Origin of the sequence: Nostoc sp. (genome assembly GCF_036917435.1) — a bacterium.
Lineage (GTDB): Bacteria > Cyanobacteriota > Cyanobacteriia > Cyanobacteriales > Nostocaceae > Nostoc.
The window spans coordinates 1-57,671 of sequence record NZ_JBALDM010000007.1; the positions used below are offsets into that span (position 1 = coordinate 1).

The following is a 57,671-nucleotide window of genomic DNA, read 5'->3' on the forward strand; positions in this document are numbered from 1 at the left end:
GTTACAGAAGCTTCTTTAGATATCAATTTTGGTGAAAGTTTAGATTTAGTTCAAGCACAGCCAGATGATTTGTTCGGCTCTTTCGATGAAAACCCGCAACTGCTATTTGAAGATGTAGCCGTAAATGATTCCACCTATATTCAGATGGAAATCACAGAGAATACTGTGGATGAAATATCGGTTACAGAAGCTTCTTTAGATATCAATTTTGGTGATAGTTTAGATTTAGTTCAAGCACAGCCAGATGATTTGTTCGGCTCTTTCGATGAAAATCCACAACTGCTATTTGAAGATGTAGCCATAAATGATTCCACCTATATTCAGATGGAAATCACAGATAATGCTGTGGATGAAATATCGGTTACAGAAGCTTCTTTAGATATCAATTTTGGTGAAAGTTCAGATTTAGCCCAGACAAACTTAGAAGTTTTAGTGGCTGAGGAGAACAATAACTTAGAAACTACCTTTGAGTTCACAGAAAATACAGAACTGGGTTTTACAAATGATTTATTGTTTACAGAAACTGCTATATCAGAAGTAACAAACGAGGAAGATTTAGAAGAGAAAGCGGTAACAATTGATTTACAAGCTGTCAACTTAATAGAAACAGTTATTCAAGAAAATATAGAAACCGATTTATGTGATTTAGGAGAGATATTTGAAGTTGCACCAGGGTTAGATGAAGAAAATGCTATTGCTGCCTCAACGGAAGAATTAGTAACGACAGAAACCCTTGAAATAGCTGCTCCAGATGATGGTTTTGCAGACTTGGAAGCATTGCTAGGAGAGGAAGTAGCACTTAACCCCAAAGCTACCTCAATACCAGAGGTAGATTTTGCAGCGCTGGAAGAATTGCTTGGTACAGATAACGAAAGCGATGTCTACAACGGGCCACGCCAACCCCAACCCTTAAACACTCAACCAGTCTTGGCGAAAAATACCATTTCATCATTAGCCATAGATGAATTTGGTGACTTAGAGAAGTTGCTAGCAGAAGCGGATCAAACAATATCCCATTCACCAGTAGCCAAATCAAACACCAGCAAAGCTCCCCGTCCGTCTACTCGTCGGGCTGCAAGATTTGAAGAAACAATGAAGGTTCCAGTTAAACAACTGGATGATATGAGTAATTTAGTCGGGGAGTTGGTGGTAAATCGCAATACCTTAGAGCAAGATCATGAACGGCTGCGGCAGTCATTAGATAACTTGCTGATTCAGGTACAACAACTCTCCGATGTGGGCGCAAGGATGCAAGAGTTATACGAGCGATCGCTCCTAGAAGCTTCTCTGTTAGCTGGACGCAAAAAGAAAGACTCTGGCTTACAAGTGCCTGATTTCAATGCCGACAGGGGTTTTAGCGAGTTAGAGATGGATCGTTTTACTCCCTTTCATACACTCTCTCAGCAGATGATTGAGCGCATTGTCCGAGTGCGTGAGTCGGCAAGTGACATCGATTTTGTCACCGAAGAAACCGAGCGAGTCGCAAGGCAGTTCCGCCAAGTAACCACCCAGCTACAAGAGGGACTAACAAGAGCGCGAATGGTGCCTTTTGCCCAAACTATCGATCGCTGGCGGCGAGGAGTACGCGACAATGCGATCAAGTGTGGCAAGCAAGTAGAGTTGGTAATTGAAGGTGGCGATACCTTAATTGACAAGATGATTTTGGATCATCTCACCGATCCGTTAACTCACATGCTGAATAATGCGATCGCTCACGGTATTGAAACGCCAGAAGAACGACAAGCTGCTGGTAAGCCACCCGTGGGAATTATTACTATCCGCGCCTTCCACCAAGGCAACCAAACGATCATTTCTGTAGGCGATGATGGTGCAGGCATCGATTCTGCAAAGGTTAAGGCTAAGGCAGTGAAGATTGGCATGATTACAGAAGCCCAAGCAAAAGCCATGTCTCGCCTGGAAGTCTACGATCTGCTGTTCCAGTCTGGTTTTACGATCAAAGACCAAGCAGATGAAATTTCTGGTCGTGGTGTGGGTATGGACGTGGTGCGTTCCGAGATTAGCGAAATTCGGGGGACAGTAAACACCGATTCTGCGATCGGCAAGGGAACCATCTTCACTATTCGTCTACCACTGACTCTGAGTATTTGTAAAGCTCTCTGCTGTGTCTCCGATCGCTCTAGAATCGCTTTCCCGATGGACGGTGTAGAAGATACGCTGGATATACCAGTGAAAAATATTCAGCATGATGCCAATGGACAATCATTTATTTCTTGGCGCGATACGGTGTTGCCATTCCGACCTCTGAAGGAACTTTTAACCTTCAATCGCCAAATCAGTCGCGGTAATGTCTATGGCGGTACGCGAGATGATGATATGGTTTCTGTGGTTGTGGTGCGATCGGCAAATACCTTGATTGCTCTACAGATTGATCTGGTGTTAAGTGAACAAGAAATTGTAATTAAGCAATTTGAAGGGCCAGCACCTAAACCCATTGGTGTAGCTGGTGCTACCGTCTTGGGTGATGGTCGGATTATGCCCATTGCTGACGTGCTGGAAATCATTGACATCTTCCAGGGACGAATTTCTACACAAATGGGTGGCAATTCTTGGCAACAGAAAGGGGTTCCTGTAGACACCTCTCCTGCGAAGATTGACCCAACAGTGTTGATTGTCGATGACTCCATTACAGTCCGAGAATTGCTATCCCTGACATTTAACAAAGCAGGTTATCGCGTAGAACAGGCGCGTGACGGACAAGAAGCTTGGGATAAACTCCGCTCCGGTCTGCCTTGCGACATCGTATTTTGCGACATCGAAATGCCCCGTTGCGATGGACTGGAATTACTCTCTCGCATTCAAAAAGACTCTAACCTCAACCACCTACCGATCGCGATGCTCACCTCACGAGGTGCAGACAAGCACAGACAGATTGCCGCTCAACTCGGTGCTAGTGGCTACTTTACCAAGCCTTATCTCGAAGAAGCTCTCCTCGAAGCGGCGGCGCGGATGTTGAAAGGGGAAAAACTTGTTAGTACTACGACTAATGTTTAGGAATAAGAATTATATAACATCCAGGTTTATGTCCCTGGCTTACCTCACCCTCAATCCCTCTCCTTATAAAGGAGAGGGAAGCTAGAAACAGGATGAAGTTTTGCTTGCATTTTATTTAATCCACGTTCCTTAGTCAGTATTGAAAAACTCTACCCACAAGGGAATGGGGAATGGAGAAGAGTTACCAATGCCCCATGCGGGCGGGGCTGTTCGCCTCCACCTACTCTTGAGTGGAGTTTTCCGCCGACTCCCAATAAAAAATAATTACTTAGTTTGAGTAAATAATCGAAATATACTATACATACATTTTTTTTTGGAAAAACCAACTAGAATAAAATCTTTCCAAATTTCTGTACTTTGGTTCCTACTACTTTTTGAGGATAATCTCAAAATCGCTGCTGAGTTTATATACTGTCAGTGTTAATTTGATCCATTTTGGATTCTACACTCAGATTTGTCTATCAGGTACGTAAATTTTGTATTAAGAGCTACGCTTAATCTGATTTAACTACTGAAACTGAAATTTTTACTGTCGTCTGCTTAACTTTATATATATGGGGGGAAAATTTGGTATACCTAATTATTTGTCTATACCAAAATCTACGTTAGAAATAGAACAGATTAAACATCTCAGTAAAACAGACTATAACGATGCAAAAATGCGTTATGGCCTTGCATAACACTAAATTTAGCTGCACGTCATCAGTAAAAACGAAATATGAAGCTTTTCTGTTCTTGACTAGTGCTGGATTTAGGTTAATCTTAAAGCGAACGCTTCATATAAGAATCTACCCTGACAGAAGTGTATAAAGATATAGTTAAATTTAGCAATTCTGTCCGAGATTTTTAATTTGCAAACTGAATAGTTTGATACGGCGCTCAAAAGTCTTATCTACTACCCTAAACAAGGTAGTCAATTAATGACTCAATATCATTTGTCTGGTAATTGTATTGAATAGTCTACAATACCAGTGGATGAGAAAATCTAAAGAAAATATAAAAGAAACTCAAATGACTGTGGTGTCTGGAGGACAAAAGTGTTTCTGAGACTAGCACATCAACATCGACAATTCGTCCAAGACTTGGTAATGAACCTGCAAGCCTTGGCGGTCGTATTAGAGCGACGCGGGTATCCTGCGTCCTGTTATACCTGCGGCAACCAAATGAATAGTGCATCGTTTATGGTTAGCTTGGGTGATAATCACCTAATTCGGTTTTTGGTGTCCGATTATGGGATTACTTGGACGGAAATGCGGGATGACCGCGAATTAATGAAGCTAGAAGGTGCGGAGGCAATTAGCCAGCTAGACGAACTGGCTGATCTTGTCAAGCAATCTATGCAAAGTGATACAGGCTCTAAAACTCTTGCCAAGAAATATTAAGGTTCTAAAGTTCGATCGCAAATTAAAAATCGATTATCCCTAGTTGGTAATAGTGGCTTAGTTAGCGATCGCTCTTACCCTATTCTCCGTTATGATTAAGTGATTGGCTCGTAGCCCATCACCTACTTTTTGTTATCTACTAAAACCTCACCAGCCGCATTTTGAGGATTTAGCTGAAAGTTACAATCAAGATAATTAGTAATTCATAATTTAGTAATCAAAAAATAGGTTAATAAAGACTTGCAACCATCAAGCAAATAACCCAATTACGCTTGGAGTTTAAACCTACTTAGATAAAGAAATTATGAATTATCAGTTATTAATTATGAATTTTTAATGAATTTTTTTGATACAATCAGCCATAAAAGGCACTCATAATAGCTTGTGTGCCACCATCATCTACAGACCACAGCGAGCCGATTGTGGCTTTAGCACCGGTTTATTGCATCTGATAGCCAAAGCCCAAAATTTCTTCACCGTTACCTAACTTGTCTCCCAAGCCAGTTTCACAGGCGCTTAACACTACCAAATCTACATGGGGAAGTGACTAAGTGGTGAGATTTCTAAAGTTAACGCGATCGCCATTCCCAAATAAAATAAACGAATCTTCTGGTTTACCAACCACAAAGGCTGCATGAGTCGCTAAATGGACAATTTTATAATCTCCATTTGAGGTACAGCGACTTTAGGGCTAAAAGCATCGTCTAAAAACTTCGTAGTTTCAGGAATCATAGCGGCTAAGTTTTCCACTGCTTGCGTTGCAAAGGGCAAACCAGCAAAAGCAACCTGTAGATTCCCAACTTTAATTTGATAATTACCTTTAATGAAGAGTGCTGAGTTAAAAGACCACTCCACTTGCGGGTGGGGTATCAACCAACTCAGGGATACAAAGATTCCGCCCACAAGGGGCCTTGCTCTTAACATAGTGCAAAAGTATTGAGTAGCTTTTTGTTTACTCAGTACTCAGCACTGAGTGCTGTAAACTAATTAGAGTTAAAGTAATAAGACTAATATACCGGAGATTAAGCTGCATAACAAAACACTCCCTAGACTGGGAAGTGTAAATATTAAATCAATAAGTTATGGAACGCAATTAATTTTTATGCTATTCCATATTTGGAAAATTTATAGGTGTTTAAAAAAGTGAAAATGTCACAAGAAAAACCCAGGAAACCAGAATTACCACCCACTACCGCCCTTGATAATCCATCAAGTCATGAATTTGGAAATTGGTTTGAGTATCCTCTGAGAGTGCAACCCCACCACACTGACTATTCTGGTGTTGTCTGGCACGGTTCCTATATAGCTTGGATGGAAGAAGCACGGATTGAATGCTTGCGATCTATAGGGATTGAATTTGCCGATTTAGTCGCTATAGGTTGCGATTTACCAGTTGTAGAATTGTCATTGCGCTATCACCGTTCAATTCAATTGGGTATGGCAGTGGTGGTAAAAACGCGCATGGCTGAGGTAACTGGTGTCCGAATTAATTGGGATTATGCCATTGTCTCAACTGATGGACAACAATTGTACGTTACTGCCAAGGTGACTTTAGTCGCTTTAGATCGGGAAAGAGGCAAGATTATGCGTCAGTTGCCGCCTAGTTTTAAGGATGCATTAGCCAAAATTTCAGGATTAAATAATGATTGATAAGTACACTGTGGCGGAAATTTAACTACCCTTAACAAGTTGCTCAAGTAGTCTGTCGAGTGTAAATTGATGGGTAAGAAATTTCGTAGTAAGGAATAAGAATTAAATAACATACAGGTTTGTGTCCCTCGTTTACCTCACCCTGATTTTGCTGTGCAAAATCTGTCCCTCTCCTTATTAAGGAGAGGAGAGGTTAAGAAGTAAAAAGTAAAAAGTAAAAAGATAATCCCCATAAATAAATTCAGGGGATTTGATAAGGACGTATAAACAAGTAAAAAGATAAAAGTAAAAAGTAAAAAGAAAGATAAATTCAATATTTCTTTTGCCTTTTTACTTTTTACTTTTGCCTTGTACGGACTTATTATTTCTTGCGCTATGCATCTCGAAATAAATGTTTTTATTTCGTTCCATAAATAAATTTAGGGGCTTCAAACCACTGCTTTTTTTCTTTCTTTTGCCTTTTTACTTTTTACTTTTGCCTTGTTCGGTGAGGTTTTTCTTTTGTTTTGGATAATTCGATGACTTGTGTGTACACCGTAGCCTTACAAAGAAGAGGGAAGGTAGAAACAGGATGAAGTTTTGCATTTTATTTAATCCACTTTCCTAAGCGCGCTTTGTGCTTACTACAAACTTTTCACTACTAGCTTGATAAACTACTAGTTAATTTTGTGATGAATGTAATTAAATTTATTTTTTACTTGCCGCTTTGGATATTTGATAAACTTTGAGTAAACTGCATTATGTGATGCCAAATATCTTGCGGGGTAATGCCAAAACCAATGTTTAATAAAATAAGGATTGCGGCAAGAGTTAATGCATTACTCAGAGTTGCTTTCAACAATTTCCACAATATTATGAAGACAATCCAAGCTACAATCAAGGTAGCAATCATAATAAAATTCCTTAACAATAGCCCTTGCCCGATCGGGTGTTTGTTCAGAAAGGGTAAATTTTTATCTGAAGTAAAATTTACTAATACTAAAGCTATTAGACCTAACTTGGATGTAGATACTAAAGCTAAGATTTTTTGTTTAACTATACCAATGTCATATTACCTGAAAACGAGACAATAATTCGTATAAGAAGCAAGTGATTTGGCAATTTGGCAGAATTCCCGTTTAGCCCCTCATGTTAACCCTGTTTTATCACTTTGGGAGAATCTAATCGCCCAAAGGTTTACAGAGCTTTAGTTTTCAGTTTTTGTCTATACATTTTAGTTTCTGTTAGGAAATAAAGCCTCAAACCTGGATGAAATCAAAGTCTCAGAATTTGGCTGAGATTATTGTTTTACCAGAGTGACAAAACAGGGTTATTGCGAAGTGCAAATATTTGAAGCACTCATAATTTCTTACTTCTTTAAATAAGTCTTGATCCTCTGCACAATATTCATCTACGATCGCAACTGTTGGATGGGCATCTCTTGCTAAGTGTTTCAATATTTGTAATTCTACATCCATTGCCCTACTTACTTTTCAGAGTTTTTTCTTTTAATCCTTTTATCCAGAATACTCGGAAAGTGACAGAAGAGGGTTAATGACAAACCCACTTCCACAGAGGATGAGTTGGCCCCTGTTGACGTATCCGATAAACTTGTTTTTTTAAACGTTCTTTTTCTGACTGTGGTAGTCCAAATAAGATATTCCGACTTTGCCAAACCAAAACAGAGGCAGTCATCCCAATACAAAAGGCTAAACCGAAGGTAGAGAGTGGATGGTAGAAAAGTCCATATCGCACCGCTACCCAGGTAAAATATTGTTGCCACAGATAAATTTCTGTACGTAGACCCCACAAGCTAACAGGCGCAATAGTGAGCCATAAACAACCGACAAACAGCCATCTACCGTATACTGTTAGCTTGTGTAGCCTTTGTACTTGTTGAATAAAGGATGCGTCAGAGTTCTCAAATTCTGGATTAGGGATTAATGGTTCTTGAGGTTGATCCATAGAGGAATAAAATTCCAAAGCATGAGTGAGCAGTTCAAAATGCTTTAACCTAATTGTGAAATACGCACAAGTTTAACTATCTTGAGAGCTAGCAGATGTATCAATTGGCTCTGCGTTCTCCACGACTTGGGATTCACTCCTGCGCTCTCGCCACCAAGCCAGGAGAGTACTGGCGATGAAGATACTTGAATATGCACCCATTGTGAATCCAACAATTAAGGCAAGGGCGAAGTTTCTCAGGGTTTCGCCGCCAAATAGGAATAGGGAAAACAATGTTAGTAAAACGGTTAACGTCGTATTGATCGATCGCGTTAAAGTTTGATTGGTTGCATCATCAACAACTTTGTCAATATGATCGTTAGGATGTAGATTCAGTATTTCCCGAATGCGATCGTAGATTACCACGGTATCTGTCACCGAGAAACCAGTAATAGTCAAAATAGCAACGACGAAAAGGCTATCAACTTCAATACCTGCGACTAATCCCAAGATGGAGAAAACACCCAGCGTAATCAAAACATCATGGAACAAGGCAAGAATTGCGATTACGGCATAGTCTAACTGGAAACGTACACTCAAATAAATGACGATGCCAGTAAAAGAAACAACCAGAGCTAATAACCCTTGGGTAAATAGCTGACGGCCAAGTGTCGGACCAACGGTGTCAATTTGAGTGGCTTTTGGATCAAAGGCTCCAATTTTTTCACTCAAAGCTGTTTGCAACTGGGTGCGTTGCTCGACATTTAATGTCTTTGTGCGAACGGATATTCCTTGTTGGTTTTTACCAACAACTTGGATACTACTATTATTTAGCTTTTCACCGTCAACTACTTCTCTGACATCAGAGATATTAATTGGTTGAGTGCATTTGTCTGGTTGTGTACAATCGCGTTCAAATTGTAGTCGCGTACCACCAACAAAATCTAGACTGGGACGTAGTGGTGCGCCTAGTTGTTGCCAAGAAATCAGCATCGCCACGATGCTACCGATCATCAGGGCGGCAGAAATTGTCCACCAAAAGCTCCGACGTTTGATGACACTAAATTTCATAACTGCACCTCCGCACCAGACTTAATTGACGTTGAGAGATTAGGACAAAACAACTCTGGTTTCCGCAAGTTGGGAAATTGCAATGATAAGAACAGCAGTGTGCGACTACAAGTAATGGCAGTAAACAAATTCACCCCTAACCCTAGCGCCAATGTCAAAGCAAAGCCTTTAACTAAACCTGCTCCTAACCAAAACAGTGCTGCACAAGAAATTAATGATGTGACATGACTATCTAAAATACTAGACCAAGCTCGGTAAAATCCTGACTCTACAGAACGATATAAAGTTTTACCAGCACGTAGTTCTTCACGGGTGCGCTCAAAAATCAAGACGTTAGCATCAACTGCCATACCGATACTGAGGATAAACCCAGCAATACCAGGGAGAGTTAATGTAATGCCTAACAAAGCGAACGTAGCATAGGTCAATAGTGCATAGATAATCAAAGAAAAGTCGGCAATTAACCCTGGTAGTCGGTAGTAAACTAACATGAAAATCAATACTAACAGCAATCCGCCAATACCAGCGTAAATACTGCGTTGAATACTATCTTTACCTAATGTTGCCCCGACGGTACGGTTTTCAACTATTTCTACTGGTACGGGTAATGCCCCACCGCGTAGTTGCACGCCTAAGTCGTTGGCTTGTTGGGCGGTAAACCTTCCTGTAATTACAGCAGAACCACCACTAATCCCGGCGGCGGCAAATTCTATACCTACGGTAGGAGCGCTGATCAGTTCATTGTCCAGAAAAACACCAATGCTCCGCCCAGTACCGGCAAGATTTTTCGTCAAATTGGCAAAGAGTTCACCACCCTTTTGGTCGAAGCGAATGGTAACATGCCAGTTGTTACCTTGAGTGGGTTCACCATAAGCATCCTTGAGGTATTTACCAATTAGTGGTGGATTGGTGCTTTCAAACAATTCTGCGATCGCTTGATTATTTTTTTGTAAATCTTCTTGATTCTTAGTAATTGCGGCTTTGTCAGCACTCTTTCTCAATTCTTCTTGCTTGACTTTCAATTCGGCTCTAGATGCTTGGAAAGCAAATAGTTGAGTTTCTGTATTCGGTTTTTGGGTACGAAATTCTAACTGTGCCGTCCCCCCTAGTACTCGTTCGGCTTGTTCTGGATCGTTAACCCCTGGCAGTTGTACTAATATTTTATCTGAACTGACTGTTTGGATGACTGGCTCAGAAACACCCAAACCATTAATCCGACCTTCGACAACTTTCTTTACACCTTCTAATTCGCGTTCGGTGATTTTGGGAATTTCCGGTGATGGTTTCACCTGAATTGTTAGCTGTGAACCTCCCCGCAAGTCCAGTCCCAGAGGTATCGGAATTGTTGCAATCACCGTTATTGCGGCGATTATCAGGACTAAAATTAAAATTAATAGCGATCGCTGTCTTTGCATACCATAACTCGCAACTGACAAAGGCTATAATAGCGCTCTTTTGAGGAGTTAGGGCATTGGGCATGGGGTATTGGGAATTGGGAATTGGGAATGAGTTATTCTCCTAGTCTCCAGTCCCCAGTCCCCAGTCCCAAATCTCTAGACTCGCAACGCTACCATTTTTTCCACGGCTTCTACTATTTGCTCTGGTTGGATGATTGTCAATCGTTCCAGATTGCCGTTGTAAGGCGTGGGGATATCTTGGGAAGAAAGCCGCAGTACTGGCGCATCTAATTCATCGAATAAGCGATCGTTTATTGAAGCGATGACTTCTGCTCCGATACCCGCAGTTCGCATGGATTCTTCCACAACAATGACTTTATGGGTTTTACGTATTGATGCACCAATCGTATCAAAATCTAATGGCTTGAGGGATATTAAATCAATAACTTCTGGATCGTATCCTTGTTTTTCAAGTGTTTTTACCGCTTGCAGCACATGATGCCGCATCCGAGAATAAGTGATAATTGTGACATCCTTTCCTTGACGCACAACTTCGGCTTTATCTAAAGGTAGTAAATATTCTTCTTCTGGTAAATCTTCTTTCAAGTTGTAAAGCAAAACGTGTTCAAAGAACAACACGGGATTATCATCGCGGATTGCAGATTTTAGGAGTCCTTTGGCGTTTCTTGGTGTGGAACATGCAACAATCTTCAACCCTGGCACAGCTTGGAAGTACGTTTCTAGTCGCTGGGAATGTTCTGCACCTAGCTGCCTTCCCACACCTCCAGGACCGCGAATTACCATTGGAATTTTGAAGTTACCGCCAGAAGTATAGCGCAGCATCCCAGCGTTGTTGGATATTTGGTTGAAGGCGAGCAATAAAAAGCCCATATTCATGCCTTCGATGATCGGACGTAACCCAGTCATTGCTGCTCCTACTGCCATGCCAGTAAAGCTGTTTTCGGCAATGGGGGTGTCTAGAATGCGGAGTTCGCCATATTTTTGGTACAGGTCTTTGGTAACTTTGTAGGAACCGCCGTAGTGTCCTACGTCTTCACCGAGAACGAATACACTGGAATCACGTGCCATTTCTTCATCAATGGCTTCCCGTAAGGCGTTAAAGAATAGTGTTTCTGCCATTTAGACCTTTTAGTACGATTATGGTTTTAGAATTTTATCGTGCTGCTGTCGCAAATACCGTGAGCGATCGCACTAGTTAGAGATTGGTTTTTTGAACGAATCGCCCAAGCATAGAGCAGCTATATTAATTTAGATTTTAGAGGTTTTATGAGCGATCGCCTCACCCTCTAGCAAATGCAACTGATTTATTTATGTAATAAGACTTAGGCAGGTTGTATCAAATAATTTAAATCCAAAGATAAGTAGGTAGGCGTAATTAAATATTAAGATCAAACCTCACCCTCTCTTCTCCTCTCCTTAATAAGGAGAGGGACAGATTTTGCACAGCAAAATCTTTCTTGAGGTATCTCCAGGGCTGCGCGATAAATCTTAAAACGCCGTCAACAACTACTTGCTAAAAATTTGTTTAAAAGAATTACAGATTAGCTAACCATAGGGTTGCATCCGCTCTCAATAAAAAGAGGATGTGACGATTTGTCGTTGGCGTTTGTGGCGATCGCCTTCATTAAAGAGGATCTTCAATTCTAGTGAAAGTGTAGATTTGTAGTTTATGTATATGCTGTAGCGATCGCTCCCGTAGTCGCATAAAGCAATTTGGTGTGAGAATGTTGCTGTTATCAGAGTTTTTGGGAACTATAGGATTGTCATAGAATAAATTTCTCAACTCAGTCTGTAAAAAAAAGTAGAGGCTACTTAGCTGCGATCGCAGAGCAATAGTAAACAATAAGCAAGGAGTTAGCTTAATTTAAATACATGAATTACAAGCCATATCTACAAATGCTCAATCTCCCAGAAGATAGTTTAATCTTAGTGGTGGATGATACTACTACTAATTTAGAAATTGTCTTTGACATATTAACTAATGTCGGCTTCAAAGTTGCTACAGAGAATGATGGCAATAGGGCACTCAAGCAGGCTGAAGATAAACTACCTGATTTGATTTTATTAGATGTAATGATGCCGGGAATAGATGGATTTGAAACTTGTAAAATCCTGAAAGAAAATTCAGCTACTTGTGATATTCCAGTAATTTTTATGACGGCGAATTCTGATACCAATAGTAAGGTAAAGGGTTTAAATATAGGGGCAGTTGATTACATCACTAAACCCTTTCATGAAGAAGAATTGTTAGCTAGAATTAAAACCCATTTGCAATTAAGAAATCTCACAAAAACTTTGGAAAAACGAGTTGCAGAAAGAACAGCAGCATTGTCTAAGGCATTAAAAGACCTACAAGAATCTCAAATTCAACTTGTACAGACAGAAAAAATGTCTGCCCTTGGTCAATTAGTAGCAGGAGTTGCTCATGAAATTAATAATCCAGTTAGTTTTATTCATGGCAATCTCGGACATGCTTCAATATATTTCCAAGACATGATTAATATTATTAACCTCTACCAGCTGCATTATCCTAATCCAGTTCCAGAAATTCAAGAGGAAATTGCAGGGATAGATTTAAAGTATATGCTTTCCGATCTACCTAACTTAATTTCTTCAATGAAAGAGGGTGTTCAGCGCATTCGTAATATTAGTACCAGTCTCCGAATATTTTCTCGTGCAGATAGCGATCGCAAAGTTTTTTGCAATATTCATGATGGCATCGACAGCACAATCATGATTCTCAAACACCGCTTAAAAGCATCCGAGAATCGACCTGATATTAAAATAATTAGAAATTACGATAATGTGCCAGATTTAGAATGCTTTATTGGACAACTGAATCAGGTATTCATGAATTTATTAGCTAATGCTATTGATGCTTTGGAAGAGTCTAATATAGGACGGACTTATATTGAAATTGAAGCAGATCCTAATCAAATTTTGATTCAAACCACTCTTACTGAAGACAATAATCATATTTTAATTAAGATTAAAGATAATGGGTTAGGAATGTCACCTGATGTCCAACAAAAAATCTTTGACCATTTATTCACCACTAAGTCTGTGGGACAAGGCACAGGATTAGGATTATCAATTGCTCGTCAAATTGTTGTCGAAAAACATGGAGGAACACTGGAGGTAAATTCATTACTAGGAAAAGGTTCAGAGTTTATCATTAAACTTCCTATTTCATAATCATACTAAGTAGTGTTATAAGAATCTTGGAGATTCTTTTCGTCCATAGCTTGCTTGAGATTATTCGTAGGCTATTTAGTATTTCTATCCAGAATTAATACATAAGTAAAATATCTCTGGCAATTTGGTAACTATAACCTTGTAGAAAAATCATTCTCACTCCATATAGATAAATTTATGTTTAAAACAGTTGTAGGTCACAGTAACGATCCAGATTCTCTATCAGCAGTTGAAGAAGTTATTCAACAATGTGTCAGTTCCCTTGCAGGAGATATACCAAAAGCTGGGATTCTTTTTTCTGCAATTGACTTTGAACATTCCCTTATTTTGCAGCAAATTCATCAGGCTTTTCCGGGGATTGAGTTGATTGGTGGAACAACAGATGGAGAAATTTCTTCAGTCTTAGAGTTTCAGCAAGACTCAATCACCTTGATGTTGTTTTGCTCAGACGAAGTTGAAATTTATGCAGGAGTTGGACGCAAAGTTTCAGGCGATCCAATTGCTGTAACAAAACAAGCTGTAGAGCAAGCCAAAGCAAAAAGTACTGCAACTCCAAAGCTATGTTTAACTCATCCAGAGAGTCTTACAACTAGTGGTGTATCAATATTGAATGGCTTAAAGTTAGCTCTTGGTGAAAATATCCCGATATTTGGTGGTTTAGCAGGCGATCAGTCCAGATATCAAAATACATATCAGTTTTTTCAAACAGAAGTATTAAGTGATTCTGTACCAATTCTGCTTTTTTCGGGCACAATATTGTTCTCTCATGGTGTTGCAAGTGGTTGGCATCCCATCGGTCAAAAAAGCCAAGTGACTAAGGTAGATAAGAACATACTCTATGAAATAGATGGTAAGCCAGCTTTAGATTTTTATCATCATTATCTAGGTTTACTTCCTCCTTCAATGGAATATCCTCTAGCAGTATTTGCTCAGGATGGAGACAATTTTTATATAAGAGCGCCTATTGCTTACAATCAAGAATCTGGTAGTATCACCTTTTTTGCAGATATTCCCGATCAAGCTGTGATTCAAATTGCAGAAGCAGGTTATGAAAACATTTTGGCAGCTTCCAAATCATCATTCATGAATGCCTTAGATAATTATCCAGGTTTAAAACCAAGTGCTGTTTTATTTTTTTCATGTGTAGCTCGTCGGCAAATACTTGGTACGAGAGCAAAAGAAGAGTACCAGAATACGAAACTCTCTCTGACTGACCATTTACCTGCCTGTGGATTTTATTCTTATGGAGAAATTGCTCCTATAGATCGAATTAGCCAGACGCAATTTCACAATGAAACATTTGTAACTTTAATTCTGGGAACTCGGTAGAAACTGATGGAAACTGAGGATTATCAAAAAGAAATTAAGGAACTGAAAAAAGCGAATAGAATTATCCAAAAGCAATTAGAGCGTTCTGAGGCAGATCGGGTAAAACTAGAAGAGACAAACGAAAAAAAAGAATATTTGCTCAGGAAAGTAATTGCTGAATTAAAAGAATATCAAAGCAATTTAGAAGAAAGAAGTCATGAACTAGAAATGATGCTTCTTAATCTTCAGATAATGCAGAATAAAATGTCTAGTTTAGGCAGTCTTGTTGCCGATGTAGCTCATGAAATTAACAACCCAGTTGGTTTTATAGCAGGTAATCTGACTCCGGCTCAAGAGTATATTCAAAATTTGTTACATCTGATTGATCTTTATCAGGAAATCTATCCTCAAACATCTCAAGAAATCCAAGAAACAATCGAAGTGATGGATCTAGAGTATATACGTGAGGATTTACCTAAGCTTATTTCATCAATGAAGGAAGGCACTGATCGCATTTCTAATATTAGCAAAAGCTTGAGAAATTTCTCTAGATCAGACACAGAAGAAAAAGTTCTGTTTAACCTTCATGAAGGTATTAATAACACTCTCCTTATTCTCAAGCATCGTTTGAAAGATAATAAGATTCGTCCGGCTATTGAAGTAGTTAAAAATTACGGTGAGCTTCCTCATTTACTATGCTTTCCAGGACAACTAAATCAGGTGTTTATGAATTTGTTGGCAAATGCCATTGATGCTTTAGAAGAGTCTAATTATGGATTTAGTTTTGATGACATTAAAAAAAGTCCTAATCAAATTACAATTCATACTACTCGAACTAAAGATACAAATCACGCATTGATTCGGATTCAAGATAATGGTGTAGGAATATCGGCTGATGTTCAGAAAAAAATGTTTGAGCATTTATTCACAACTAAACCAGTGGGAAAAGGAACAGGATTAGGATTATCAATTGCCTATCAAATAATTGTCCAAAAACATAGGGGAACTCTAGAAGTAAAATCTGTGTTAGGAGAAGGTTCTGAATTTATCATCAGTATTCCCCTATCTTAAAATAGTAAATTTATCAATTATTCAAATTAATTTTAGTAAAAATATAGCAATCCAATTTAATTTTTGAAAAATATTAAGGGACTTTCAAATAAAAAAATATCCCAAATTATCTTGTGGGATGGGCATCTTGCCCGTCCGTCCCGAATATTAGGACGGGCAAGATGCCCATCCCACAAATGGATAATTTATTTCTTGGGAAGCCCTAAGCAGTTACTTTATGGTCATTTTGGGGAACTCTATAACTGTAGTTCCAAGATTGTCTTCTCAAAATTTATGACCAATACACTTAATCATTCCATAGCTACTGTTAATCTTTCTTTAGAACGCGATATATTTTTACGTACATTAATTAGAGAATTGTCTGGTACTTTGCAGGATGTAGTTGGCTTGGAAGAAGCTTCTGGATTTATTAGTGTAGTTGGCGAAAGGATGGGTAGGCAAATTAACCAAGATTACAAATCTGCTCTGGAAGTCTCCAAACTTTCCCGTAAGCAAGTCGCTGATGTCTTGATTGATTTAAAAAGACGAATCCAAGGCGATTTCTATGTTATTGAGCAGGATGATGAAAAAATTGTCTTTGGCAACCGTGTCTGCCCATTTGCAGAAAAAGTGCTTAATCGCCCTGTTATGTGTATGATGACTTCAAACGTCTTTGGGACGATCGCAGCCAACAATCTGGGCTATGCGAAAGTAGAATTGCAGGAAACCATAGCACAAGGTGCTTCTGGATGTAGAGTTATTGTTTATTTAAAACTCACAGAAGAGGCAGAAGATGCAGAAGGTCGAGAATACTTTAAGGGATTAGAATCTGTATAAACTCTTCATGACTAAACTAAATCTATAGTACAAGCTTGAGTGCAGATATGTAAATTAGAATTGAACTCTGAAATTGGAATCCCCATGACTCCTGAACAATTTCTTGAATTTGCCAGAGTTTTACCAGAACCTCTACTGCTGGTGAGTGGAGAAGGTCAGTTGTTAGCTACCAATCAACCAGTAGCAGAGATGCTGGGGTTACGTCGTCAGGAACTGCGGGGAAGAATGCTTTTTGAACTTGTCACTCAGTGTACTGACGATGTTGTAAAATACCTGCAAGCTTGTTCATGTAGTAGAGCAATGGTGATTGGCTCCTTGACTTTACGAAGGAATGATGGAGAAACGTTAATATGTCGTAGCCAAGGAGCCGTTCTTCAACCTTGGTCTCCTGAATCTTCAGCCTTAATTCTCTTACGCTTAGAAAATAAAAGTTTAGCCAGCAGTAATTTTGTTCTCCTCAACCAGAAAATCGATGAGTTAGCAAAAGAAGTCCAGAGACGTAGACAGGCAGAGGAAGCGCTCTTGAAAGCTAATCAAGAGTTAGAAATTAGGGTTGAGGAACGTACAACTGCTTTACAAAAAACACTAAAGGAACTACAAGTTACCCAAACTCAGCTTATCCAAGCTGAGAAGATGTCTAGTTTAGGTCAGATGGTCGCTGGTATTGCTCATGAAATTAATAACCCAGTGAGTTTTATTCATGGGAACCTCCACTACGCCCAGAAATACACTAATGATTTACTGAAATTGGTGCAAATTTATCAACAAGTTTGTCCAAATAATCCTCCAGAAATCCAACAGGAAATAGAAGAAATAGACTTAGATTTTCTGATTCAAGATTTAACTCAACTTTTCCAGTCAATGACAGTGGGAACAGAGCGAATTCAGGAAATTGTTAAATCACTACGTAACTTTTCCCGACTCGATGAAGCAGAACTTAAAAAAGTTAATATTCACGAAGGAATTGATAGTGCTTTAATGATTTTGGAGCATCGACTCCAAGCTAGGCATGAATATCCAGAAATCAAAGTCATCAAAAAATATAGTCAGCTACCCAATATAACTTGCTATCCCGGTCAACTAAACCAAGTGTTTATGAATATACTTGCTAATGCAATCGATGCAGTTGAAGCTTCGATAGGCAATTCAAAAATAACTCATAATCAAAATCTGATAAGAAATAATCCCCAAATTCAAATCAAAACTGAAGTAATCGATGACAAATGGGGAACGGTTAGTATTACTGATAATGGTTTGGGAATAAGTGAACAAGTTCGCTCAAAGGTGTTTGATCCATTTTTCACTACTAAACCCGTGGGTAAAGGTACGGGTTTAGGGCTATCTGTGAGCTATCAAATTGTAGTTGAAAAACATGGCGGACAACTTAGCTGTTTTTCTGTTCCAGGAAAAGGTGCGGAATTTGTTATTAAGATACCTGTTAACCCAGGCTCGTAAAATTTTAGGACTTACGCAAAAAATTGTAGGGGCAATTCATGAATTGCCCTTCAAACCGATTTTATTCCTCTTTCTTTTTACTTTTTACTTTTTATTTTTGCCTTGTTCGGTGAGGTTTTATATTTAATTTGACTCACTTACTAAACGTATATTCATGGATAAACAAAAGCCTGTTTGCTAATTAGCAAACAGGCTTGTATTTGAGTACAAAGTTGAGTTGAGACTCGATTAAATCTTAGCAGTAGAATCAACTGAGGGTTGAGACTGACTAACCGAATCTAACTTTGGTAAAAGCACTAGATTTTGTGTTTTTACATTACTTTTGATTGTTGCTTGCAAAAATGGGGTATTGGAGATGGAATTGTTAGCCAGTGTAAACAGTGGATTTGACAAAATCCCTGCTATAGAAGTGGCAATTAATGTTACCACCAACCCTACTTGCAAAGGTCTTAGCCCAGGCAAATCCCAACGCACTTGGGGATAATTCTTCACCGCGTCGGACATTTCATGTGGTTCTTTGACTACCATCATCTTAACTACGCGAATGTAGTAGTAGATGGAGACAACGCTGGTAACTAAGCCCAGTAAGACTAACCAATAAAGTCCTGCTTGCCAACCAGCCCAGAATAAGTAAATCTTGCCGAAAAACCCAGCCAATGGTGGAATACCACCCAAGGAAAGCAGGGCGATACTCAACGCCAGTGTTAGAAGTGGGTCTTTTTGATATAAACCAGAGTATTCGGCAATCTGGTCGGTTCCTGTCCGCAGCGAGAACAGGATGATGCAGGTAAAGCCGCACAGGTTCATGAACAGGTAAACCAGTAGGTAAAATATCATGCTGGCATACCCGGCTTGTGTGCCAGCAATCAAGCCAATCATCACAAACCCAGCTTGGGCAATGGATGAGTAAGCTAGCATTCGTTTCATGCTGGTTTGGGCTAGGGCGACTACGTTACCCAAAATCATGCTGAGAACGGCTAGTGCAGTGAAGACAAATCTCCACTCGTCTGCAACAAGGGGGAAGGCTGTTGTCAGCAAGCGGATGGCTAGGGCAAATCCGGCTGCTTTGGAACCAACTGATAAAAAGGCGATGACTGGGGTGGGAGCGCCTTCGTAAACGTCTGGTGTCCACTGGTGGAAGGGTGCAGCTGAGATTTTGAAGCCAATACCTGCGATCGCAAAAACCAAGGCAATCACTAACCCTAAAGATTGTCCCACTTTCGCTGTGGCAATACCATTAGCGATCGCGCTTAGTTCAGTTTGTCCTCCAGATAGTCCATACAGCAGTGATACACCGTACAAAAATACTGCTGTGCTGGAAGCGCCAATTAACAAGTATTTCAGCGCCGCTTCATTGGAGCGAGGGTCACGCTTGGTATAACCTGTCAATAGATAAGACGAAATACTCAGGGTTTCTAGGGAGATGAAAATCATCACCAACTCACTAGCCCCGGATAAAAACATCCCTCCTAAAGTAGCACTCAGCAAAATAGCGATGAATTCGGCTAAAGGAGTACCGCTTTGCTCAACGTAGCGAATTGACATCAGTATAGTGGCGATCGCAGATAAGGCAATGATGCCGCGAAAGACGATACTCAGGTCATCACTGTTAAAGGTGCCGGTAAAACCGATGGGATTAGGAGAGTCCCATTGAAAGTATAGGGCGACAATGGAAGCAAATAAACCTGCGATCGCTAGATATCCAATCCAGCGTGCGGATGTACGCCCCAAAATCAAATCAACAATCAAAACCCCCAAGAGGGTGATAATAACAATCCCCTCTGGTAAAATCGTTCCAGCGTTCAACTGGGATGCAATATTAGCAAAATCCATGATATGTATAGGTTTTGGCGATTAGACATTAAGGCTAACTCTGTTCACTCTAGCAAGTTTTCTAATCCCCAGACTAGCTGTTTGAACAAGAGCTTAACAGCTTGGGTGCAGATAGCTATTGCACCAACTTAACTAGCTTACCAGCAGGTTTCTCACTATTTAGGGATTCACCTAAAAACTTTCCTACTTGTTTTTTAAGGCGTGACCTTCAGTGAATATGTTGATTACATAAATAATGATGCCGCAGGTGCGTTCGCTATCTACAAAAAGCTCATTAATAATTAATAAGGGCACAGCATTGCTGTGCCCCTACAAGATTCATAACTTCTAACTTTCTTAAAAACCGACTGATGGCAGCTTACCTTGTAACGACTGAAATTTAGACTGAACGCAGTTTGCACAATTGCAACCAACTTGATCAATAATCGGATTAGATGATTGAATCAAGTTCGGTGTTGCCAGATCAATAATTTGTTCTGTAGGTGCTACGGTAACAATTTGTGTAGCATATAGAGATTTTAGGCTGGATGCGTGTACTGGATTAACTACCAGCAGCATAGATACCAGAAATGCAGGACAGGCAAGTAAAATCAGTTTGACTATGTTCATAATTTACACAAAAATACCTTTGATGATACAGCATAACCAATAAATTGTCGGGGTTCAACTTTAACTACTGAGTATTACTTAACTGCGACCAAATCCTTGACCGCGCAAAACCTTTGACCAAATAACTAATTCGCCTTGCTCACCACCTGCGGCTAGTAACTTACCCTGGGGATGCCAAGCTAGGCTAGAAAAACCTCCTGAAACACCTGTGATAATTTGAGATACTTCCTTGGCTTGGTTCCACAAACACAACCAGCCATCAGCAGCAGCAGAAGCGAGAAGGAAGCTTTTGGGTGCAAAGGCGATCGCATTGATCACATCCACATGATTTGTTAATACTCGTGCTTCCCAGCCTAAAGTATCATCCTCTAGCTTTTCCCACACCACAATCCCTTCAACGCTAGAAGATGCCAGTATTGGCGCACCCACTTTGGTTGTAACTTCTGACCATGCCAATTGGCGAATTTTACCAGGGAAGCCACGCATTACCCAAGGGTCAGGGTTATTCCATTCCAAAACAGTGACACTACGATCCATGTTGCCAGAAGCCAGGTATTTGCCATCGGGCGACCAAGCCATTGCTACGCTGACAGTAGTCATCTCTAGGTTGTATGGTTCTTCATCCCAGTTTTGACTATGCCAAATCTTGACTCCCTTGTAACCACTAATGGCCAAGTATTCTCCGTCAATGCGCCAATCTATACCCAATACTGAAGAGTTGTCGAAATTTAGCGTCACGACAATTTCACGAGTATCTGCATCCCAGACTTGGACGTAACGCCCCAAACTAAAAGCTAGTTGATTACTGGTGTAATTCCAAGCTAGCTTGTCAACCCATGCGGGGGCATTTTCCAAGGTGGCGATTAATTCAGTATTCTGCCAAATTTTGACCTGTCCATCTTGTCCGCCAACGGCTAAAAATTTTCCATCTGGCGAAAATGCGAGACAGTCTAGTGATTTACCGTTACCAGTTTGTAGCGTTGTAAGTTCGCCATCATTCCACAAAACTACTTCACCGGCGGCAGAAGTAGCTGCTAAAGTTTTACCTTGTGGCGACCAAGCGATCGCAGTTACATAATCTGAAAGTGTCCCCGAATAGTGTTGTTCAAATTCCTTCGATTTGGTTGTGGAGTTCATATTTTTAAAGGGGGAGTGGGGAGTGGGGAGTGGGGAGTAGAATTCAGGATTGGGGAGTGGGAAATTCCCTCCTCTCTCCTCCCTACTCCCTACTCCCTACTCCCTAATTATGCTAGACAGGCAAGAAAATCTTGTTTGAGTTGCGCTGCATCAAGGTTGCGGCCGATGAAGACTAGTTCGTTTTTGGGGGTTTCGCTTGGTTTCCAAGGGCGATCGGGTTTGCCATCAAAGATCATGTGTACTCCTTGGAATACAAATCGATTTTCTTCTCCAGCAATATTTAAAATGCCTTTCATCCGAAAAATATCTGGGCCTTGGGTACGCAGTAATTCCGAAAGCCAAGTGTTTAATTTTTCTCCATCGACTGCACCGGCTTCTACTAAAGCCACAGAAAAGACGCTTTCATCGTGTACGTGGGTATCTTCGCCTAAGAAATCTGGATCGATTTCTAATGCACGGTCTAAATCAAAGGCTTTTACACCTAATAAAGCATCCATTCCTAGTTCAGAATTTTGGGTACGGTAGATTTTTGCGATCGCATTCATCGCCCGAATCCGTTTTTCTAATTCATCTAACTCTTCTGGCTCGACTAAATCTGTTTTATTAAGTAAAATTACATCGGCAAAAGCAATCTGTTCTTGTGCTTCGTCTGCATCCCAATGTTGCCAAATATGCTTGGCATCTACCACTGTCACCACCGCATCTAAAGACAATTGGCTTTGCAAATCTTCATCTACAAAAAATGTCTGAATCACTGGTGCAGGGTCGGCTAATCCAGTTGTTTCAATTACTAAATGGTCAAATTTATCGCGCCGCTTCATCAAATTGCCAATGATGCGAATTAAATCGCCCCTTACTGTACAACAGATACAGCCATTGTTCATTTCAAATATTTCTTCATCGGCATCGATAATCAATTGATTATCAATACCCACTTCCCCAAATTCATTAACAATCACAGCAACTTTTTTGCCGTGTTCGTAGGTGAGGATGTGATTGAGTAGAGTCGTTTTACCTGCTCCCAAATAGCCTGTAAGAACAGTAACGGGAACTGAATTGTTGATTACGTCAGCCACCATACTCTAAATTCCCCTTATCTCACCTTATGGATAATCATTATCACATATCATAAATGAACTTGCTGTTATTTTGGGTTTCAGCAAAATAATCACATAATTTAATCACCAAATATTTGATTTTTATGCATCTTCAATAAGTAATAAATATTTATCAGTTGCAAATATTCCATGCAAGCCTACAGTCTGCCGTAAGTCACAGGTTTGTACCTTGACAATCTGATAACTATAGTGATAATCATTATCACAGATGAATAAATTATTCTTTGATGGAGAAGCCTGGTGGTTTCAAAAAACATTACCTGCTTGAAAAAGCAATTAACTCACACGGTGCAAGCATCTGCGTCTATTGCAGTCAGTTTTTTGGTCGTTGCACCGTTGGTTGTATCTACTGCAATAGCCCCTGCACTAGCAGATGATACTCATAATCATTCAGATGAAACTAGCTTTTATATCGGCTTAGATAGTTTAGAAGTTCTTTCTACAGGGACATACGCAGGTTTAGAGAACCCCAACTACAATCGTTTGACCTTTCTATATGCACACAGAAATGAAGACCAACCCGAATCTAGCCATTTCCACGGCATTGGTGCTTATAGCTACTCAGGGTCGTTAGACAACCCAAGCATTAACCCAACCAATACAAATAACCGAATTCCTGAATCTTACTCAGCACAACCGCCGCTAACATTATTACCTGGCACAGGGTTTTATAGTGGTCGCTTGATTAGTACCGCAACAGATAAGGAATATAGCAATCTGACAATAGAAACTTTAGCGTCTCTAGAAACTTCAAAAGAATTAGACAACCAGTATCTGTTCAATAGCTCTAATGGTCGTTGGCAGTCATCACTTGAGGGTGCAAATATTGGTTTACAATTAGCTTCAATTAGCAGTGGATTGAATATTGGCAATTCAGCAGGTGTTGATATTGTCAAGTCAGTCGGCGATATCTACACAATTGGTAGTGGTGATAATTTTTCCTTTAGCCCTACCTTTTGGACTGATGCTACTGCACCACTGGGAACTTATTCTGCATCATTCAAACTTGTGGATTTAGGCAATGGGACTAACCCCATTCCCTTTAAGGATTCTGGTACTTTCAATTTTGATTTTGAAGTGAAGGCAGTGCCTGAGTCATCAACTATCCCTGCCCTTGGTATAGTCGGTTTACTGGCGCTTTCTCTTTCTCGGTTGCAAAAAGTTACTCGCAATAGCTTGAACTAATCTCAACACTGTTCGGTTAAGGCAAGAGACGCGATAAATCGCCGTCTTTACAATATACTGACAGCGATTTATCGCGTTTTTGGGATCTATGTATAGGACTTAGGCATTGACAGGAAAGACCAAGTATATATGATTAGAAAAACCAGATATATCGTAGGGGAAATTCATGAATTGCCCCTACGCGAAATCAAGGCTTTCGCTGTCTTTTTGCGTAAGTTCCATAATTTTAATCTTGCACCAAAGTGCAAAATGATTTTTTGCATCTTGGTGCGATGATTTAATTTTATGAGGAGAAGAGAAAATCCTGAACTGCTTCTAAAACAAGTGCTGGGTATTCTTCATGCAGCCCCAGAGAACCGTGTATAACGACACTTCTCACCCCTGGCAAGGCTACCAAAGCGTTCATTTCTTCTCGTGATTTAGGGGGGCTGGATTCCCCAATTACTACTATCAGAGGTATATCTAAAGACTGCACAAGTTCCAGAAAATCAGATTGTTCGTGTACAGCATCAAGATTACCAGTTACAAAAGCAGCAGATGCAAATCGCGCTCCTGGTTGTTGAGTTGTGTACCATTTATTCTCGATGAAACTTGGTGTAATTTTAGCCGCGTCAGTAAAGACATGACGGCGGTACATAAAACTTAATAAAGATTGGGCAGTGTTGAGTTTGTAGAGCGCTTGACCAAGTATAGGCGATCGCACCAATCCTCTGACAATGCCAGCTATTTGCTGACTTGCGCCCATTGTGGGCAAAGGGCCACGCCAAGTAGGAGCTAACAATACAATCTTTGAGAAAGCAACCTGCTTCACAGCTAATTTTAAAACGTAACTAGCAGCATGACCAGCCGCGATCGCAATAATCGGAGTATTAAAAATAGCTTTGACAAAATCTTCCAGAAAGTGCTGATATATTTCTGGACGGTAATCCAAGCTAGGGCGAGAAGATTCACCAAATCCAGGCCAATCTACGGCTACAACTTGAAAATTGGGAGCTAGTAACTTGGCAAGTTCGCCTACTTCCGAACGTGTCGAAACACTGCTGAAAGATGGTAATAGCAATAGCGGTGAACCTTTACCAAGGGTTTCATAAACAACGCGCAATTGCTGATTTTCCCATTTCCAGAGATATTCTTGAACTATTCCACCAAAACCAGTAGTAGTAGAAGTAGATAATAAATTTGTTGGCATGAGTCTAAATTTTGGTAATTATACGTTATTTGTCAGCTGTCCTTTGCAAATGACTAATGACTAATGACCAAGTTTAGCTAGGTAAATCTAACTTACATTCCAACGCTTTTTTTTGCATGGTTTTAAAAATGTTGTAAAATCCATTAGCGCGGGATGGCGTGAGACTAACATTTAAGCCCGTTTCTTGAATAAAATCTGGGGTAAGTTGGACAATCTCAGTTGGCGTTAGTCCCTGCAATCCTTCAACTAGCAGCCCTACTAATCCTTTGGTTAACTGGGAATCAGACTCGCCCTGAAACACAACTTTACCGTCATCCAGGGTTGCTGTAATATAAACTTGAGACACGCAACCAGGAACTTTATTTTCGGGTAATTTATCAGCTTCTGGGAACTCATTGAGCTTCTGAGCATACCAGATTAGCTGTTCGTAGCGCCGCTTCGGTTCGGAAGCGCGTTGAAAGCGCTGGACAATTTTAGCAAGCGCAGGTGGCAAAGAATCTAGAGTTGATGACATAACAGAAGCTGCAAACGATCGGTCTTACCTTGAGTGTAGATTATCTTTACAGCGATGCCTATCGCATTCATCTTCAGTCAGATTTTAATGCAGCCAATCGTAAAAACTTAATTTTTTATAAGCAAGCTTGAACAACAATTTTATAAAAATTGCCTTGTAAGTAATCAGACAGAATTAATTACACAAGTTTTTTACTGTAACCTGTAACCTGTAACCTCTTCCCTATCTCCACTAATGAATTTAATTGTGTCCGACTACTTATCAGTATATTTTTACTTACAAAAATAGCTGCAAGTAGACGTTAACTAAGCAGCTAGGTGATAGCCAACAATTAAAAATTAAAAATCAAGAAAAATTCTGACTTTTAATTTTTAATTTCTCTTCCTTAAGGATTAATTCGTAGTTTGTGCAGCTAACATTTGCTTCAGCTTTTCTAATTCCGAAGCCCAACGAGGATCTGGACGAATAGCGTCTGAATCGGTAGTTGTTGTTGTGCTGTTTTCGCGGGAACCCCCGCCACCGCCACCACGACGGGGCTTTTTAGAGCTTTTCTCCCGACGGCTACTTTCTCTACCTTCTCTGTTAACAGCAGGAACGGGCGTACTACCAGCTTGAACTGGTTTAGGAGCTTGTTCGTCGCCCTCTTCACCTTTTGTCCGAGGTAATGCCTTTTCTAACTTAATGGCAGTGTCTTTAAACATCTGACCATTATATTTTTCAATGATTTCGTCAGCTTGTTCGTCATTGTTGACGGTAAGAAAACCAAAACCACGGCATTTACCAGTTTTGCGGTCTTTAATTAATTTAGTAGTTACAGCTTCACCTTCTGCTGCAAAAACTGCTTGCAAATCTTGACGATCGATTTCTTCTTTAGGCAAATTACCTATATATAGGCGAACGGACATGAACTATACCTCCAGAGTTAAATGAACATGGCAAGGCAAGAAAACAATTACTTGGCTTTGGACTTTTAAATAGATGCTATTGACCAAGACTGCCATCAACCAATTTTTTGCTCGAAACTGTCAACTTATACAATACAGTTTTTCGTCGGGATCAAGCTTGTTTAATCCAAAGGCCCACACTATGGTGAGCTAATAACACCTTAATTCTAAGAATTGTAAATTTAATAGCCTATTGCCTGCTAAAGTACACGCTTTCTTCCATGCCTTTTTCGCAGAATCAAATACCATTCCTTACATTACCACGGTATTTTCTACGTAGCTAGTTTAGCGCATACATTTCTAACGTTAGTATTACTGCATCGTAACATAAAACACATTTTTTGATTTAAGGGAGCATCTTTTGAAACAAAAACCAGCCGGTGGCTGGTTGATTTCCTGCTGTGTTGGGAGGATAAAAAGGTATGGAGGGGGGAAAGCATCCGAATTAATAACTAAGCTGTAGTGCTGAGTTATTTTTGTTGCTATAGTTTGTGTAAATAAATGTAACATCTTTAAAGAAAACCTGCAACTTTTGTTTACATTCTGATTTGTCATTTGTCCTTTGCAAATAAGCAATGACGCTCATCAGTGCTGAGTAGGAAGGGATAGACCAATGCCCAATGCCCAATGCCCAATGCCCAATGCCCAATTCCCAATTCCCAATTCCCAATAATTAACCAGTAAGAAAAACGTATGCGCCCAAAGCCTGGGCTGCAACTGCCAAAAAAGTAGACCAGATGGGATGAGGGCTATGAATGGTTTTACCACTTTGAGTTTCCAGGGTTTGGATATCAATCCAAGGTGTTGCTCCTCGCCGGAACCAACCTGTGACGATAATTTGGCGACCGATTAGATCCTGGTGATTCACTGACTGTCCTAGCCAAGAAATGTGGTGTAATTTCACCAAACCTGCGCTGGATTGGAGGATTAAATCTTGCGCTAGGGAATTGCTAGTACCTTGACGACCTAATAACTTACCCACAAGACGCACGCTGACGCTATCAATGGGTAAGGCAGAAGGGTCAGCTAATAAGTTCGGTAGGTAGTCGTCAGTTTGTACGGTGGGGGATTTGATATCGGGGAAAAAAGAATTAATCCGCATCACTGTACCGACGCTAAAGCCAATTAGAAGGCAGCCTGTAATAAAAGACCAATCTTCATATATCCACTTTAGATTCAAAAACTTGAGTGCAAATGCTAGTTGCCAGGTTAGCCAGACCAAAGCTGCAAACAGAATCCCTAGAGGAATTCCCAACCAGGGAGCGATTTGTAATAAGAAAGACTGACGCTTCACTCTTGATGGTTCGCTTGCAAAATGTAGTTCGGTGTCTAGATGCCAGTGACGGGCTATTTTACAAAGGCGTTCAATGCGATCGCCCATCAGGGGATGACTATTATTAATAGTAAACCATTGGCGATAGGGATTGGCAGTATCCCACTTCAAAAATGATTCAAAAGATAAATTGCTGGCAATAGTGCCCAAAGAAAGGCTCTGCTGGTGGCTAACTGGTGTCAAGACATTTAAGCTTTCTAGTTGCCAACTGGTATGTTCTTCTTTTTGGATATCAGCTGCAATGCCAATGGAAATTTTGAGTAAAGCGCGAATTAAGGCGTTGGGATTACCAGTGATTTCAGATGCGACGCGATCGCTATAATAAAGCCGCAACCGCGACAACCATAATCCAGTCCCAGTTAGCAAACCCCAAATTCCATAAACAAGACTAGCCACAATTGTCACTGGCCAACGCCAAACTTTCCCTGATATTTTGTCTGCTAACTCAGATATTCGCTGATATAGCTTATAAATTGGTAGTGTCACCAGCAGCAACAAAGACATCACAGCAAAATCCCAGTGAGCAATATGCCCTAGCTGCGTGGCGTAGATAATTGCGATTTCATCATCTGCTAGTTGCTCTAATAGTCCTTGACTCACAACAATCCTGGCATTACGTGGTAAACTACCGTAAGTCAGGATAATTGGTGCAGCTATTGGTAAGATCCGCAGTTTAGGTAACGGCCAGTGACGCTGTTGACAACAGCGTTGTAGCACTCGCACAGCTTCGCGGCTATGGCCATTCAATACATCTTTGGAAAATTCTCGCTGACCATACAACTTAGCCAATAAAAGATCCAGCAACCAAGGTGATACTGCGATTAAAATCACCAATACCGTTAGCAACAATTTAGTAGGGTTGCTGTATAAAAGCTGCAATGGCTCCAGATAAGGTAGTTTGACTAAAGTCAGGTTGATGAATCCCATTGCGAACTTGAGGATTTCTCGCATCACCCAAAATAGGGCAATGAATGTTCCTGCTGTTAGCAACCGTAAGGGAATTAGTTTTGGTTTACGTAGGGGTTGCCATGCTTTGGCGCGTTGTGCTTGTCGCCAATAAATAACGCCGAATAATTTAGCTTGGGTGCGGGTTACGGAACCCATGAAACCGTTTAGTGGTGCAGTCGGTGGTGGTAATGGTGTCGCTACTGTAGCTTTGAGCTTAGGTAGTGGTACCATCGCCGGGATGTCATCACTCTTGGTTTCTATTACTTCAACTTCTGGCTTTTCCTCTGATGTAGGAGTTACCGGGGGGGTAACTGAGGGAGAATTTAGGGAAGAATCTGGGGTTGAATTCTCAAAAGCAACAAATCCAGTTTCGACATTTTTTGATTCTCGATCGCGTTTCTTACGCTTTGTCAGGTGTTCGAGAGCGCGTGTTGCCCACTCTTGAACTTGCGGATTGTTACTCTCAATGAGATTCTGGGAAATAGCGATCGCTTGGGAAACTTCGCCAGTGCGAGCATAAGCCATCACTAAACCAACCTGGGCTTGTAAGCTAGCAGTACCATTGCTTTGGCTGCTAGCAATAGGTTCAAGTTGAGCGATCGCTGTTTGGTAATTTCCCTGTTTGAGGGCAACTAAACCAGCCTCCAAAGATGATTTGGCATGTGAAGGCATACAAATTCTGGCACTCCAATCTCTTCTAAGTGATCCACGTTTGGGCAAAAGCGCGAACCTCGGATGCAGTGGAACTCAACCGCGCCCAAGTTTTGCTTGTCAAGTGAATTATTCTTCCACTGGTTGTTGACTAGAAAATACTGGAGCGATCGCGCTTAATTTTAACTCTGGATGGTCGCCGAGCAACTGTTGACAATTCCATTCATTACGGAATAACAACACTGGCCGTCCCATACTGTCCTTAACTGTAGTGGTATTGAATATTCGTCCCACTTTTTCTAATGCTTCCCAACCACCCTCAACCCAACGGGCGACACTGTAGGGTAATACATCTAATATGGTTTCTACACCATACTCGTTTTGTAAGCGAAACTGTACCACTTCAAATTGCAACTGGCCAACCGCCGCCAAAATTGGATCGCGCTTGGCTTCATCATTTGAATACATGATTTGCACAGCACCTTCTTCTCGCAATTCCGCAACACCTTTTTGGAATTGTTTAGATTTCGAGGGGTTGGGATTCCTCAGAGATGCAAACAGTTCCGGCGAAAAATACGGAATCCCTTCATATTCGAGCTTTTGTCCCGTGTAAATTGTATCCCCGATCGCAAAAACACCGGGATTGTTCAAACCAATCACATCGCCAGGATAAGCCACATCAATCGATTCCCGCTCTTGAGCAAAGAGTTTTTGCGGGCGAGATAGACGGATAAGTTTACCGATGCGGGCGTGATTCACCATCATATCTTTTTCAAACTTACCAGTACAGACCCGGATAAATGCGACGCGATCGCGGTGTTTCGGGTCCATGTTCGCTTGCAGCTTGAAGACAAACCCCGAAAATTCTGGGTATGTAGGGGCAACTTCGCCAACACTGCTGTAATGAGAACCGGGTTTCAGGGCATAGTCGAGGAAATACTTGAGGAATAACTCTACCCCGAAGTTAGTCATAGCGCTGCCAAAGAACACAGGTGTCATTTTGCCTTCGTGTACCAACTGCAAATCTAGTTCTGGCCCAACTCCTTCTAAGAGTTCCAGATCGTTTTTCAGTTGGTGGTAAAGGCTTTGTTCTAGCTGTTCTTCTATTTTCGGATCGCCTAATTCGACTACCGTATCGCGGGCTTCTCGGCTGCCGTGGGCGCTGCGTTCAAACAGGTGAATTTGTTGTTTATGTCGGTCAAAAACACCTTTAAAGCGATCGCCCATGCCAATCGGCCAGTTGACTGCATAGGTTTGCAATCCCAATTCTTGCTCAATTTCATCCAACAATTCCAGAGGTTCTCTTCCGGGGCGATCGAGCTTATTGATAAATGTAAAAATCGGGATACCCCGCAACTTACATACTTCAAACAACTTGCGGGTTTGGGGTTCCAAACCTTTTGCCGCATCAATTAACATCACTGCATTATCGGCAGCCGCGAGAGTGCGGTAAGTATCTTCACTGAAATCTTGGTGTCCGGGAGTGTCTAATAAATTTATTTGGCAATTCTTGTATTCAAATTGCAACACCGTGGAGGTAATGGAAATACCCCGTTGTTGTTCCATCGCCATCCAGTCAGAGGTAGCCTTACGCTGTGCCCGTCGTGCCTTAACTGCTCCAGCTTCGTGAATCGCACCTCCGTATAAAAGTAGCTTTTCTGTTAGTGTAGTTTTACCAGCATCAGGGTGAGATATAATCGCAAAATTGCGTCGCAGTTCAACTGCTTGAATAAGTTCAGACTGAAGTTCAGTAGACATAAATGTATTTGTTTGTTAGCTAACTTAATTTTTTTGACTCTAGTAAGTCTTTTAATCTTAAGACAACGATGCTCGTGATAGGGTCGTAGTGTAATCAACAATCTGATTAAATAGGAGAAAGCAATGTACGACACAGACAAGCGAAAGCTTCTATCCGCCTTGGCGCATGGATCAATTTTCTTCAGTACAACACTGGTATCTGTCGGTATCCCGATCGCCATACTGTTTGTATCTGATGATCCTGTTGTTAAAGAAAACGCCAAAGAATCCATCAATTTCCACTTTAATGTCTGGTTCTATGGTGCAATTCTGGGAGTGCTGTTTTTTCTCCTCGGTTGGTTACTCTTACCTCTATTATTACTGGGCCCACTAGCCGGTCTGGGATATCTATTGCACTGGGGATTAACAATTTGGGCGCTCATCGGTGTTTTCAGTAATCCTGATATACCCTTCCGTTATCCCTACATTTTTCGATTTCTTTAGAACAAATTATTATTGGGTATTGGGCATTGGGCATTGGGCATTGGTAATTGTCAGTTATTTGCTACTAAATACAAAATTTAATTAATTCGTAGCGAATTCTCTGCGTGCCTTTGCGTTTAAATTTCAACCCTCAATTCCCATTGTGAATTTTGAATTGCTTACTATATTGTTTTTTTTCCAGTCCGTCGGATAAGTGCAACCAAGCTGTAGAATACAAAATTGCCCCACAACTTGATTAAGAGTAGGGCAAAGTACAGTTAAGCACTGTTTGTAGTCTGTCTGACGGCAGGAAAATTTTAACCTGCTTTTGTGACGCTTTGTTTTGTGTCCATTTGCGTTGTTTTTCTTCATAAAATTTTATGTTTCCTACACATCGTCCCCGTCGTCTGCGTACTAATCCTCAATTGCGCCGGATGGTTCGTGAAACTGTTTTAACAACAAGCGATTTAATCTACCCATTATTTGCCGTACCAGGTGAGGGAATCGCTAATGAAGTGAAATCCATGCCCGGAGTCTACCAACTTTCGATAGATAAAATTGTCGAAGAAGCCAAAGAAGTTTATGACTTAGGAATTCCTTCTATTATTTTATTTGGTATTCCGGCTGATAAAGATGTCGATGCCACTGGTGCTTGGCATGATTGCGGTATCGTCCAAAAAGCAGCGACGGCGGTAAAAACAGCAGTGCCAGACTTGATTGTAATTGCCGATACTTGTTTATGTGAGTACACTAGCCACGGTCATTGTGGTTATCTGCAAGTTGGTGATTTAACAGGACGAGTTTTAAATGACCCAACTTTGGAATTGTTGAAGAAAACAGCAGTTTCTCAAGCGAAAGCAGGTGCTGATATTATCGCGCCATCTGGGATGATGGATGGATTTGTCCAGGCAATTCGTGTCGGTTTGGATGAAGCCGGATTTCAAGACACGCCGATTTTGTCTTATGCTGCTAAATATGCTTCGGGTTACTATGGCCCATTTCGGGATGCAGCAGACTCGACACCGCAATTTGGGGATAGAAGAACTTACCAAATGGATCCAGGTAACGGGCGCGAAGCAATTAAAGAGATTGAATTGGATATCGCCGAAGGTGCTGATATGCTCATGGTTAAGCCAGCTTTGGCATACATGGATATTATCTGGCGCGTGAAGGAAGCAAGTAACTTACCAGTTGCGGCTTACAATGTTTCTGGTGAGTATGCGATGGTGAAAGCTGCGGCTCTCAATGGTTGGATTGATGAGGAGCGAGTAGTTATGGAAACTTTAACTGGATTTAAACGTGCTGGCGCAGACTTGATTTTGACTTACCATGCCAAAGATGCGGCTCGATGGTTGAAGTAGACTAGACAGTTGAATAATCAATAAATCTTACGCAGAGGCAAGGCAGCACCATAGGAATCAAATTTTATCACCAAATCAAGGGTTTAAGACCCCTACGTCTATACGTAGTATCAGTTGGAGTTGGGGATTTCAACCCCAACTCCAACTGTCTAAAATGTTTGAAGTAATGAGTAATAAGTAATGAGTAATGAGTAAATACCCGTTACTTATTACTCATTACTCATTTATTTTTAATTTCTCTTACGCAAAACGTAGGGGCAGTTCATGAATTGCCCCTACGTATAATTTTTTCCTGTTTTTGGATTTGGTTGTCACCGATGATTTGTCAACATAATAATGAACACAAATGCTACTTGATTTTTTGTTTAATAAAGGTAACAACCTGAGTTAGCTGTTTCTTCAAGCCCTCGATTTCAGCTTGCATTTTGACAATTTTCTCATTTAATAAATTAATTTCTGCCTCAGAGACTCCTCCAGCAGTAGGAGTTGCGTTGCTTGCCGCCGTAGGCATTGCAGTACTGGCAGCAGTAGGTATTGCTACCGTAGCAGTATTTGCGACGCTAGGGGCTGCTACCGTCGCAGTTGCGACGCTAGAAGTTACAACTGTGCTATTTTTAACAGCAACCCCGGCTCCAACTGCGACTAATTCTGGGCGCGGCAGTTTCGCCTTGGTCATAGCTAACTTAATTGCGTTAATTAGTTGCTTTTGATCAAAAGGCTTGCCCAGAAATTCAAAGTATTCAAAGGGTTCCGCGATCTTCTCAGTTACTTCTTCCTTGCGACCTGACATGAGCACCAAAGGAATTTTCCTTAATTCCGGATCGGCTTGAACTTTCTGGAAAACCTCCCAGCCACTCATTTTAGGCAACAGGAAATCCAGCATAATTAGGCTGAGTTTTTCCTGAAGAATAAAATTTAGTCCTTCTAAACCGTCTTTTGCTTCCAGTACCTCAAAATTGCCCGGAGGCAACATTTCGCGTACTTTTACCCTGACAACTGTAGTGTCATCGATAACTAAAATCTTGTTGCTTGCCACGACTGTTTGCTCTAACAGAAACTTTAAGTGTAAATAGCGACTTTGCCGATTGTCCTTGAGAATCCTCCCACTATATACAAAATTTCTAGCAATTGGGGGATAGTATATTTCGGTATAAATGACATTGCTAGAGGTGTTTTGTAAAACTTTTGCTTGCGCTCTTTTCGATTTATGTCATGGTGATATTTAAGGCTTTAGCTTTGTTCTAGGGCATAAAGCATATAAGCACACGGAGACACGGAGATATTAAGACCGTTTTCTGTGTCTATTCTTGTCCATTGAAAGACCATTACTTTATATCCGTATCTTGCTTGGATGTCTATGATTTCGTCACAACAAGCCGAACTAAAGTCTGAAATTGCGGCAATGCCTAGCTGGTTACGTCGCCCTATCGGTAAAGCCAGTGAAATATCTACCGTACAACGCATTATTAAACAGCGCCAAATCCACACAATTTGCGAAGAAGGTCGCTGTCCCAACCGAGGAGAGTGCTATGCTCAAAAAACTGCAACTTTCTTGCTAATGGGGCCTACTTGCACTCGCTCTTGTGCTTTTTGTCAAGTAGATAAAGGTCATTCACCCATGCCTCTTGATTTAGAGGAACCGCAAAAGGTAGCAGAGGCTGTACAGCTTTTGGGATTGCGTTATGTAGTACTGACTTCTGTCGCCCGTGATGACTTGCCCGATCAGGGCGCAGGTCATTTTGTGGAGACGATCGCTACTATCCGCCAATTAAACCCAGAGACTCAAATTGAAGTGCTGACTCCAGATTTTTGGGGTGGTGCTGGTGTTGGGGAATCAGGTCAACGCCAACGGATAGCGATGGTTGTGAAAGCTAAACCAGCATGTTTTAATCACAATATCGAGACAGTGAGGCGATTAACTGGGCCAGTGCGTCGGGGAGCTAAATACGATCGCTCACTCTCGGTACTAGCTATGGTCAAAGAAATCGATTCGACAATTCCCACTAAGTCAGGTTTGATGCTGGGACATGGTGAAACACTTGATGAAGTTATTGAAGCAATGGCTGATTTAAGGGCTGTGGAGTGCGATCGCTTGACTCTCGGACAGTATATGCGTCCTTCCTTAGAACATCTCCCAGTCCAAAAATATTGGACTCCAGAGGAATTCGATCAACTCGGCAGATTAGCATGGGAAATGGGATTCAATCATGTCCGTTCTGGGCCTCTGGTTCGCAGTTCCTATCATGCTGGAGAGGAGGGAGTGGGGAGTGGGGAGTAGGGAGTAGGGGAGATGAGGGGGATGAGGGAGCAGGGGAAGCAGGGGGAGAAGAATTAACCAATTTTCCATTCCCAATGCCCAATGCCCCATGCCCAATGCCCCATGCCCAATGCCCAATTCCCAAATTCACACAAATATTCTTAAAGAATTTGGGTATTTGGTACGCCAGTTTGGTATTTCTTAGAAAGTCATGACATTAGGAGAATCGGATTATGACCGCTAAAACAACGAAGAATCCTGCAAATTCCCCATTTGCCGACAGTGGAGCTAAACCTCCCTATGCCTATCGCACAGGCTGGGCAATATTCTTGTTGGCTATCAATTTCCTGGTAGCAGCCTGGTATTTCCACATTATTGAATAGTTAGAAGTGGAGAGGTGCTGCTCAAATCGTTCCTTTGAATAAACCTTTGGGACGAATGAGCAGCACCAAAATCATGATTAACAGTGCTACACCTTGTTTGTACTGTGAACCCAACCAGGGGGTGCTGACTTCTTGGACAATGCCAATGATAAAAGCTGCTGCGATCGCACCGTAAGGATTGCCAATCCCCCCAAGAATCACTGAGGCAAATAACGGTAAAATTAAGAACCACCCCATATTTGGACGCACGGCTGTAATCAACCCATACATACTGCCGCCCAATGACGTAAGAGTGCCGGCAATTAACCAAGTCCAAAAAATTACTCGATCGACATTGATACCTGAAACCCTTGCCAAGTCGAGATCGTCAGCAACTGCTCGCATCGCCTTACCAATTTTGGTATTTTGCAATAGGTAATGCAGCCCCAAAATTGCTAGCACCGCTAACCCCAATACCAATAATTGATTTTGCGGTACTTTTAACCCAAAGATATCTAAAGCTGTGGTGACAGGTAAATTATAATTTTGGTTCTTGCCACCCCAGATCAAAATAATGCCATTGCGAAGAAATAAGGCAAGTCCGATAGAAATAATAATCAGTGTAGTGGAAGTAGCACGTATAGAGCGCATCTTTGACCACAATAGCTTTTCCGATAACAGCATTCCTGCTACTGTTCCTACCGCCGCCAGGATCATTGACAGCCAAATATTTACTCCAATACTATTGATCAGCCAAGTGAGATAGGCTCCTAAAGTTAAAAAGTCACCATGAGCAAAGTTAGATAACCGTAAAATTCCATAAGTAAGAGTCAGTCCAACTGCGGCTAGAGCAATAATGCTCCCCACCGCAATCCCATTGACGATTAGTTGGGCGAATTGTGTATCCATAAGTCTTAAGTTGCTTTAAAAAATTTTAGGTCAGTGGTTCATATAATAATTTTTTTAGAATAGCTGCTAAATTTGACATCATAAGTTATGGTTTATAACAACATAAGTTATGTTTTATAAATAAAAAAGAATTGTCCGCTAATATACATAAAATCCTTTTCGGATTTTTATGTGAAGCTAAATTTGTTAAGCGGTCTAGTTGACCATGCAGCAGTACTCAAGCTTATCAGACCAGAACTCACAGATAGATGCAACGCCAAAAGTTTTGACAAGAATTCAGCAACTTCGCGCCAAGTTGTGGCTGGAGAGCAGCTTGAACCAGTTGCAAAGTCGCCTTAATCAGTATCTGCTTTCTGCTTGTAACAATGTCCTACAGGCAGAAGCCGCAGAAGCAGAAATTCTCCAAGCTGTGGTTAACGAGATTAGCAGCGTTGTAAACAGCAGTAATCTGGCGCTTACAGATTATGCCGTTGGCATCGCTCTGTTTCAACCACAAGAAACTGTTGCCACAGTTTGCTATGTTTCTGGTTCTCCATCCCCAAACTCACAACCTTTATTTTTAGATGTGCCGACAGCAGAAAAAAAGCTGCTGTTGAAATTGCAAGAGATTATAGAACTGGAAGATTTGCAGAAACTTGAGAATCAACAGCCACCAAGTGCTTGGCAGTTAGCTGATGATTCTGGCAGCATCATGGGCTGGCTAATTATTGCCGCAGCGCCCCTAAACTGCGATTGTAAGTCGCTCATAGAATCACAAGATCAACTTAGATCGGAATTGATGGCTAGGTGTGCCAAGCACTGTACTACAGCCTTGGTACAACTCAGGCATATTCTATCTTTGCAGCAACAATATCAACATTTAAGTAACTCCAATCAAGAATTGGAGCGCACCAATCAACTGAAAAACCAGTTTTTGGCAAACACCAGCCACGAAATTCGCACACCGCTTAGTTCTATTATTGGGTTTACCCATCTGCTTTTAGCTCCAGGGTTTGAACCAACTAAAGAACGCCAGCTAGAGTATTTACATATCATTCAGTCTAGCGGCAAGCATTTACTAGCTCTGATTAATGATATTTTGGATCTCTCAAAAATTGAAGCAAATCAGCTAGAGGTGCAGTGGGAAAGTATAGATGTGCCTCTGCTATGTAACAATGTTTTGGCACTGGTGAAAGAGAAAGCCGCTAATAAGGGTTTAAAACTGTGCCTAGAAATTAACCCCGATATCACAACCCTAGTAGCCGACTCTTTGCGACTTAAGCAAATGCTGTTGAATTTACTCTTCAATGCCTTAAAGTTCACAAGCATTGGAAGTGTTGGCTTACAGGTTTTTCCTGAAGGTGTATCTGTACATTTTACAGTTTGGGATACTGGCAGTGGGATTTCTCAAGAAGACCAAACTCAACTATTTGAACCTTATTTCCAAATTGCTAAGGCTGTCGCTGGTGGTGCTGAAGGGACTGGTTTGGGTTTAGCAGTGACTCGCAAACTTGCCCAAATTCACGGTGGTTCTGTGAAAGTGGAATCTGAAGTAGATCGCGGTTCGCGTTTTACCCTTGTACTTCCCCTTCAGCAAGAGGCGGGAGATGAGGGAGATGAGGGGGATGAGGGGGATGAGGAAGCAAAATACTTCTCATCTCCTCTGCTTTTCACCCCTAGTCATTCTGTAGATATTTTGCTGCTAGAAAATGACTTACCCAACGCTGATTTGATGCAAATTTATCTACGGAAATTGGGATATCAGGTGACTTGGGTTGAGAATGCTGTGGAAATGTGGGATATTTTGACACAGCTAGAACCAGCAGTGATTTTGATGGATGTTTGTCTACCAGATGAAAATGGTCTTGATTTGATCCAAAAACTGCGAGAGAATGAGCAATATCAGGCGATTCCGGTAATTGTTCAAACAGCAATGGCGATGAAAGGCGATCGCGAAATCTGTCTAGCAGCTGGAGTAAATGATTATATTTCTAAGCCGATTGATTTACCACTTTTAGCCAGTCTGGTAGCCAAGTACAGCAAACCGCCAGTATAAGGAAAGCAGGGAACAGGGAACAGGGAAACAAGGGAAATAAGCAATGCCCAATGCCCAATGCCCAATGCCCAATGCCCAATGCCCAATGCCCAATAACAAAATGACTACAATAAAAATGTGTTGGGTGCTATAGGGTTTGAGTAGGATTGGGAAATGATGCTGATAGAAAAATTTGAGCAATTAAAAGCCTTATTTCAAGAGATGGAGCAGGCGTTGATTGCCTATTCTGGGGGCGTTGATAGCACTTTGGTTGCTAAAATTGCTTATGATGCATTGGGCGATCGCGCTTTAGCTGTTACGGCTGTTTCTCCTTCGCTGTTGCCAGAAGAGTTGGAAGATGCCAAAATTCAAGCCGCAACTATTGGGATTGCTCATAAAATCGTCCAGACTCACGAGATGGAAAATCCCAATTACACTTCTAACCCGGTTAATCGCTGCTATTTTTGCAAAAGTGAGTTGCACGACACTCTCAAACCTTTAGCTTTACAGTTGGGTTATCCCTACGTAGTAGATGGGGTAAATGCCGATGATTTGCATGATTATCGCCCAGGAATTCAGGCGGCGAAAGAAAGAGGGGCGCGATCGCCTTTAGCCGAAGTAGGTGTCACTAAAGTTGAAGTTCGCCAACTTTCGCAACAACTCGGTTTACCTTGGTGGGATAAACCCGCTCAACCTTGCCTAAGTTCCCGGTTTCCTTATGGTGAAGAGATTACTGTTGCTAAGTTACAACGAGTTGGGAGAGCAGAAATTTTCTTAAGAAAGCTAGGTTGGCAAAATTTGCGCGTGCGATCGGAAGGGGATACAGCACGCATTGAATTATCACCAGAGCAAATTAAAGATTTTGTGTTGATGACAGATTTACAAAAAGTAGTTTCTGTATTTCAGGATCTTGGATTTCTTTACGTAACGCTGGATTTGGAAGGTTATCGTAGTGGTAAGTTAAATCAGGTTTTGAATAATCGGGAAGCCTTGGGCGTTAAATTATAAAATTTTGGTTCTATATTTCTTTAGCTTCTACAGAAACTAGAAAGCAGCCGTTAATCCTCCAGGAATTATCCGGCTGTTTTTCCATAAAATATAAAGCTCTAAAGGGAACTCCATCGGGGGCAAGTAGTAGCACTGGCTGAGTTATGTTTCCCTGGATGGTTGTTATCTTCTCAAAAAAGACAGAACGAGGACGGTATACTGCTGGGTAGCTTATCTTCACCATCTGCATAAAATTTTCTGGAGTGCCAAATTGCGCCTGAATTCCCGGACTGGCGAAGGCAAAAGCGCCTTGGGCATCATCTTTTTGAAAAGCTGCCAATTGGTGTTCAATTAGCGAACGGATGGCGATCGCATCGTTGTTGGTAACTTCCATAAATATAAAAGTAGCGATCGCTCAATCTTCACGCTGAGTCAGCTTGTATTCTATCTGCTGTAGTGCCGAGCGCCAAACATCGTAACCCTCTTGTGACAGGTGCAAACCATCTGTGGTTAACTCTGGGCGCATATTGCCTTCCATATCCGTAAACCAGCTATAAATATTTAGATAATTAGCGCCTTCTTGTTTGGCAATCTGGGTTAGTTGGGTGTTGATGTGACGAATGCGGCTATTGGAAAGTTTTGCTAAACGAGTAGGCAAAATTGATTGAACAATGATTTCAGTTTTTGGGTGAGCATCCCGTAAACGACGGACAATTCGGCGATAATTACGCAAAATTGTGTCATCGCTAGCGCCTTTTCGTAAGTCGTTAATCCCAGCCATGACGTAAATTACATCGGGGCGGGTTGCCGAAAATGCTCCCAATCTTCTTAAAACGCCACTGGAAGTATCTCCAGAGATGCCTTGATTGAGCCACAATTTCCCACTAGGCAGTTTTTCTCTAGGAAACCACATGCTCAAAGAATCACCAACTAAGATACTTAGATGATTTGATCCTTGACCTTGAGCGATCGCTCTAGCTTCTAAAGCGAGTAAACTTTTCCAGTCATCATAAGTTAGTTGACGCTTCCTGATCGACTCCCACAAAGATTGCAAATTATCACTATTTGTGCGTGTATAAATCTGACCTGTTTTCAAAGCCGCCAATCTTTCGTAGTAAAGTTGATTACCAGATGTCAGTGAAATACCCGTTGCTTGAGCGCTGGGGTTGACTGATGATTCTCTTGAGGCTGGTAATCCTTTACTACTAAGTTCGGGTACGCTAGAGACGTTTTTCTCGTCTACCGTCGGCTGTGAATTTTTTAGGGGTTGGAACGCTTGCCCACTGAGTTCTGGTAAGGAGAGATCAACACTGGGGATGATTTGTCTACTTACTATTACCTGCGAACCTTGTTTTAAATCCCACAGGAATCTCGAACTTTCTGGCAGGACAATTGACAAATGTGGAAGAGCCGATGCTGGTATTGCTAATCCTGTTAACAATCCTGCTGCCAACAGATAAGGATCCCTCATCGCTTTCTCTCTCCTCTACTCACTCTTTTCCCTATCACAACATTATTCGCCTGCATTCAGGAAAATTTTACTTCGGTTAAGTTATTATTCTTATTTACACTGTATAGTTCTGTAAAGTGTGTTGAGGAGATTATCTTTGACAATTTACGATCTCTTTAAAGTACGGTTTTTTCGGTGGTATACAAGTGTGATTTGCGAGAATACGGTACTAAATGCAATATTTTCACAAACTAACTATTTCGTAGAACTCGGTAGTCACAAATATTATAAGTGTGTATAACTTTGGCGATTATATCATAGATGATCTGCCCTTCATGAGCAAGTAAAAAATTATTCTTACTGATATTCGAGAACTTACTTAAAAAAAGTTAGGCTCTGAAATTGTTTTGGCATAATTCTGGAATCATTTTCAGGATTGTCAAATAGTATACATATTACGTTGACATCACAAAAGTTAAATTTATTTTCATCCAAAATTTGGCTCTTAACTTTGATGGGATAATTAGAGCTTGATACAGATTATCCAGTATTAGAGCAATTCCTGTACTTCTTTTGTAGTTTTGTCTATATAATTTCAAGTTTATGTTTGCTTTTACAAGTATGAGTTAAAACATATTTAAATTAAGTTTTAACTATATAAAATAACTTCATTGTAAGTGCTAATATTTACGCTTAATCATTTGTCTTGTTTTGCTGCTAATAACTTTTGAGTAATTTCGGGAATGAACACTTGATAATTACTGTGGTGAAAATCTGTATAGTTTGCTTTTGTAATTTTCCATATATGCAAAAAAATATCCAATAATCTCTTGTGGGGTGGGCATCTTGCCCGCCCATAACTAAGTGCGGGCAAGATGCCCACCCCACAAGAGAAGAGAGAATGTGATGAGTGAGATTATTCAGGGAGTTGCCACAAGAAGGGGTAATTTTCTGGACTTGATGAGAGTCCTGCTTTTACAGGATTTTGTCTGATATATTCCCAATATTGTTGAAACTCTTCATCGTTCCTAACAATATGGTCATATCTTTCATCTTGCCATACTGTTCCTATATGTTTCATCCCTTTGGGAATTTGTTTAGCACTATAACCTTTAATACTTTTCATAATGCTACTCAATGACCAAAACTCATTTTCCGACTTGAGTAATGGCTGAATGAGCAGATGCACATGATTTGTCATGACCACAAAGACAAATATTCGATATCTATTTTTATCAAAAAACAAGCAGGAATTAAAAACTATTTCTCTAGCTTCTAGGCTAAGTTCTAACTTTTCCCAAGTATTAAAGGTAATGAGATAAACCACCCCTTCTAATTCCCAATGAGGTAATCTTCTTTGAAAAATTTTCAACTTTGGCTCTTGCATTCAGAATAGAAAACTATTTGTACTTTTCTGTAACTTTTCTTTCTTGTGGGGTGGGCATCTTGCCTGCCCCTTCCTTTATTTTTCCCATCCTCCTATCCAAAACCCACAAAAAAAATCCCCCACCTTGCGGCAGGGGATTTTTATTACTTATCTACAAAACTAGTAGCCGAATTAACCGAACTTACCAGCAGTAGAAGCAATCAAGAATGCGGCGTAAGTCACGATGTAGCCAACAGTGAAGTGAGCTAGACCAACTACACGAGCTTGAACGATAGACAGAGCAACGGGCTTGTCCTTCCAGCGAACCAAGTTAGCTAGAGGAGTGCGTTCGTGTGCCCAAACAAGGGTTTCAATCAACTCTTGCCAGTAACCTCTCCAGGAGATTAAGAACATGAAGCCAGTAGCCCAAACTAGGTGTCCAAACAAGAACATCCAAGCCCAGACAGACAGGTTATTCACGCCGTAAGGGTTGTAACCGTTAATCAACTGAGCGGAGTTAGCCCAGAGGTAATCGCGGAACCAGCCCATGAGATATGTAGAGTTCTCATTGAACTGAGCTACGTTGCCTTGCCAAATACCGAGATGTTTCCAATGCCAGTAGAACGTAACCCAACCAAGGGTGTTCAGCATCCAGAAGGTAGCAAGGTAGAAGGAATCCCATGCTGAGATGTCGCAAGTACCGCCACGACCGGGGCCGTCGCAAGGGAAGGCATAGCCGAAGTCCTTTTTATCGGGCATCAGCTTAGAACCACGGGCATCCAAAGCACCTTTGACTAAGATCAAGGTGGTGGTGTGCAGACCTAGAGCGATCGCATGGTGTACCAAGAAGTCGCCAGGCCCAATGGTCAAGAACAGGGAGTTAGTACCAGCATTAATTGCATCTAACCAACCTGGCAACCAAACGTTAGCGTAGTTAGGCCATGCTGTGTAAGCAATACTATCAGGGTTAGATAGCAATGTATCTAAACCGTAGAGTACCTTACCGTTAGCAGCTTGGACGAATTGAGCAAATACTGGCTCAATCAAGATTTGCTTTTCAGGTGTACCGAAAGCAACAACTACGTCGTTGTGTACGTACAGACCAAGTGTGTGGAAGCCTAAGAAAAGAGATACCCAGCTGAGGTGGGAAATAATCGCTTCTTTGTGCTTCAGCACGCGGTCAAGTACGTTGCCTTTATTTTGTTCTGGATCGTAATCACGTACCCAGAAGATTGCACCATGAGCAAAAGCACCAAGCATCAAGAATCCAGCAATATACTGGTGATGCGTGTACAACGCTGCCTGAGTAGTATAGTCCTTCGCAATAAATGCGTAGGAAGGCATGGAGTACATGTGCTGCGCTACTAGGGAAGTAACAACACCTAGCGCTGCTAAGTGCCAACCCAATTGGAAGTGCAATGAGTTGTTGTAGGTGTCGTAAATACCTTGGTGAGGTAGGTTAAACGGCCCTTCAACTGGAATACCAAAGAAACTCTTGGCATTCAATGCTTCTTTGAGACTGTGACCAATCCCAAAGTTTGTCCGGTACATGTGACCAGCAACGATGAATAGGACTGCGATCGCTAAATGGTGATGAGCGATGTCAGTCAACCACAAAGCTTCTGTCTGAGGATGGAAACCACCCAAGAAGGTCAGAATTGCAGTTCCTGCACCTTGGGATGTACCAAATACATGTCCGGTGGTGTCAGGGTTTTGAGCGTAAACAGCCCAGTTGCCTGTAAAGAATGGTGTCAAACCGGCTGGGTGGGGTGGTGTGTTGAGGAAGTTATCCCAACCTACGTGCTGACCGCGAGCTTCGGGGACAGCAACGTGAATTAAGTGACCAGCCCATGCCAATGAACTAACACCAAACAAACCTGCTAAGTGGTGGTTTAGGCGATGTTCCGCGCTCTTAAACCATGCCAAGCTAGGACGGTACTTGGGTTGCAAGTGCAGCCAGCCAGCAAACAACATTACAGCAGCGAATAACAGCAAGAAAACTGAACCGTTGTACAGTTCGCCGTTATTCCGCATACCGATGGTGTACCACCAATGGTAAAGACCAGAGTAGGTAATGTTTACGGGATTACTAGCGCCCGCTTGGGTAAAAGCTTCGATCGCTGGTTTACCGAAGTGGGGATCCCAAATCGCATGGGCGATGGGACGGATGTGAAGGGGATCTTTAATCCACTGTTCAAAGTTACCTTGCCAGGCCACGTGAAACAGGAGGCTGGATGCCCACAGGAAGATGATTGCCAAGTGACCGAAGTGAGTTGCGAAAATCTTTTGGTAAAGATTTTCTTCCGTCATGCCATCATGGGTTTCAAAATCGTTGCCTGTAGCGATCGCATACCATATCCGACGAGTCGTCGGATCCTGTGCGAGATCCTGGCTAAATTTTGGAAATTTTGTCGCCATAGGTTTAATAAATCCTCTGACCTTTAGCCATCAAATATCAGCGTCTAGAGTCCTGAGTTCTGAGTCCTGAGTTCTGAGTTTTGACTCAGCACTCAGCACCCAGCACTCAATAACTGATTGCTACCCTACTGAAAGGATGTGTGCATGGAAGAATGCCCAAGTTGTGGCAATTCCTCCTAAGAGGTAGTGAGCTACCCCTACAGCCCGACCCTGAATAATACTCAGAGCGCGAGGCTGAATTGCTGGAGCTACCTTCAGTTTGTTATGTGCCCAAACAATGGACTCAATCAGTTCTTGCCAGTAGCCGCGACCACTGAACAGGAACATCAAGCTGAATGCCCAGACAAAGTGAGCGCCTAAGAAGAGTAGACCATAGGCAGATAGCGCGCTGCCGTAGGAATTGATGACTTGTGTAGCTTGTGCCCACAAGAAGTCACGTAACCAACCGTTGATGGTAATAGCACTTTGGGCAAAGTTACCACCAGTGATGTGAGTCACGGTACCATCTGCATCTACGGTTCCCCAGACATCTGATTGCATCTTCCAGCTAAAGTGGAAAATTACAATTGATATGGAGTTGTACATCCAGAATAGTCCGAGGAATACGTGATCCCAACCGGATACTTGGCAAGTACCGCCACGACCTGGCCCGTCGCAAGGGAAGCGGAAGCCCAAGTTAGCTTTGTCTGGAATCAGACGAGAGCTACGGGCGTACAGCACACCTTTGAGCAGAATTAGGACGGTGACGTGGATGGTGAAAGCGTGAATGTGGTGAATTAGGAAGTCGGCTGTGCCCAAAACAATGGGTGCAGCTGCCACTTTACCGCCAACAGCCAAAATACCGCCGCCAAAGACATAGCTAACTGGTTCTAGGGCATTAGGTGCAGTTGTACCAGGAGCCAAGGCGTGGATATTTTGTATCCACTGGGCAAATACCGGCTGCAATTGAATCCCTGTATCAGAGAACAAGTCTTGAGGACGACCCAATGCGCGCATTGTGTCGTTGTGGATGTAAAGTCCAAAGCTATGGAAGCCGAGGAAAATAGACACCCAGTTTAGGTGAGAAATAATCGCGTCGCGGTGACGAATCACCCGATCCAGCACGTTGTTTTGGTTCACAACAGGATCGTAATCCCGCACCATGAAGATAGCAGCGTGAGCCGCTCCACCAACAATCAAGAAGCCACCGATCCACATGTGGTGTGTGAATATGCACAACTGCGTAGCGTAATCAGTTGCCAAGTATGGATAGGGGGGCATCGCGTACATGTGATGCGCGATGATGATGGTCAGTGAACCCAAGAAGGCTAGGTTAGTAGCCAATTGAGCGTGCCAGGATGTGGTCAGGTTTTCGTAGAGACCTTTGTGACCTTCACCAGTGAAAGGGCCTTTGTGGTTTTCGAGGATCTCTTTAATGCTGTGACCAATACCCCAGTTGGTGCGGTATTGATGACCAGCAACGATAAAGAGAACTGCGATCGCTAAATGGTGATGCGCGATGTCAGTCATCCACAAGCCGCCTGTTACTGGGTTCAGACCGCCCTTGAAGGTTAGGAAGTCAGCATACTGACCCCAATTCAAGGTGAAGAAAGGTGCTAAACCAGCAGCAAAGCTGGGATACAACTCGGTCAACAAGTCTTTGTTCAAGATGAACTCGTGGGGCAAGGGGATGTCTTTGAGAGCAACACCTGCATCCAAAAGCTTGTTGGTCGGATTGGACACGTGGATTAAGTGACCTGCCCATCCCAAGGAACCACAACCTAGCAATACTTGCAAGTGGTGATTCAGCATGGACTCCACATTCTGGAACCATTCCAGTTTAGGAGCGCGTTTGTGGTAGTGGAACCAGCCGGCAAATAGGAATAAGCCTGCTAATACCAACCCACCGATCGCAGTTACGTAAAGTTGGAAGGAGTTTGTAATCCCCCAACCACGCCATACTTGGAACAAACCGGAGGTGATTTGAATGCCGTGGAAACCACCGCCAACATCACCGTTTAAAATGTCTTGTCCGACAATGGGCCAAACGACTTGAGCGCTAGGCTTAACGTTCAACGGGTCACTTAGCCAAGCTTCGTAATTAGAAAACTTCGCGCCGTGGAAAATCATTCCGCTTAACCAAACCATCACTACGGCTAAGTGGCCGAAGTGGGCTGAGAATATCTTGCGGGATATGTCTTCTAAATCGCTTGTATGTGTATCGAAATCATGGGCGAGTGCGTGCAGGTTCCAAATCCATGTGGTGGTTTTGGGACCCCTGGCTAAGGATCTGTCAAAGTGTCCAGGTTTTGCCCATGCCTCGAATGAGGTTGGAACTGGATCGTTATCGACGATGACTCTTGCCTTCTTTTCCTCTCGCTCTGGAGGACTTATTGTCATTTGACCTCCTCTCTTGATAAGGAATGAGGAATCATGAATACCACAAAGTGAACCATTACCGCATACTCAGAATTTCACTGAAGCCGCGATGAAGACCCTATGTGGAGAGTTGTTTCTCGTTGAATTATAGAGTCTTCACCTGCACTTTGTTAGAGATATTTTAACAATAATTCAAACTTGGTCAAATATTGCTGAAATTGCCGCCTTATCTGCCTTTTAACTTCAAACTATTTGTCTAAAAGTCAATAGATTAACCATTTTAATTTACAAAGAATAACAATTCGTAAACTTGATGATTTTGTTGTAAGCGGTCGATGTTCCAGCTTTTACTGCTATTACTCATGAATATTTATGTCATATTTCCGTTCTTGTAAGTAAAAAGCTGTAGAAAATATGACTTATTTTAAAATCTCCTGAAATAGGCACAGGAAAACTTAGGGTATGTGAGGTAAATTTCAGCTTTTGGGCTATAGTGCCAGATGGACAGTTTCAGCGAAAATAATCTGTCAATTGTCGAAGACTATCACTGGGTGCAACGCATGAACTCGTGGCAGAAAAGGGTGTTAGAAAAGCTTCTCCCTGAGAGATTTCCGATTCTTAGGTGGATAATGACATTGGTGCTGGTATTAAGCTTGACCAGTTGTGGTGAAAAAGCCGATAGCCAGGAAGTATCTACTGGTTATAGAGAAAACTCTCCACAGATTTCTCAAATTTCAAAGCAATTTTCGGAAGTTTCCCCACCATCTGTTATCCAAGCACTGCGTCCAAGCTTGGAAGTTTATCAGCCACAAGTGACAATTGTGACTCCTAGACCTGATGAGGTTTTCCAAGATAACAAAGTTACAGCCAGTTTTCAGGTTAAGGATCTAGCAATATTTAAAGATCCAAAATTACAACTTGGGCCACATCTTGACGTAATTCTAGATAATCAACCTTATATTTCTGTTTACGACCTGAATCAACCCTTGCTTTTGCCAGAATTGTCTCCAGGGACTCATACCCTTCGAGTCTTTGCCTCTCGTCCTTGGCATGAAAGCTTTAAGAATGAAGGCGCTTATGCCCAAGCAACATTTCACGTCTTTACCAAAACCGACGACAATAATCCAGATCCTAAGTTACCCCTGTTAACTTACAGTAATCCTCAAGGGAACTACGGGGCAGAGCCAATTTTACTAGACTTTTATCTGACTAATGCTCCCCTACACCTTGTTGACAAGGAAAACACTAACGAAGGATTTAGTGATTGGCGCATCCGCGTCACTATTAATGGTGAAAGCTTTGTTTTCGATCGCTGGCAAGCAGTTTATCTTAAAGGCTTCCAAACTGGTAAAAACTGGATAAAGCTAGAATTTCTCGATAATCAGGGAAATCCTCTCAAAAATGCCTTCAATACCACAGTTAGACTGATTGACTACCAGCCAAAGGGCAAAGATACTTTATCGAAAATTACCAGAGGAGAACTAACAGCAGATGAAGTGCGCGGTATTGTAGACCCGAATTATAAACTCACACCTACGCCTTCTGTTGAAAAAACACTCCCAATACAACCGAAGGTAGAAAAACAGCCAATTCCTGAAACTGAAGTTCCGAAAGAATCCAAAACACAACCAGAAAAACCAAAGTTGGAAGTTCCAACGGCTGTACCATCTCCTACCTTATCCCCGACACTACCAGAAATTATTAAGTCTCCGATACCAGAGGTAACGCCGACTCCTGAATCAACGCCACTACCTGAAAAAGTTCCGCCTCAGCCAACTAAACCTAAAGTTGATGGATTTTTTAACCGTCAGGCTGGTAAGAAACCTACTCCACAAGTAACAGTTGCGCCATCTCCGAGTTTGTCACCCACGCTACCAGAGATTATTGAGTCTCCAGTACCGGAAATAATTACGCCAAAACCAGAACCACAGCCAGAGGTAACGCCAACTCCTGAATCAACGCCGTTACCTGAAAAAGTTGCGCCTCAGCCAACAAAATCTAAAATCAACGGATTTTTTCAGCGTCGAACGAGTAAGACACCTACTCCAGAAGTAACGGTTGCACCATCTCCGAGTTTGCCACCCACGCTGCCAGAGATTATTGAGTCTCCTGCACCAGAACTACAGCCAGAGGTAACACCAACTGCTGAAGAATCAACGCTGTTACTTAAATAACATCTTGTAGGGCAATTCATGAATTGCCCCTACTTGAAATCACGGTTTTGGCTAAATTTTTCTATAATTACTACTAAAATAAACGCTCTGAAGCAGAATAACCGGAATTAACCAAAGACACTCAACTGTAATTCTTGTGCCAAAACCTCGACAAATGCGATCGCACCTACAGGATTTCCGATATTATCCAAGCTAGGACTGTAACAAGCGATCGCTCCCTCACCTGGTACTATTGCTACAAGCCCACCACCAATCCCTGATTTCATCGGTAAACCAATTCTGACTGCAAACTCCGCAGAAGCTTCATAAAGTCCACAAATTGACATCACAGCATTGACAATTCGGCGATTTTGTGATTTTAATAAGCTATTTTCAAAAGCTAGAAGTTTTCCTAACAGGGCTAAGTCTTCAACTCGCCCAGATATGCAGCATATTTGATTGTAGGTGTCAAGTGCTGTTTTAATATTTTCGATATATCCGACTTCAGCAAGATAGTGTGCGATCGCTTCATTGGCTGTTGAACGGGTTAATCGCACGGAAGCCAGCATCACTTCATCTAAATATAGTTGGCAACCGGCTAATTGGTTAAGCCATTTACAAAATAAAAGAGTGCGTTCGGTAGCATCCTTTCCTGGTAACTTATCGGCGAGGGTGATTGCCCCACTATTAATCATCGGGTTGCGGGGGCGACCGCGATCGCTAACTAATTGTTCTAAAGAATTGAAGGCTGCATCCGATGGTTGCACGCCAACCCAAGCAAAAACTATTTCTGTGCCAAAATTTTCTAGCAGATAAAGTAAAGACAATGCCTTAATCACGCTCATTAGCGGGAAAATACAAGCCGCATCCCCAAAACTGATAGTTTTTCCCGATTTACAGCATATATGAACTGCAAACCAACCAGGATCAGCTTTAGCTAATTGTGGAATGCGATCAATAACTCGTCCCTGTTTAGCTTGAATTTTAGCTTGTTGTACCCAAGCTGATAACTCCGTAGTCGTTAGTCTATCAAGTTCTTTCAAAAATGATATCCGGTAAACACATTTCTAGTTTATGGGGTTTTTGAAACCGAGAAACTATTATGACAATAACGTTATGATTATAATGTTATAATAATAATGACTTTCCCAAAAAAGCAAATCTCTTGAGGATGAAGCCAGTGTCAGTAGAGCGATCGCCAAAACCAAAAAACGAGCAACTCAAACCAGCAGAGGTAGATGAACCATATCTATTGGATGAGGATCTTGGCTATCTCATAGGTAGAGTATTCGCAAAGAATCATCGCAACTGCTACCAGGAACTTAGCGATCTTGAGATCACACCCCAGCAGTACGTTGTCATGATGAAACTGTTGGAGAAAGGTGCAAGTTCTCAGAACGAACTGGGGGTGTTGGTGGGAATGAAGCCCGTTACCATCCACGGGATCATTCGGATTCTGGCAGCCCGTGGATTGATTGAGACGCATCCGCACGCAAAGGATCGGCGACTGCATATACACTCAGTTTCCGATGCCGGTAAAGAGATAGTCAAGGAGCTAGTTAAGCGCGTGCAAAAAGTAGGAGTTAAAAACTTTGCACCTCTTAATGCCACCGAAAAAGAGACATTACGGCACATTCTCAAGAAACTGCTTCCCCAGGATATGGATTCTCAAAGCACGATTGAATTTTTGACAAGTAAAAACCATGTCTAATCCTGCCCGGATTGATGTTCACCAACATATCGTTCCTCCAGATTACGCAAACTGGCTGACTCAGCACGGCATCAAGCCTGGAGGAGGTTTTCTTCCGAAATGGAGTGTAGAAGATGCAATCAATATGATGGATGAGCATGGCATTGCCACTGGAATCCTCTCAGTTTCTACTCCTGGCGTGCATTTGGGCAATGATGCCGAGGCGCGGGTCAAGGCTCGTGAAGTCAATGAGTTTGCGGCTCAGGTAGTTAGCAATCATCCCCATCGATTTGGATTCTTTGCCACCCTAACCTTACCTGATGTCGATGGTGCGATCGCCGAAGCAGTCTATGCAATGGAAGAATTGCACGCGGCTGGGGTAGTTCTGCTTGCAAATACCCACGGTCGCTACTTGGGAGAAAAGGACTTTGACCCACTTATGCAGGAATTGAACTGCCGCCATGCTGTAGTCTTCGTCCATCCCTCGGAGCTACCGGGGCCTAGTGTACAAGGTGTACCATCCTTCGCAGCCGACTTCTTGCTTGATACCACCCGCGCTGCAATTAATCTCATCGTGTCTGGGACAATGACCCGCTACACCAATCTGAAAGTGATTCTGTCCCATGCTGGGGGATTCATCCCTTACGCCGCCCATCGCATGGCTCCAGTATGTTCCCCCGATGGCAACATCGAAACTGGACTGGAAAACCTCCGCCGCTTTTACTTCGACACCGCCTTGTCTTCCAGTCCGACTGCATTGCCTAGTTTGCTAGCGTTCGCTGACCCAAGTCACATTCTTTACGGCAGTGACTCACCCTTCGCTCCTGTGCAAGCTGTAAGTCGCTTCACAGATGGACTTGATACCTACCCCTTCGACAATCAGCTACGTTCAGCGATTAATCATAGCAACGCCGAGGCTCTGTTTCCACAGTTCGCCAAATTACTCACACCAATTTCAAATAGCTAAAAGCAGCAACTCAAAATATAGATGAATTAAGGAGATTATCAAAGATGACAAATAATAGCCATACAGTAGCTACCGTCCCCCTAGATGTGGATGTTGCGATCGTCGGAGCGGGTATCGGCGGGCTAGCTACCGCAGTAGCATTGCGTCACGCTGGCATCGAAGCTCATGTGTATGAACGAACCAAAGTCCTTAGAGAAATTGGCGGCGCGGTGATCATCCGCGAACCCAGCGTGCGGCTGTTGGAGGCATGGGGTGTCGCTGACCGTTTCCATGCCGAGGCTGTGCAGACTAAGGTGATCGAATTGCGTGACAGCGAGGGCAAACCCATCGGTACGACTCCTGCCGACATGACCGGCGAAGGCAGGGCTTACTCCGTGCATCGCGCTGATGTCCATGCCCTGCTGCTGGGGGGTGTGGATCAGCAACACATCCATCTTGGTATGGAAAGCGTCGAGGCTTTTGAAGATGGCGATCGCGGTGTCGTGAGGTTTGCAGACGGGCAGCAAGTTCGCGCCAAGGTCGTAATCGGAGCGGACGGCATCAAGTCCGTGGTTCGCAAGTTCATTCATCATGATGAGATGATCTTCTCGAAGCTGGTTATCCTCCGTGGACTCGCGCCTAGTTCTGCAATGCCTGAAGGCCTGGCAAACGACCGGATGTACCTGTGGGGTCAAGCTCCCAAGATGCTGACGCTGCTACCTCTGCGCGGGGGTGCTGAGGTAGCGATGGACAGCATCATGGTGCAGGATACCCCGCCGCAGGATCTTTGGACGAGCGAGGTGCCAACGTCGGAACTACTCGATTTCTTCAAAGGCTTTGACCCTGCCATTATCAAGCTGATTGAAGCTGGGACGGTTCCGGTTCGGGCAAACCCGGTCTATGAACGTGAACCCATCGACACCTGGAGTACCGCACACATAACCCTGCTGGGCGATGCGGCTCACCCGATGGCACCACGTGCTGGTCAGGGTGCGAACCAGGCGATTCAGGATGCCGATGCTTTGGCACGGGCATTGAGTGGGGAAGGAATGACGAACGTTCCCGACGCACTGCGCCGCTACCATGAGGAACGGGCACCGATAACTAAAAAGATGCAACTCGCTTCGAGGTTGTCACCCCAAATCCAGCCTCTGCCTGTAGGCGAGTGATTTGACATAGCTTTACCGCGTTGCTTGACAACGGCAGCAGATAATAATGTTGCCGTTTTACCATTTCTTTGTAAAAGTGCGCCAAATTTCCTTGTGAAACTGCGCCAAATTTCCTTTGCTTCTTATTTCTTTCTTTCTTTGTGCCCTTTGCGTCCTTTGCGGTTCGTTCCTCATACTAGTTCGGCGCACCTTCATACATAACTGGTATTAGAGTTTCAAAGATAGATGAGGATTCTCTCAACCCTAATCCCAATGGCACTAAGATATTAGATTGTCTTATTTACTCCTCTCGTCTTCCCAGATTAGATATTAATGCTTTTCTTAGTGCCATTTCTTTATGCTTCCCCGTGTCAGAGCGCCAGAATTACCGCAAAATTACTCTTGGCTCAATACTGATAAACCCTTGTCTCTGAAAGAACTCAAGGGTAGAGTCGTAATTTTAGATTTTTGGACATACTGCTGTATCAATTGTCTGCATATTCTCCCAAACCTGAAATATTTAGAACAAAAATATAAAGATAGCCTTACCGTTATCGGTGTCCATTCTGCGAAATTTGACAACGAGAAGGAAACAGAAAACATTCGCCAAGCTATTCTGCGCTACGACGTTGAACACCCGGTTATAGTTGACAGCAATTTTCGACTTTGGGATGAATATGCTGTCCGTGCTTGGCCTACTTTAATAATTATCGATCCAGAAGGTTACGTAATTGGTCAAATTTCTGGCGAAGGAAACCGTGACGCTTTAGACGAATTGATTCAAAAGTTAATTCAGCAACACCAGGATAAAGGCACGATTAATTTTCAAGAACTTAGCTTGACTTTAGAAAAACAGCGTCAATCATTAGTTACACCCCTAGCTTTTCCTGGTAAAGTCTTAGCTACCGAAGCGGGTTTGTTCATTGCTGATTCTGGACATCATCGCCTGATTATGAGTAGCTTCGACGGCGAAATTCTGCATTTGATTGGTACTGGAAAATCTGGCTTAACCGATGGTGCTTTTAACGAAGCGCAGCTTTTTGCACCACAGGGAATGGCTTTTGATGCAGAAAATCAAATTCTTTATGTGGCTGATACAGAAAATCATACCCTGCGGCGAGTTGACTTGAAGCGTCAAGTTGTAGAAGCGATCGCAGGAACTGGTGAACAAAGCCGGAATATTCATCCTCATGGCGGTGCTGGTTTAGAAACCGCGCTGAATTCCCCTTGGGATTTGGTGAAAGTGGGAAATACTCTGTTTATTGCAATGGCTGGGCCGCATCAAATTTGGGAAATGGATTTAGAAACTAGCATCATTAAAACTTATGCTGGTACTGGTGCAGAAGCTTGCGTTGATGGTTCACTTACTGAATCTGCTTTTGCTCAACCTAGCGGGATTAGCACAGATGGAAAAGAACTATATATTGCCGACAGTGAAGTTAGTTCAATTCGTGGTGTTGGAATTGTAGAACCCTATCAAGTGCGAACCATTTGCGGTAGTGGAGGTTTATTTGGCTTTGGCGACGTTGATGGACAAGGTGAAGATGTCCGTTTGCAACACTGTTTAGGAGTTGAATTTGCTCAGAATTTTCTGTGGGTGGCAGACACCTATAATCACAAAATTAAATTAGTTAGTCCTAGTGGCAATTGTCAAACAGTCTTAGGAGATGGTATTGCGGGTTTACAAGATAGACAAGGTAAGAATAGCCGATTTTTTGAACCTTCGGGATTGAGTGCTATGGATTCATATCTATATATTGCTGATACTAATAATCATGCCATCCGCCGCGTAGATTTGAATACTTTTGAGTTGACGACGCTAAAGTTTTTTGGCTTATGTGCGCCAGATGTTTGTATTCCGCCGAATTTATAGGATGATAACCTCATACAAAAGTGCAAAGAAAAATCTTTGTACCTTTGTCCTTGTTTAGCCTGGGTTTTAGGTTGGCACCCAGGCTGATAAATCTTTATTTGTCGGAGGATCAAGTCTTTTCAAGTTTCTGTTCAAGTGCAGAAGTATCATCCATGACTGGATATCAGAGTGAATCTATCTTGATTCTCGGTTTGATGAATGAGTTCTTTAGTCTCCTCATCAGCTATCTGCTTGTTTTTTAGATCATTAGCGATCGCCAGATTTGCTTTAGCGATCGCTTCAATCTTCTCGCAACAACCCTCGTCCCAAACATCGCCAGGTTTGTGGTTGCAGACTTTAACAGACTCTTGGGTTTGATCGTGTTTTTGAGGCATGGCTAATAATACCTACTAAATGTAAATGCACATCAAGCTACCTCATTAAGTATAAACTCTATATGGTAAAAATAGGCAATGACCGGCATTAATCGGCATTAATCGGCATTTAGTCCCGATGTTTTCTTGAATTTTCGCTCTACTCTACAGAAATTCAATAGTTTTAGTCAGTTGGAGAGCTTAGTAGTAAACGATCTAAAAGATAATTAGTGGCAAAGTAAAATAAGGCAATTAGGATAATGGCAGGTAATGTAACTGATAACAAAGCTGTTGTTTTATCTGAGCCAGATACTTCAATGCCAACGGTTAGCAGAATTGCCGTCATTCCATTTTGATGGCCAAACATCACTCTTACTTTGCTGGCTAGAGAATCTTTTAAAAATAGAAAAGTTACAATAACTTGTCCTAAGAAAAATGTAGAGAATGCTAAAATTCCTCCAGAAAGCCAATCTAGGCGAAGATTAGCAGATAATAAACCAATAACAATTACACTTAAATAAAAAATAGCAGAAATAATTTTTTCTAACTGCTCTGGTGCGATCGGTCTTAGAAATATACCTACAAATGCAGGTAAGATGAATGAATCAAATAAAACACTGTAGAGAATAATTATCGCTAAAAAAATTATTTCTAAAGATATTTTAATTTTGTCATACAGCCTATTTGACCAACTCTTAATTTTATAATAGATGTAATAAGCTATAAAACAGCTAATAACATCAGCTGCAATCCGTACTAAATATTGATTCCAACTGAAATTATTTGAGACTAACAGTGGTAGGAAAAAATAAAAAGCAAATAGTACAGTAATTGGGTCATCAAAGCTAGACCAAGCCCTCAAAATAGTTTCAGATTTTCTGCTAATCTTGCTGCTGTCAAGAGATTTAGCTGCCGCAATTGGATCTATTTGAGCAATTATGGTTGCACATAAATAGGCAATTGGGGCAATACGGGGTGAAAAGTGAGCCAAAAGGAAACCGGGTAAGATAATCTTTATTGGTACTCCAACAACTATTACCTTAATAATTGAGTCCAAATGTCTTTTAAAGAATATCGGATCAATATTTAAAACATTGATATACAAGCCCAGCGAAATGGCAGTGTTCATCATTTCTTCGAGATGGGGAATGGTTCTGACATTGATGTCAAATCCAAGGGCTAACCAATGAGCCGCCAATCCCAAGCCAACTGACAGAATGCTTAATTGAAGTAGCATTCTCGTTACACCAGTATCAACAATAAGAAGTATATCACGCTTTTCTTCAGAACAATCTTGATATGAACATTAGAATTTTTGGACATATCTTAATAGAATGCCGATTCAGTATGAAACCAGGCTTTTTACAACCAAGTTTTTGTCCTTGGGAAGACAAAAAGTTTTTAGGTTTCTGAGATTAGTGAATTAGCATTCTGCTAATCCTCATTGAAGAAGAAGTCAGAATGTGCTAAGTGCCCCGGTATCGCTAGCAGAAGTGCAGCTTGGATTGCTCCGCCTCCGTTCATAATCAAGACGCTTGTTCGCCTAGCTTCTCCCAAAAGGAGAAGACTTGCCTTATGCTGCGCTATCAATGAGGGATTCAGACCCGTCACTGATTGTTCGCGCTTGCGTCTCGTACAAAAGATCACTAAAGAGGAAATCTTTAGTGGGAGTCTTAAACCCCTTAATTCATCCGCTTTTTAGTTCAAAATACCTTTCCTGTATTCTGGCGAATGACGCATATATTCTGTTTCGATAATTTGTCAAGATTTTATTGTTCTAAGGAAGTGTTCTTGACATCATAACCGCTTAGTAAATGAGGTAGTATTTCATCTGTAGGTAATAGCAAATTATCTAGAATTTCCTCACGCAGTTCTCTAGAACAATAAATTCCTCTAGAAACACAATCAAACAATAGGTAATTTGCATAAATATAATGTTCCAAAGCTTTAACATCTGCTGATGCAAGGTTAACTTTATAACCAGCATCAAGATGCTTAAGCATAAGTTGTCGTAATTCTTCTGCCCATTTTTCCCATTCTTGAT

General features: G+C 41.9%; 46 protein-coding genes and 2 pseudogenes (1 of these 48 running past the window's edge). 20 read left to right on the forward strand and 28 right to left on the reverse strand.

Annotation, left to right across the window (positions count from 1 at the left end):
- Together V7K98_RS02990 and V7K98_RS02995 are read left to right on the forward strand one after the other, a co-directional pair.
- Positions 1–3,012, forward strand: a 3,012-nt coding sequence (locus tag V7K98_RS02990) for a hybrid sensor histidine kinase/response regulator (RefSeq protein ID WP_335019348.1), incomplete at its 5' end; no start/stop codon positions are given.
- A gap of 1,037 nt (positions 3,013–4,049) precedes the next feature.
- On the forward strand, positions 4,050–4,394 hold the full coding sequence (locus V7K98_RS02995) for a DUF1815 family protein (protein WP_335019349.1): 345 nt from the start codon (positions 4,050–4,052) through the stop codon (positions 4,392–4,394).
- A gap of 361 nt (positions 4,395–4,755) precedes the next feature.
- Here V7K98_RS02995 and V7K98_RS03000 read toward each other — a convergent pair.
- Positions 4,756–5,231 (reverse strand): annotated as a pseudogene (locus V7K98_RS03000) (CHAT domain-containing protein); the annotation flags it as partial.
- A gap of 312 nt (positions 5,232–5,543) precedes the next feature.
- On the opposite strand from V7K98_RS03000, the gene V7K98_RS03005 reads away from it, so the two are divergent.
- Entirely contained in the window at positions 5,544–6,044 is a 501-nt protein-coding gene (locus V7K98_RS03005; RefSeq protein WP_335019350.1) for an acyl-CoA thioesterase, read from the forward strand.
- 694 nt (positions 6,045–6,738) lie between these two features.
- Here V7K98_RS03005 and V7K98_RS03010 read toward each other — a convergent pair.
- The 6 genes and pseudogenes from V7K98_RS03010 to V7K98_RS03035 form a co-directional block, all read right to left on the reverse strand.
- The gene (locus V7K98_RS03010) at positions 6,739–6,936 is read right to left on the reverse strand and encodes a hypothetical protein (protein ID WP_335019351.1); all 198 of its coding nucleotides are present in this window, start codon (positions 6,934–6,936) and stop codon (positions 6,739–6,741) included.
- Positions 6,937–7,354: 418 nt separating this feature from the next.
- A pseudogene (locus tag V7K98_RS03015) lies at positions 7,355–7,501 on the reverse strand (IS701 family transposase); the annotation flags it as partial.
- A 73-nt stretch (positions 7,502–7,574) separates the two neighbouring features.
- Positions 7,575–7,988: a hypothetical protein gene (locus V7K98_RS03020; RefSeq protein ID WP_335019352.1), complete on the reverse strand. Its 414-nt coding sequence runs from the start codon at positions 7,986–7,988 to the stop codon at positions 7,575–7,577.
- A 72-nt stretch (positions 7,989–8,060) separates the two neighbouring features.
- Complete coding sequence (gene secF, locus V7K98_RS03025; RefSeq protein ID WP_335019353.1) at positions 8,061–9,038, reverse strand: protein translocase subunit SecF; 978 nt, start codon at positions 9,036–9,038, stop codon at positions 8,061–8,063.
- Positions 9,035–10,453 (reverse strand): protein translocase subunit SecD, encoded by a 1,419-nt coding sequence (gene secD / locus V7K98_RS03030; RefSeq protein ID WP_335019468.1) that lies wholly within the window; start codon positions 10,451–10,453, stop codon positions 9,035–9,037. Before secD ends, secF begins: the two co-directional genes overlap by 4 nt.
- Before the next feature lie 138 nt (positions 10,454–10,591).
- The gene (locus V7K98_RS03035; RefSeq protein WP_292724784.1) at positions 10,592–11,575 is read right to left on the reverse strand and encodes an alpha-ketoacid dehydrogenase subunit beta; all 984 of its coding nucleotides are present in this window, start codon (positions 11,573–11,575) and stop codon (positions 10,592–10,594) included.
- Positions 11,576–12,328: 753 nt separating this feature from the next.
- Between V7K98_RS03035 and V7K98_RS03040 the strand changes: the two genes are divergently transcribed.
- The 5 genes from V7K98_RS03040 to V7K98_RS03060 all read left to right on the forward strand — a co-directional run bounded on the left by V7K98_RS03040 (position 12,329) and on the right by V7K98_RS03060 (position 18,301).
- Entirely contained in the window at positions 12,329–13,651 is a 1,323-nt protein-coding gene (locus V7K98_RS03040; protein ID WP_335019354.1) for a hybrid sensor histidine kinase/response regulator, read from the forward strand.
- Positions 13,652–13,828: 177 nt separating this feature from the next.
- Positions 13,829–14,980, forward strand: coding sequence for an FIST signal transduction protein (locus V7K98_RS03045; RefSeq protein WP_335019355.1), 1,152 nt, complete (start codon positions 13,829–13,831; stop codon positions 14,978–14,980).
- 6 nt (positions 14,981–14,986) lie between these two features.
- The gene (locus V7K98_RS03050) at positions 14,987–16,030 is read left to right on the forward strand and encodes a sensor histidine kinase (RefSeq protein WP_335019356.1); all 1,044 of its coding nucleotides are present in this window, start codon (positions 14,987–14,989) and stop codon (positions 16,028–16,030) included.
- A gap of 273 nt (positions 16,031–16,303) precedes the next feature.
- Positions 16,304–16,846 carry a methanogen output domain 1-containing protein gene (locus tag V7K98_RS03055; RefSeq protein ID WP_335019357.1) on the forward strand — a complete coding sequence of 181 codons (543 nt, stop codon included), beginning with the start codon at positions 16,304–16,306 and terminating at the stop codon, positions 16,844–16,846.
- 84 nt (positions 16,847–16,930) lie between these two features.
- The gene (locus V7K98_RS03060) at positions 16,931–18,301 is read left to right on the forward strand and encodes an ATP-binding protein (RefSeq protein WP_335019358.1); all 1,371 of its coding nucleotides are present in this window, start codon (positions 16,931–16,933) and stop codon (positions 18,299–18,301) included.
- A gap of 228 nt (positions 18,302–18,529) precedes the next feature.
- Here the strand turns inward: V7K98_RS03060 and V7K98_RS03065 are convergent, their stop codons facing one another.
- The 4 genes from V7K98_RS03065 to V7K98_RS03080 all read right to left on the reverse strand — a co-directional run bounded on the left by V7K98_RS03065 (position 18,530) and on the right by V7K98_RS03080 (position 22,959).
- Complete coding sequence (locus V7K98_RS03065) at positions 18,530–20,134, reverse strand: NAD(P)H-quinone oxidoreductase subunit N (RefSeq protein WP_335019359.1); 1,605 nt, start codon at positions 20,132–20,134, stop codon at positions 18,530–18,532.
- Positions 20,135–20,470: 336 nt separating this feature from the next.
- Positions 20,471–20,743 carry a hypothetical protein gene (locus tag V7K98_RS03070; protein ID WP_335019360.1) on the reverse strand — a complete coding sequence of 91 codons (273 nt, stop codon included), beginning with the start codon at positions 20,741–20,743 and terminating at the stop codon, positions 20,471–20,473.
- Positions 20,744–20,821: 78 nt separating this feature from the next.
- Positions 20,822–21,880, reverse strand: a complete 1,059-nt coding sequence (locus V7K98_RS03075; RefSeq protein WP_335019361.1) for a WD40 repeat domain-containing protein — start codon at positions 21,878–21,880, stop codon at positions 20,822–20,824.
- Between the two features lie 107 nt (positions 21,881–21,987).
- Positions 21,988–22,959, reverse strand: coding sequence for a CobW family GTP-binding protein (locus V7K98_RS03080; protein WP_335019362.1), 972 nt, complete (start codon positions 22,957–22,959; stop codon positions 21,988–21,990).
- 279 nt (positions 22,960–23,238) lie between these two features.
- Here V7K98_RS03080 and V7K98_RS03085 point away from each other — a divergent pair, with 279 nt between their 5' ends.
- Positions 23,239–24,183, forward strand: coding sequence for an all3515 family Zur-repressed PEP-CTERM protein (locus tag V7K98_RS03085; protein WP_335019363.1), 945 nt, complete (start codon positions 23,239–23,241; stop codon positions 24,181–24,183).
- A gap of 283 nt (positions 24,184–24,466) precedes the next feature.
- Here V7K98_RS03085 and V7K98_RS03090 read toward each other — a convergent pair whose 3' ends face one another.
- The 6 genes from V7K98_RS03090 to prfC form a co-directional block, all read right to left on the reverse strand.
- A complete protein-coding gene (locus tag V7K98_RS03090; protein ID WP_335019364.1) occupies positions 24,467–25,372 on the reverse strand; it encodes an alpha/beta fold hydrolase in 906 nt (301 codons plus the stop codon).
- Between the two features lie 73 nt (positions 25,373–25,445).
- Positions 25,446–25,886: a SufE family protein gene (locus V7K98_RS03095; protein ID WP_334806201.1), complete on the reverse strand. Its 441-nt coding sequence runs from the start codon at positions 25,884–25,886 to the stop codon at positions 25,446–25,448.
- Positions 25,887–26,278: 392 nt separating this feature from the next.
- Positions 26,279–26,791, reverse strand: coding sequence for an RNA recognition motif domain-containing protein (locus V7K98_RS03100; RefSeq protein ID WP_335019365.1), 513 nt, complete (start codon positions 26,789–26,791; stop codon positions 26,279–26,281).
- 484 nt (positions 26,792–27,275) lie between these two features.
- Positions 27,276–27,500, reverse strand: coding sequence for a hypothetical protein (locus tag V7K98_RS03105; RefSeq protein WP_335019366.1), 225 nt, complete (start codon positions 27,498–27,500; stop codon positions 27,276–27,278).
- 3 nt (positions 27,501–27,503) lie between these two features.
- On the reverse strand, positions 27,504–29,783 hold the full coding sequence (locus tag V7K98_RS03110; protein ID WP_335019367.1) for a M48 family metalloprotease: 2,280 nt from the start codon (positions 29,781–29,783) through the stop codon (positions 27,504–27,506).
- 108 nt (positions 29,784–29,891) lie between these two features.
- Positions 29,892–31,520 (reverse strand): peptide chain release factor 3, encoded by a 1,629-nt coding sequence (prfC, locus tag V7K98_RS03115; protein ID WP_335019368.1) that lies wholly within the window; start codon positions 31,518–31,520, stop codon positions 29,892–29,894.
- 123 nt (positions 31,521–31,643) lie between these two features.
- Here prfC and V7K98_RS03120 point away from each other — a divergent pair, with 123 nt between their 5' ends.
- A complete protein-coding gene (locus V7K98_RS03120; RefSeq protein ID WP_335019369.1) occupies positions 31,644–32,003 on the forward strand; it encodes a DUF4870 domain-containing protein in 360 nt (119 codons plus the stop codon).
- A gap of 359 nt (positions 32,004–32,362) precedes the next feature.
- Positions 32,363–33,343, forward strand: a complete 981-nt coding sequence (gene hemB, locus V7K98_RS03125; protein WP_335019370.1) for a porphobilinogen synthase — start codon at positions 32,363–32,365, stop codon at positions 33,341–33,343.
- Positions 33,344–33,692: 349 nt separating this feature from the next.
- On the opposite strand, the gene V7K98_RS03130 is transcribed toward hemB, so the two are convergent.
- Positions 33,693–34,379 carry a response regulator gene (locus tag V7K98_RS03130; protein WP_335019371.1) on the reverse strand — a complete coding sequence of 229 codons (687 nt, stop codon included), beginning with the start codon at positions 34,377–34,379 and terminating at the stop codon, positions 33,693–33,695.
- Positions 34,380–34,700: 321 nt separating this feature from the next.
- Here V7K98_RS03130 and lipA point away from each other — a divergent pair, with 321 nt between their 5' ends.
- Together lipA and V7K98_RS03140 are read left to right on the forward strand one after the other, a co-directional pair.
- Complete coding sequence (gene lipA / locus V7K98_RS03135; protein ID WP_335019372.1) at positions 34,701–35,621, forward strand: lipoyl synthase; 921 nt, start codon at positions 34,701–34,703, stop codon at positions 35,619–35,621.
- Positions 35,622–35,833: 212 nt separating this feature from the next.
- Positions 35,834–35,983 (forward strand): photosystem I protein PsaX, encoded by a 150-nt coding sequence (locus V7K98_RS03140; protein WP_335019373.1) that lies wholly within the window; start codon positions 35,834–35,836, stop codon positions 35,981–35,983.
- A gap of 21 nt (positions 35,984–36,004) precedes the next feature.
- Here V7K98_RS03140 and V7K98_RS03145 read toward each other — a convergent pair whose 3' ends face one another.
- On the reverse strand, positions 36,005–36,871 hold the full coding sequence (locus tag V7K98_RS03145) for a branched-chain amino acid ABC transporter permease (RefSeq protein ID WP_335019374.1): 867 nt from the start codon (positions 36,869–36,871) through the stop codon (positions 36,005–36,007).
- 205 nt (positions 36,872–37,076) lie between these two features.
- Here V7K98_RS03145 and hrmK point away from each other — a divergent pair, with 205 nt between their 5' ends.
- Together hrmK and larE are read left to right on the forward strand one after the other, a co-directional pair.
- Positions 37,077–38,906 carry a hybrid histidine kinase/response regulator HrmK gene (gene hrmK, locus V7K98_RS03150; RefSeq protein ID WP_335019375.1) on the forward strand — a complete coding sequence of 610 codons (1,830 nt, stop codon included), beginning with the start codon at positions 37,077–37,079 and terminating at the stop codon, positions 38,904–38,906.
- A gap of 153 nt (positions 38,907–39,059) precedes the next feature.
- Complete coding sequence (gene larE, locus V7K98_RS03155) at positions 39,060–39,893, forward strand: ATP-dependent sacrificial sulfur transferase LarE (RefSeq protein ID WP_335019376.1); 834 nt, start codon at positions 39,060–39,062, stop codon at positions 39,891–39,893.
- Positions 39,894–39,903: 10 nt separating this feature from the next.
- Here the strand turns inward: larE and V7K98_RS03160 are convergent, their stop codons facing one another.
- The 5 genes from V7K98_RS03160 to psaA all read right to left on the reverse strand — a co-directional run bounded on the left by V7K98_RS03160 (position 39,904) and on the right by psaA (position 47,485).
- Entirely contained in the window at positions 39,904–40,266 is a 363-nt protein-coding gene (locus tag V7K98_RS03160) for a DUF4864 domain-containing protein (RefSeq protein WP_335019377.1), read from the reverse strand.
- Positions 40,267–40,287: 21 nt separating this feature from the next.
- The gene (locus V7K98_RS03165; RefSeq protein WP_335019378.1) at positions 40,288–41,343 is read right to left on the reverse strand and encodes an SGNH/GDSL hydrolase family protein; all 1,056 of its coding nucleotides are present in this window, start codon (positions 41,341–41,343) and stop codon (positions 40,288–40,290) included.
- Positions 41,344–42,238: 895 nt separating this feature from the next.
- A complete protein-coding gene (locus V7K98_RS03170) occupies positions 42,239–42,709 on the reverse strand; it encodes an REP-associated tyrosine transposase (protein ID WP_335019379.1) in 471 nt (156 codons plus the stop codon).
- Between the two features lie 171 nt (positions 42,710–42,880).
- Complete coding sequence (gene psaB, locus V7K98_RS03175; protein ID WP_334830434.1) at positions 42,881–45,106, reverse strand: photosystem I core protein PsaB; 2,226 nt, start codon at positions 45,104–45,106, stop codon at positions 42,881–42,883.
- A gap of 120 nt (positions 45,107–45,226) precedes the next feature.
- A complete protein-coding gene (psaA, locus tag V7K98_RS03180; protein WP_265273060.1) occupies positions 45,227–47,485 on the reverse strand; it encodes a photosystem I core protein PsaA in 2,259 nt (752 codons plus the stop codon).
- Positions 47,486–48,024: 539 nt separating this feature from the next.
- Between psaA and V7K98_RS03185 the strand changes: the two genes are divergently transcribed.
- Entirely contained in the window at positions 48,025–49,638 is a 1,614-nt protein-coding gene (locus V7K98_RS03185) for a hypothetical protein (protein ID WP_335019469.1), read from the forward strand.
- Positions 49,639–49,745: 107 nt separating this feature from the next.
- Here V7K98_RS03185 and glsA read toward each other — a convergent pair whose 3' ends face one another.
- A complete protein-coding gene (gene glsA / locus V7K98_RS03190; RefSeq protein WP_335019380.1) occupies positions 49,746–50,660 on the reverse strand; it encodes a glutaminase A in 915 nt (304 codons plus the stop codon).
- 128 nt (positions 50,661–50,788) lie between these two features.
- Here glsA and V7K98_RS03195 point away from each other — a divergent pair, with 128 nt between their 5' ends.
- The 4 genes from V7K98_RS03195 (at position 50,789) to V7K98_RS03210 (ending at position 55,274) form a co-directional block, all read left to right on the forward strand.
- A complete protein-coding gene (locus tag V7K98_RS03195; protein ID WP_335019381.1) occupies positions 50,789–51,328 on the forward strand; it encodes a MarR family winged helix-turn-helix transcriptional regulator in 540 nt (179 codons plus the stop codon).
- Positions 51,321–52,274, forward strand: a complete 954-nt coding sequence (locus tag V7K98_RS03200; RefSeq protein WP_335019382.1) for an amidohydrolase family protein — start codon at positions 51,321–51,323, stop codon at positions 52,272–52,274. The genes V7K98_RS03195 and V7K98_RS03200 overlap by 8 nt, the downstream gene beginning before the upstream one ends.
- 44 nt (positions 52,275–52,318) lie before the next feature.
- Positions 52,319–53,422 (forward strand): FAD-dependent oxidoreductase, encoded by a 1,104-nt coding sequence (locus tag V7K98_RS03205; protein WP_335019383.1) that lies wholly within the window; start codon positions 52,319–52,321, stop codon positions 53,420–53,422.
- Between the two features lie 337 nt (positions 53,423–53,759).
- The gene (locus V7K98_RS03210; protein WP_335019384.1) at positions 53,760–55,274 is read left to right on the forward strand and encodes a thioredoxin-like domain-containing protein; all 1,515 of its coding nucleotides are present in this window, start codon (positions 53,760–53,762) and stop codon (positions 55,272–55,274) included.
- 146 nt (positions 55,275–55,420) lie between these two features.
- On the opposite strand, the gene V7K98_RS03215 is transcribed toward V7K98_RS03210, so the two are convergent.
- The 3 genes from V7K98_RS03215 to V7K98_RS03225 form a co-directional block, all read right to left on the reverse strand.
- The gene (locus V7K98_RS03215) at positions 55,421–55,648 is read right to left on the reverse strand and encodes a hypothetical protein (RefSeq protein WP_292705091.1); all 228 of its coding nucleotides are present in this window, start codon (positions 55,646–55,648) and stop codon (positions 55,421–55,423) included.
- Positions 55,649–55,811: 163 nt separating this feature from the next.
- Positions 55,812–56,759 carry a hypothetical protein gene (locus tag V7K98_RS03220; RefSeq protein WP_335019385.1) on the reverse strand — a complete coding sequence of 316 codons (948 nt, stop codon included), beginning with the start codon at positions 56,757–56,759 and terminating at the stop codon, positions 55,812–55,814.
- Between the two features lie 637 nt (positions 56,760–57,396).
- Positions 57,397–57,671: the 3' portion of an NACHT domain-containing protein gene (locus V7K98_RS03225; protein WP_335019386.1), read on the reverse strand. The gene runs 2,149 nt beyond the window's last position; the window shows 275 of its 2,424 coding nt (coding positions 2,150–2,424); the start codon falls outside the window, past its right edge — the gene reads right to left on this strand; it ends in the stop codon at positions 57,397–57,399.

Coding starts and splice junctions, on each gene's coding strand:
- V7K98_RS03045 (WP_335019355.1), top strand. CDS start 13,829: ATGTTTAAAACAGTTGTAGGTCACAGTAACGATCCAGATTCTCTATCA.
- secD (WP_335019468.1), bottom strand. CDS start 10,453: ATGCAAAGACAGCGATCGCTATTAATTTTAATTTTAGTCCTGATAATC.
- V7K98_RS03200 (WP_335019382.1), top strand. CDS start 51,321: ATGTCTAATCCTGCCCGGATTGATGTTCACCAACATATCGTTCCTCCA.
- V7K98_RS03185 (WP_335019469.1), top strand. CDS start 48,025: ATGAACTCGTGGCAGAAAAGGGTGTTAGAAAAGCTTCTCCCTGAGAGA.
- secF (WP_335019353.1), bottom strand. CDS start 9,038: ATGAAATTTAGTGTCATCAAACGTCGGAGCTTTTGGTGGACAATTTCT.
- V7K98_RS03065 (WP_335019359.1), bottom strand. CDS start 20,134: ATGGATTTTGCTAATATTGCATCCCAGTTGAACGCTGGAACGATTTTA.
- V7K98_RS03100 (WP_335019365.1), bottom strand. CDS start 26,791: ATGTCCGTTCGCCTATATATAGGTAATTTGCCTAAAGAAGAAATCGAT.
- V7K98_RS03205 (WP_335019383.1), top strand. CDS start 52,319: ATGACAAATAATAGCCATACAGTAGCTACCGTCCCCCTAGATGTGGAT.
- V7K98_RS03055 (WP_335019357.1), top strand. CDS start 16,304: ATGACCAATACACTTAATCATTCCATAGCTACTGTTAATCTTTCTTTA.
- psaA (WP_265273060.1), bottom strand. CDS start 47,485: ATGACAATAAGTCCTCCAGAGCGAGAGGAAAAGAAGGCAAGAGTCATC.
- V7K98_RS03075 (WP_335019361.1), bottom strand. CDS start 21,880: ATGAACTCCACAACCAAATCGAAGGAATTTGAACAACACTATTCGGGG.
- V7K98_RS03005 (WP_335019350.1), top strand. CDS start 5,544: ATGTCACAAGAAAAACCCAGGAAACCAGAATTACCACCCACTACCGCC.
- V7K98_RS03095 (WP_334806201.1), bottom strand. CDS start 25,886: ATGTCATCAACTCTAGATTCTTTGCCACCTGCGCTTGCTAAAATTGTC.
- hrmK (WP_335019375.1), top strand. CDS start 37,077: ATGCAGCAGTACTCAAGCTTATCAGACCAGAACTCACAGATAGATGCA.
- V7K98_RS03010 (WP_335019351.1), bottom strand. CDS start 6,936: ATGATTGCTACCTTGATTGTAGCTTGGATTGTCTTCATAATATTGTGG.
- V7K98_RS03210 (WP_335019384.1), top strand. CDS start 53,760: ATGCTTCCCCGTGTCAGAGCGCCAGAATTACCGCAAAATTACTCTTGG.
- V7K98_RS03160 (WP_335019377.1), bottom strand. CDS start 40,266: ATGGAAGTTACCAACAACGATGCGATCGCCATCCGTTCGCTAATTGAA.
- V7K98_RS03140 (WP_335019373.1), top strand. CDS start 35,834: ATGACCGCTAAAACAACGAAGAATCCTGCAAATTCCCCATTTGCCGAC.
- hemB (WP_335019370.1), top strand. CDS start 32,363: ATGTTTCCTACACATCGTCCCCGTCGTCTGCGTACTAATCCTCAATTG.
- lipA (WP_335019372.1), top strand. CDS start 34,701: ATGATTTCGTCACAACAAGCCGAACTAAAGTCTGAAATTGCGGCAATG.
- V7K98_RS03195 (WP_335019381.1), top strand. CDS start 50,789: ATGAAGCCAGTGTCAGTAGAGCGATCGCCAAAACCAAAAAACGAGCAA.
- V7K98_RS03110 (WP_335019367.1), bottom strand. CDS start 29,783: ATGCCTTCACATGCCAAATCATCTTTGGAGGCTGGTTTAGTTGCCCTC.
- larE (WP_335019376.1), top strand. CDS start 39,060: ATGATGCTGATAGAAAAATTTGAGCAATTAAAAGCCTTATTTCAAGAG.
- V7K98_RS03080 (WP_335019362.1), bottom strand. CDS start 22,959: ATGGTGGCTGACGTAATCAACAATTCAGTTCCCGTTACTGTTCTTACA.
- V7K98_RS03090 (WP_335019364.1), bottom strand. CDS start 25,372: ATGCCAACAAATTTATTATCTACTTCTACTACTACTGGTTTTGGTGGA.
- V7K98_RS03145 (WP_335019374.1), bottom strand. CDS start 36,871: ATGGATACACAATTCGCCCAACTAATCGTCAATGGGATTGCGGTGGGG.
- V7K98_RS03040 (WP_335019354.1), top strand. CDS start 12,329: ATGAATTACAAGCCATATCTACAAATGCTCAATCTCCCAGAAGATAGT.
- V7K98_RS03035 (WP_292724784.1), bottom strand. CDS start 11,575: ATGGCAGAAACACTATTCTTTAACGCCTTACGGGAAGCCATTGATGAA.
- V7K98_RS03215 (WP_292705091.1), bottom strand. CDS start 55,648: ATGCCTCAAAAACACGATCAAACCCAAGAGTCTGTTAAAGTCTGCAAC.
- prfC (WP_335019368.1), bottom strand. CDS start 31,520: ATGTCTACTGAACTTCAGTCTGAACTTATTCAAGCAGTTGAACTGCGA.
- V7K98_RS03020 (WP_335019352.1), bottom strand. CDS start 7,988: ATGGATCAACCTCAAGAACCATTAATCCCTAATCCAGAATTTGAGAAC.
- V7K98_RS03050 (WP_335019356.1), top strand. CDS start 14,987: ATGGAAACTGAGGATTATCAAAAAGAAATTAAGGAACTGAAAAAAGCG.
- psaB (WP_334830434.1), bottom strand. CDS start 45,106: ATGGCGACAAAATTTCCAAAATTTAGCCAGGATCTCGCACAGGATCCG.
- V7K98_RS03060 (WP_335019358.1), top strand. CDS start 16,931: ATGACTCCTGAACAATTTCTTGAATTTGCCAGAGTTTTACCAGAACCT.
- V7K98_RS03120 (WP_335019369.1), top strand. CDS start 31,644: ATGTACGACACAGACAAGCGAAAGCTTCTATCCGCCTTGGCGCATGGA.
- V7K98_RS03220 (WP_335019385.1), bottom strand. CDS start 56,759: ATGATGAACACTGCCATTTCGCTGGGCTTGTATATCAATGTTTTAAAT.
- V7K98_RS03165 (WP_335019378.1), bottom strand. CDS start 41,343: ATGAGGGATCCTTATCTGTTGGCAGCAGGATTGTTAACAGGATTAGCA.
- V7K98_RS03170 (WP_335019379.1), bottom strand. CDS start 42,709: ATGCAAGAGCCAAAGTTGAAAATTTTTCAAAGAAGATTACCTCATTGG.
- V7K98_RS03070 (WP_335019360.1), bottom strand. CDS start 20,743: ATGAACATAGTCAAACTGATTTTACTTGCCTGTCCTGCATTTCTGGTA.